Raw genomic sequence first — 54,748 nt, forward strand, 5'->3', positions numbered from 1 at the left:
CCAGGTCGTCGAACAGATGCGCGCTCAACGCTTCACCATCCGCCCCCGGCAGATGCGGCAGCCGTCCCCAGCACGGCATCGGCAGGCGCTGCTGCAGCGTGGCGATGTTCTCGTCCTGGCGCTGCATCGCAGGATCAATGTGGTTGCCGATCCAGCCCAGGCGGTCCACGCCGCTGGCCTGCAGTGATTGCGCAGTCAACCGCGCATGGTTGACGCAGCCAAGCCGCATGCCCACCACCAGCAGCACCGGCAGCTGCAGCGCACGCACCAGGTCGAGCTGGTCCAGCGTGGCCGAGACCGGCGCCAGCCAACCGCCAACCCCCTCCACCACCACGATATCGGCCTGCGCGCGCAGTCGCGCGAACGCGGCCACGATCGGCGCCAGTTCCACCTGCACGCCGTCCTCGGCCGCCGCCAGCTCCGGTGCCAGCGGCTGCCGCAGCGCATACGGGTTCAGGTCGGCATAGTCCGGCACCGGCCAGCTGGCCGCCTGCAGTGCCAGCGCGTCCTCGTTGCGCAGGCCCTGCCCCAGGTCTTCGCTGCCACTGGCCACCGGCTTCATGCCGACTGCACGCAGGCCGCGCCGGCGCAGCGCATGCAGCAGCGCAGTGCTGGCCGCGGTCTTGCCGATTTCGGTGTCGGTGCCGGTAACGAACAGGGCGGGCGGCAGCGTGGCAGGCAACGGCATCGATTGGCTCCAACAGGGCAACAGAGCGTGCATTATCGCCGGCCCGTCGCGCTTGCTAGACTGCGGGCATGTTCGCCAATGCCTCGCTCACCGGCAGCAAGCCGGAACAATACGCCCAGCTGCTGGAACAGGCCCGTGGCCTGGTCTACGCCGAGTCCGACCGCATCGCCAACGCGGCCAACCTCTCCGCACTGGTCTACCACGCCCTGCCCGACCTGAACTGGGTGGGTTTCTACCTGTACGATGGCAAGGAACTGGTGGTCGGCCCGTTCCAGGGCCTGCCGGCCTGCGTGCGCATCCCGCTGGACAAGGGCGTGTGCGGTGCCGCCGCCAGCCAGCGGGTCACCCAGCGCGTGGAGGATGTCGACGCCTTCCCCGGCCACATCGCCTGTGATTCGGCCTCGCGTTCGGAGCTGGTGGTGCCGCTGCTGCGCGGCGATGAACTGATCGGCGTGTTCGACATCGACAGCCCGAAGGTGGGCCGCTTCGATGCCGACGACCAGGCCGGCCTGGAAGCCATCGCCCGCGTGTTCGTCGAGGCGCTGGGATGAACGCACCCAAGCTGCGCAACATCGGCCCCAAGAGCGCGGCCTGGCTGCGCCAGGTCGGCCTGCGCAGCCGCGACGACCTGGTCGCGATCGGAGCGGTCGGTGCCTTCGTCAAGGTCAAGCGTGCCGGCTTCAAGCCCAGCCTGAACCTGCTGTACTCGCTGGAAGGTGCGTTGCTGGACTGCCACTGGCAGGAACTGAGCGAGCCGCAGCGCGATGCGCTGGTACAGGACTATGAAGCGCGCATCGCCGCGCATCCGCTGAAGGCGGCCGGCCCGGCGTCGGGCCCGGTGCATGAGCAGCGCTTCGATGCCGACGATGACGCGGAAGACAGCGTTGCCGAGGATGCGGACGAGGATTGACGGCATGGTAGTGCCGGCCGCTGGCCGGCAACTGCATGATCTTCGCAGCGTTTCCGAGGCTGCCGGCCAGCGGCCGGCACTACCGATGGGTCAGGGCTGCTGCAGCTCCAGCAATTCGCCCACCAGCCCGGCCTCACCGCGCTCCAGCCACACACGCAGGCGCGTGCCATGGTCGATGCGCAGCGCCCAGCACAGCGACATCGGCAGGCCGCAGACCTTCGACAGCACCATGCGCAGCGGGCCGCCATGGCTGACCACCAGCGTCGGCACCGGATCGTCATCATCGAGCAGGCGATCCAGCGCGCGCGCGATGCGCCGCTCGAAGTGGCCCCAGCTTTCGCCGTTCGGCGGCGGGAACGCATGCGGGTCAGCATGGAAGGCAGCCAGTGCATCCTCCGGCAGGTCGAACAGCGACTGCCCGTCCCAATCGCCGAAATCCAGTTCCTCCCATTCCTCGTCCGCTTCCACGTCCAGCCCGCGCGGCGTGGCCAGCGCCATTGCCGTGTGCAGCGCGCGCAGCCGCGGCGAACTGATCACCCGCTCCCAGGGCTGCGCGGCGTAGGCGTCGACCAGTTCCTGCGGCAGGCGGGCCAGCTGCGGTGGGTCGCTGCGGCCATCGAGGAACTCATCGCGACCGTTGCCGGCATGGCGGACCAGGTCGAGGATCATGCGTGCGTTCCGTACAGGCAACGCGGGGACAGCGGAAAACGGGCGGACATCGGCAACGGCACCACGGGATCGAGGGACCATTCTAAGGGCACAGCAGAGGCAGTCGAGCAGGCGCGACGCAACGGGACTGCCTGCGATGCCGTAGACTGCGCGCACTTCCAGGTGACCTGCGGCCACGGCCGGCAGGTTGAAACGGGAAGCCGGTGACGCGTGATTCCACGCCAGGCCGGCGCTGCCCCCGCAACGGTAAGCACGTCAGTTCCGGGCAACACTGCCACTGTGCCTCAGGCATGGGAAGGCGCCTGGACGGCGGCCTCGCGCCGCCCGGCGGCAAGCCCGGAGACCGGCCCGGAAGCCTCAGGTCGCGATGCGGTGGGCATGGCGCTGGATGACCGTGGCGTGCGCTGCGGCATCGGCGCGTGCCTGCCTTCGCGGCTCCTCCCCTTCGCCACGCGGGCGTGCGTGGCACCTGGAGTCCCCCATGAAGCTGCAGTCCCGAATGTTGTCCCTGGCCGTGCTGGCCGCCCTGCCCGCGCTGGCCCAGGCCGCCAATGACACCACCGCGCTCGACCAGATCCTGGTCACTGCGACCCGCACCCCGATCGCCCTGCAGGACAGCATCGCGCCGGCCCAGGTGATCGACCGCGCGCAGATCGAATCCAGCCAGGCCACCTCGCTGCAGGAACTGCTGCGCGGCCGCGCCGGCATCAACCTGACCAATGCCGGCGGCTTGGGCAAGCAGAGCTCGCTGTTCCTGCGCGGCACCAACTCCGGCCACACCGTGGTGCTGGTCGATGGCGTGCGCATCAACAGCGCCGACCTCGGCCTGGCGATGTACCAGGACCTGCCGCTGGCACAGATCGAGCGCGTGGAGATCGTGCGTGGCCCGCAGTCCAGCCTGTACGGCGCGGACGCCATCGGTGGCGTGATCCAGATCTTCACCCGCCGCAGCCAGGGTGACTTCGCCCCGCATTTCCAGCTCGGTGGCGGCAGCAATGGACTGCGCGAGGCCAGTGGCGGCATTGGCGGCGGCACCGAACGCGGCTGGTTCGGCGCTGACATCGCCTACCAGCATTCCGATGGCATCGATGCCTGCCGCGGCTCCTCCTCGGTGTTCACCGCGGGCTGCTTTGCCGACGAGCATGACCGCGACGGCTACCGCAACCTGTCCAAGAGCCTGCGCGGTGGCTACACCTTCAACGACCAATGGAATGTGGAAGGCAGTGCATTGCGTGCCGACGGAAAGAACCATTACGACGGCTACTACAACTATTCGGAAACCCGCCAGCAGGTGCTGTCCGGCAAGCTGCGCTACACCCCGTCCGAACGCCTGGCGTTCACCGCCAATGTCGGCCGCAGTGACAACGAGTCGGACAACTTCGGCGACTTCGATGCCCGTGGCAGCGCCCAGACCCATCGTGACAGCGCCTCGCTGCAGGGCGACTTCGGCATGGCCGAAGGCCAGCTGCTGAGCACCGGCGTGGACTGGAGCGAAGACAACCTGGATGGCAGCAGCGCCGGGTACCTCGTCGACAGCCGTCGCAACACCGGCGTGTTCGTGCAGTACCAGGGCCGCTTCGGCCGCCACCAGCTGCAGGTCAGCGCACGCAACGACGACAACCAGCAGTTCGGCAACCACGCCACCGGCAGCGCCGGCTGGGCGATGGAACTGGGCCACGGCCTGCGCCTCAACGCCAGCTATGGCACCGCGTTCAAGGCGCCGACCTTCAGCGATCTGTACGACCCGTGGAGCGGCGTGCCGACGTTGAACCCGGAGAAGTCCAAGAGCGCCAACCTGGGCGTTTCGCAGCAGGGACAGGGCTGGCACTGGGGCCTGGACGTATATGAAACCCGCATCGATGATCTGATTACCTACGATGCGGCGACCTTCAGGATGCAGCAAGTGGAGAAGGCCCGCATCCGCGGCGCCGAACTGACCGGTGGCGTGCTGCTGGCCGGCTTCGACATCAACGCACAGCTCAGCTACACCGACCCGCGCAACCGTACCCATGGCAGCACCCAGTTCGACAACTGGCTGCCGCGCCGCGCGCAGCAGACCGCACGCCTGGACATCGACCGCCGCTTCGGCGACTTCCGCGCCGGTCTGACGGTTCAGGGTTCAGGCAAGCGTTATGACAATGCGGCCAACACGATAAAGGTCGGCGGTTACGGTACGCTGGACCTGCGCGCCGAGTACGCGCTGACGCCGTCGTGGACGCTGCTGGCGCGTGCCGCCAATGTGTTCGATCGCCGCTACGAGACCGTGGCGTGGTTCAACCAGCCCGGCCGCGAGTACCAGCTGAGCGTGCGTTACCAGCCGAAATGAAGGCGCGCGCCGGGCATCGCCCGGCGCCTCCTGATGCCATCGGCGCATGGCGTCGATCTACTGTAGAGCCGAGCCCATGCTCGGCTCACGCAATGAAAAGCAGCCGAGCGTGGGCTCGGCTCTACGCCCGAACGCCCGCGGCCAACCCCGGCAACTCACGCAGGTCGTCGATCACTGCCACCGCGTGCGCGCTGCCCAGGTCCAGGCCGCGCGGATAGCCGTAGCGCACCAGCGCGATCGGCATGCCCGCATCTTCGGCGGCGCGGTAGTCGGTCAACGAATCTCCCACCATCAGGCACGCCTCCACCGGCAGCGCGAAATGCGCGGCGATGTGCCGCAGCGGTTCGCCACTGGGCTTGCGCTGCGGCAGCGAATCACCGCCCAGTATCAGCGCGAACGCATCACCAATGCCCAGGTGCTGCAGCAGCGGCGGCACCAGTGCTTCGGGCTTGTTGGTGCAGATCGCCAGTGGCACGTCGCGCGCGCGCAGCTGCGCCAGTGCGTCGGCCACGCCATCGAACAGGCGCGGGCTGCGCAGCAGGCATTCACGGTAGTGCACCATGAACACCGGCATCACTTCGGCCAGGTCGACCTCGCGGCCTGCCGCATGCACGGCCTGTTCGACCAGGCGGCGCACACCGTCGCCGATCCAGCCGAGCACGGTGGCTTCCGGCACGCGTGCCATGCCGATGTCCTCCAGCGTGCGGTTCAGCGCTTCGGCGATATCAGCTGCGCTGTCGACCAGCGTGCCATCAAGGTCGAACACGACCAGTGGATAGGGATACGACAAGGAACGGTACCTGCACGACGTGGGCCCCCATTGTACGCCGCTGGTTTCCGCGCCGATCCGCCTCAACCGATCCGGCGCGCCCGGGTGGCCAGGAAGGTGGGAAGATAACGGTCGATCAGGAAGCGCGGCCGCGGCTGCCAGTCTTCCATGAAGCGATCGATGACGAAGCCGGCATCCAGCTGGCCACCAATCAGCTCGGTCAGGCTGTGGCCAAAGGTCAATGCGTCGCCACGGGCCAGCTTCGCCTCGCGTTCGGCTTGCGGCAGGTCTTCCAGGTCCGAATAGGGAATGGCGTACTGCGGACGGATCAGGCCCTGTGCATCCAGCTGCGGATCGCGCGCACCCACGAACAGCACCGGATTGTAGAAACTGGCCATCAGCATGCCATCGCGCGCCAGCACACGGCGGCATTCAGTCCATACCGGGCGCACGTCAGGGACGTAGAGGTTCGAGATCGGGTGGAACACCACATCGAAACTGTCATTGGCAAACACGTGCAGGTCGCGCATGTCACCCTGCACGGTGCGCAGCTGCAGGCCATCGCGCGCGGCGACCGCGCGGTCCTGTTCAAGCTGCCCGTCGGAGAGGTCGAACACGGTGACATCGGCGCCAGCGGCAGCAAGCACCGGTGCCTGTTGGCCACCACCCGAGGCCAGGCACAGGATGCGACGGCCGCGCACGTCGCCCATCCAGTCCAGCGGCAACGCGCGCGGCGTCAGGTGCACCTGCCAGCGGCCTGCGCGCGCGGCAGCAATCGTTGAGCTTTCCACCGGGCGCGACCATTCGCGCGCTTCACTGGCCTGGCGGTCCCACGCAGCACGGTTGTGGTCGATCAAGGCCTGTCCATGGTTCATGTGTCCTCCTTGCCCGGCGGGCGCCAATCCAGATCCTGGAAGGCCGGGCCGGCGAAGCACTCGCCCAGGAAGTCCAGGAATCGCCGCATGATAGCGGGCTGCTGTCGCCGTGATGCGTACACGGCATGAATGCCGAGCTCGTCCAGACTGAATTCGGGCAGCAGTTCGACCAGTTCGCCACTGCGCAGCATCGGCGCCACCTGGTAGGTCGGCAGCATGGCGATACCGGCACCGGCCCGCACCGCCTCCAGCAGCAGCGATGCCTCGTTGGCACTGATGTTGCCGCCCACAGCCACCGACAGCGAACGGCCATCGCGGTGCAGCTGCCACAGGCTCTTGCCGACGTAGTGGTGGGTCAGGCAGTTGTGCGCGGCCAGGTGTTCGGGAGCGGTTGGCGTACCGCGCGCCTCCAGGTAGGACGGCGTCGCGCACAGCACCGAGCGGCAGGTCGCCAGCCGCCGTGCGATCAGGCTGGGATCGATCTGGCGCGCGATGCGCACGGCCAGGTCCACCCGTTCTTCCACCAGGTTCACGGTGCGGTCGACCAGCAGCAGTTCGATGCGCGCGGCAGGATGGCGCGCGACGAAACCGGCCACCGCTCGTGCCAAGTGGCTCTGCCCGAACGACACGCTGGCGGTCACCCGCAGCGTGCCGTGCGGTTCGGGATCATCGCTGGCCAGCTCGCCCTGCAGTTCCTCACTTATCGCCAGCATCTGCCGGAAGCGCGCCAGCGCCGCTTCGCCGGGGCCGGTCAGGCTGACCCGCCGTGTGGTCCGGTGCAGCAGGCGCGCGCCCAGCCAACCCTCGACCTCGGCCAGGTAACGGCTGACCATCGCCCGTGACATGTCCAGCACCTCTGCCGCTGCGGTCAGGCTGCCGCGCTCGGCCACCTCGACGAACACGGTCATGGCGGTCAATCGGTCCATATGCTCGATCCATGCAACAAACAAGCGCGTTATACGCTGTTTTTCGAGCGACTGCAGCGGCCTACAGTGGCCGCGTCCCCCCCCACACCGCCCCACGGAGTCCTGCCATGAAGATCGCCCTCGTCGGTTCCACCGGCAACATCGGCCGCCAGATCGCCCGCCACGCGCTGGCGAACGGCCACGAACTCACTGTCATCGTGCGCAGCGCGCAGGATCTTCCGGCCGAACTGGCCGGCGCCCATCCGGTGGTCGCCTCGCTGGATGACCAGGACGCGCTGGTCGCCGCCATCGCCGGCCACGACGTGCTGGCCAGCGCCTACGGCCCACGCCCGGGCGATGACATCGGCCGCGTCGGCGAGGTGGCCGCACAGCTGGCCGCGGCCGCGCGCAAGGCCGGTGTACCGCGCCTGGTGGTGGTCGGCGGTGCCGGCAGCCTGGAAGTCGCACCCGGCGTGCAGCTGGTCGATACCCCCACCTTCCCGGAGGCCTACAAGCCATACGCGCTGGCCCATCGAGAAGCCTTCAATCGACTGCAGGCTGTGGACGACCTGGACTGGACCTTCTTCTCGCCGGCCGCCGAAATCGGCCCGGGCGAAGAGCGTGGCCATTACCGCGTGCAGCCCAGGGCCTTCCTGGCCGACGCCAGCGGCCACAGCCGCATCAGTTATGCCGACTACGGCGCCGCGTTCGTCGCCGAGCTGGAAGCGCACAAGTACCCCAAGCAGATCATCACCGCCGCGTACTGATCCACGCACGTCCCATGTAGAGCCAAGCCCGCGCTCGGCTCTACGCGAACATGCAGCCGGGCATTGGCCCGGCTCTAGACAAGGAATTCCCATGCGTACCGCTGCCCTGCTGCTTCCCCTCGCCCTGGCCGCCACTTTCACCAGTGCGCCGCTGCTGGCCGCACCGGCCACCGCGGCGCCGACCACCGCGACGAAATCCCAACTGCACCTGCAGACCTTCCATCCCGGCCCGCAGGCAATGTTCCCGGTGTCCTCGGTGCTGATCGAAGGCCGCCACGACGCGATCCTGGTCAATGCGCAGTTCGGTGCCAGCGACGCGCGCAAACTGGTCGAGCTGATCCGCGCCAGCGGCAAGCAGTTGACCACGATCTATATCAGCCACGGCGATCCGGACTACTACTTCGGCCTGGCCACGCTGCAGGATGCGTTCCCGCAGGCGCGCATCGTCGCTACCGCGCAGACCGTTGCCCACATCCAGCAGACACAGGCCGGCAAGCTGGCCTACTGGGGCCCGAAGATGGCTGCCGACGTGCCCGCGCGCATCGTGCTGCCGCAGGTGCTGGAGGGCGATGCCCTGCAACTGGAAGGCCAGCGCCTGCCGCTGATCGGCCTGGACGGACCGACCCCGGACCGCACCGTGCTGTGGGTGCCGTCGCTGCGCGCGATCGTCGGTGGCATTCCGGTGGTGGCGGGCGAGCACGTGTGGATGGCCGACACGCAGACGCCGAAGTCACATGCCGACTGGCTGCAGACCCTGCAGCAGCTGCAGGCGCTGAAGCCGAAGGTGGTGGTGCCGGGGCATTACGCGCCAGGTGCGGCGCTGGATGCCAGTGCACTGCGCTTCACTGCGGACTACATCCGCACGTTCGATATCGAAGCGGCAAAGGCGAAGGACAGTGCGGCGCTGGTGCAGGCAATGCAGTCGCGCTACCCGAAGCTGGATGGCGTCGCATCGCTGGAGCTGAGCGCGAAGGTGGCCAAGGGCGAGATGCAGTGGCCATGAGGTAGGGAGTTTTCTTTTGCAGGGCTGCGCCCTGCACCTGCTCAATGCAACGGCAACAGCCGAAGCAACAGCAACAGCTGGCTATCCGTGGGATGGCGAGGTGGGTCCGGTTGCGGGGGACGCTGCAAGTACGTCCATGTAAGCTCGGTCGCCCCATCCATGCGGCTCACGCCCCCGCAACCGGCCCCACCCCGCCTTCGACAGTTTCCTGCTGCTGACGGAACCTGCTGATGTTGGTGGGTGCCGACCGTTGGTCGGCATGGCAATGATCAGTGCTCGAACAATTCCCCCTGCACCACCGGTTCCTTTTCGCGGAAGCCACCCAGGCCGACGCCGACCAGGCGGTAACGGGTCTCCGCCGGCAGGTCGACGCGGGCGCGCAGGGCCAGCGCGATGTCGCGCAGTTCTTCCATCGATTCCGGCGGGCGCTCCGGGGTGAAGCTGCGGGTGAGGATGCGGAACTGCGCGGTCTTCAGCTTCAGCACCACGGTGTGGCCGACGCGCTCGGTCTTGCGCGTGGCCTTCCAGGTCTTCTCCGCCAGTTGCACGATCGCCTCGCCCAGGTCTTCCAGCAGCAGGTCCTCGGCAAAGGTGTCCTCCGAGGAGATCGACTGTACCTGCTGGTCCGGTTCCACCGGCCGCTCGTCGACGCCGCGTGCGCGGTTGTACAGGCTGCGGCCGAAACTGCCGAACGCCTCTTCCAGATCGGTCAATGCCCATTGCCGCAGATCGCCGCAGGTGACAATGCCACGCGCGGCAAGTTTGCCTTCCATCACCTTGCCGACGCCGGGCACCCGGTTCACCGGCAGCGGCAGCAGGAACGCGTCCACCCGCTGCGGTGGAATCACGAACTGGCCATCGGGCTTGCGCCAGTCCGAAGCGATCTTGGCCAGGAACTTGTTCGGCGCGATCCCGGCTGAAGCGGTCAGGTTCGTCTCCTCACGGATCTGCGCACGGATGGTGCGGGCGATGTCGGTGGCCAGTTCGATGCCGCTCTTCGGCTCGGTCACGTCCAGGTAGGCCTCGTCCAGCGACAACGGCTCGACCAGGTCGGTGTGGCGCAGGAAGATCTCGCGCACCTGGCGTGACACCGCCTTGTAACGTGCAAAGTCAGGCGGCACGAAGATCGCGTCCGGACACAGGCGTTCGGCGCGCAGCGCCGGCATCGCCGAACGCACGCCGAACACGCGTGCCTCGTAGGACGCCGCACACACCACCGAGCGCGCGCCGCGCCATGCCACAACCACCGGCTTGCCCCGCAGTGACGGATCGTCGCGCTGCTCCACCGACGCGTAGAACGCGTCCATGTCGACGTGGATGATCTTGCGCAGTCGGGTCATGTCAGGCGGAAAGGGCGGGGGCGTGCCGAACGGGCCACACGCCGAAGTATGGTCGTTGCACATCAACAGGATGCGCGTATTCCATTGAAAACACTACGGTTGCGTACGGTTGAAATGTTTGATCGGCGCAGTTTCCACGGGCATCCTCGAACGCTTGTTTCCCTGTTTCCCGCTTCCAGGATTGTGCTTCATGACCCGTCTCCACGCGTTCAACCGCGAACAGCTGCTGGCCAGCGCACGCGGTGAACTGTTCGGCACCGCCGCCGGCCGTTTGCCCAACGATCCGATGCTGATGTTCGACCGCATCACCGACATCCACGAGGACGGCGGACCGCACGGCAAGGGCATGGTACGCGCCGAGCTGGATATCCGCCCGGACCTGTGGTTCTTCGGCTGCCACTTCATCGGCGACCCGGTGATGCCAGGCTGCCTGGGCCTGGATGCCATGTGGCAGCTGACCGGCTTCTTCCTGACCTGGCTGGGCGCCCCCGGCAAGGGCCGCGCGCTGGGCTGTGGCGAGGTGAAGTTCACCGGCCAGGTACTGCCGGACGCCAAGCTCGTACGGTACGAGATCGACATCAGCCGGGTCATCAACCGCAAGCTGGTGATGGCCCAGTCCGATGCCCGCATGTACGTGGATGATCGCGAAATCTACAGCGCCCGCGACCTGCGCGTCGGCCTGTTCACCGAAACCGGGAGCTTCTGATGCGTCGCGTCGTCATCACCGGCATGGGCATCACCTCCTGCCTCGGCAATGATCTGGATACCGTTTCGGCCGCGCTGCGCGAAGGGCGCTCGGGCATCACCGCCCTGGCCGACCACGCTGAAGCGGGCCTGCGCAGCCAGGTCGGCGGTCGTGTCGACCTCGATCTGGAGGCGCTGATCGACCGCAAGCAGAAGCGCTTCATGAGCGACGCGGCGGCCTTCGCCTACCTGGCCATGCGCGATGCCATCGCCGATGCCGGGCTCAGCGCCGAGCAGGTCAGCAGCCTGCGCACCGGCCTGATCGCCGGTTCCGGTGGCGGCTCCAGCGAATGGCAGATCGGCGCGGTCGACCTGCTGCGCGAACGTGGTGTGCGCAAGGTCGGCCCGTACATGGTGCCGCGCACGATGTGCTCGACGGTCTCGGCCTGCCTGGCCACCGCCTACCAGATCAAGGGCGTCAGCTATTCGTTGTCGGCCGCCTGCGCGACCTCGGCGCACTGCATCGGCGCCGCCGCGGACATGATCCGCCATGGCGCGCAGGACATCATGTTCGCCGGTGGCGGCGAAGACCTGCACTGGTCGATGAGCGTGATGTTCGATGCGATGGGCGCGCTGTCGACCAGCTTCAACGAGACCCCGGCCAGCGCCTCGCGCCCGTACGACAAGGACCGCGACGGCTTCGTCATCGCCGGCGGTGGTGGCATGCTGGTGCTGGAGGACTACGACCACGCCGTTGCGCGCGGCGCGCGCATCCATGCCGAACTGATCGGCTATGGCGTGACCTCCGACGGCGCCGACATGGTCGCCCCGTCCGGTGAAGGCGCGGTGCGCTGCATGAAGATGGCACTGCAGGGCGTCGATCGCCCGCTGGATTACCTCAACACCCACGGCACCTCCACGCCGCTGGGCGACGTCACCGAGCTCAACGCGATCCGCGAAGTGTTCGGCGATGCGGTGCCGCCGCTGTCCTCGACCAAGGCGCTGTCCGGCCATTCGCTGGGTGCGGCCAGTGTGCACGAGGCGATCTACTGCCTGCTGATGATGCGCGATGGCTTCGTTGCCGGTTCGGCCAACATCGGCGAACTGGACCCGAAGGTGGAGAGCTTCCCGATCCTGCGCGAAAGCCGCGCGCAGACGCTGGACACGGTGATGTCCAACAGCTTCGGCTTCGGTGGCACCAACGCCGCGCTGGTGTTCGGGCGGGTGTGATGGGGGCAGGTGTGCCGACCAACGGTCGGCACCCACCGTCAGGGGCGGTCGGCACCCACCGCTACTTCGGCAGCAGCGGCAGCAGCAATGCGTGCGCGTCCACCAGCGAGCCCACGATGCGGTGGCCCAGTGCGCGCAGCTCTTCGTCAGGATGCACCAGGTCCGGTACCTGGATCACGGTCATGCCAGCGGCCAATGCCGCGCGCGTGCCAGCGGGTGAGTCTTCCAGCGCCAGGCAGCGCCCAGGCACCTGGCCCAGTCGCTGCGCGGCCAGCAGGTAGATGTCCGGCGCCGGTTTCGGCCGCGCCACGTCGCCACTGGTGATCACCGCGTCGAAATACGGCAGCAGTCCGGCCGCCGCCAGCTTGCGGTTGGCACGCGGCTGCCGCGTGGTGGTGGCCACCGCGCGCGGTACCGCGTGCGCCTTCAGCAGCTCCAGCAGTTCCAGGATGCCCGGACGCAACGGCAGGCCGGTCTGTGTGCGTCCTTCGTACAGTTCGTGGCAGCGTGCAGCGACCGCCTCGATCACGCTGTCCTCGATACCCTGCGCACGCAGCAGCGCGTGCGAATCCCGGTCGCCGAGGCCGACCATGCGCAGGAACACTGCCTCGTCCAGGCCCAGTGCGAATTCGTCGGCGGCCTCGCTCCAGCAGGCCAGCGAGACGCGCTCGCTGTCGATCATCAGGCCGTCCATGTCGAAGATGACGGCGTCGGGGAGGAACGGCAGCGCAGCAATGGTGGTCATGGAGCGAACAGCGTATCCAGGTCGGTGGAAGTGAGCTGCCGCCATTGCCCCTCGTCCAGTCCCTGCAGGTCCAGCCCGCCAACACGACTGCGGTGCAGGGCCTGCACGTGGTTGCCGGTGGCGGCGAACATGCGGCGTACCTGATGGTAGCGGCCTTCGTGCAGCACCAGGCGCGCGCGACGCGCATCCAGCACTTCCAGTTCAGCCGGCAGCAGGGGCGTCTTCTCGGACTCCAGCATCAGCGTGCCGCTGGCGAACAGCGCCACCTCGTCGCCGCGCAGGTCCTCGCTCAATTCGACCTCATAGACTTTCGGCAGCTTCGACTTCGGCGAGATGATCCGGTGCAGCAGGCTGCCATCGTCGGTCAGCAGCAGCAGGCCGCTGGTCTCGCGGTCGAGGCGGCCCACCGTGGACAGCACCGGATTGCGGTCGCGGAAGCGCGGCGGCAACAGGTCGTAGATCAGGCGGCCGGTATCCTTGGTCGAACAGGTGTAGCCAGCCGGCTTGTGCAGCGCGATCGACAGGCCCACCGGCGGGTCCAGCGGCTCGCCATCAACCCGGATCACCTCGTGCGGCACCTGGTCGTCGGCGTACAGTACCTCGCCGTCGGCGTCGGTGATGCGGCCTTCGCGGAACATCCACTGCACCTGCTTGCGGCTGCCATAGCCCAGATTGGCAATGTGCTTGACCAGTTTCACTTGCCTTTCCCCTTCACCGCTTCAACCAGCTTGAAGCCGTCGCGCTCGGCGACCACGCGCACCGCGCCGAAGCTGTCGTTGAGGGTGTGCTCGTACGGCAGGTGGCGATTGGCCACCACGTACAGGCGCCCGCCCGGGCGCAGCGCCTGCGCAGCCACGGCAATGAAGCGCTGGCCGATGTCCGGGCGGTCGGCACGCGATGGGGTGTGGAACGGCGGGTTGCTGATGATGACGTCGTAGCCCGGCTCGATGCCGGCGGTGACGTCGCGCCACAGGAAGCGCAGCGGCAGCGGGCGCGGCGGCGGCGCCAGGTTCAGCTCGGCCAGCGCCAGTGCGCGCTGCTCGGCTTCGTACAGGTCCAGCGCGGTGATCTTCGGGCAACGCTCCAGCAGTTCGCGTGACAGGTAACCGTAGCCAGCGCCCAGGTCGGCAGCACGCCCGGCCAGCTCGGCCGGCAGGTGCTCGGCCAACAGTGCCGAGGCCGGGTCGATGCGATCCCAGGCGAACACGCCCGGACGACTGAGGAAACGGCCGCCGACGATCGGGCGCACCGCGTCCAGTACCGACCAGCGCTTGGCCAGGTCAGCGTCGTGCTGGCCCTGCAGTGGGGCGGTCCAGTACACGCGGCAATGGTTCTTGGTCAGGCTGCCGCCGAGGCCGGCCAACTGCTTGAGGTCGCCTTCGCCGGAGCGCGCGCCTTCGTTGTTGGACTGGCAGGCGACGATGCGGCCACCGTCGGCGACCAGCGCCAGCGCGCGTGCAAACAACGCACGAGCCTCTTCGCGCTGGCGCGGCGGCAGCACCAGCACCAACGGGTAGCGGCCCTTGCCGGCCACATCATCCAGCTGGCCGCTGACGGTCCAGCCGGCGGCCTGCTGCAGTGGCTGCGCGAACGGGGCGAAGCTCTGTTCACAGTGCACCTCGCGGTTGCCGGCCGCTTCGCGCAGCGGCCAGCCGTCGCGGGCCCGCAGGAAGGCCACCGGACCTTCCGGCCAGCGCAGGGCACCTTGTGAAAACGGCAGGAACAGGGTCTGCAGGGGGGCGTCGTCGCTGGAGGCCATCGGCGCGGGTACTTCAAGCGTGAGGGCCGTCCATTGTACCGGCTTGACCGGGCCGGCCCCGGCAGCCGCTTTGCGAAACCCGAACGGGGCTTTGATCTGCCAGCAACATTGAAACGTTCAGGGTAGAGGCTCCCCCGGAAACCCAGGAGAACCTGCATGCGAGCCTTGTTCGTCGGTGGCGTGGTCGACAACAGTGAAATGGACCTGGAAGGCAGCCATCCGCCCGTGCATTACCCCGAGGACACCGGCGGCGGCCACTCACGCTACCGGCTCCACCAGGTCGGTCATGGCGCCGACGGCAGCGTTGCCTACGCCGTCTATGGGGCACCGGACCTGGCCGATGACGAGGTGGCGAGGGTTGCAGAGGAGCGGGCGTACGCACGCCGGTTCGAGGCGACGCCGACCCTGTTCGAGCACTGACACATCTGTAGCGCCCGAGCCCACGCTCGGGCGGCGGCAGAGCCGAGCGTGGGCTCGGCTCCACATCGGATCAAGGCGCCTTGGGTGGCAGGCGGTTGATACTGGCGATCTCATCCAGCCACACATGGTGCTGCTGCACCGGCGTGTCGTAGTCATCCAGGCGCAACTGGCCGTTGCTGCCTTCATCACCCGCGGCGTTGCGGTATTGCTGCACGGTTGGCCTCACGGCCACCGTGCCGAGCAGGCGGCGGCCATCGTGCAGAATCAGTTCCACCTGCGTTTCGCCATCCAGCTGCGGCAGCAGGGCTTCCAGGCGCGCGATCTGCGCCGGATCGGTGTGGATACGTGGAGCTATGCGGGACATCGGCGACCTCCTGACTGCAGGGTCGCCGATCGGCCGTGAATGCTCAGTGCAGCGCGCTGTCCGCGCGCGCCACCTGCACCTTGCGCACGGCAGCCACCAGCTGCGCCACCGAGTACGGCTTGGCGACGTGCTCCTGGAAGCCCGAGGCCAGCGCGCGGCGGCGGTCGTCGGCACGCGCCAGTGCAGTCACCGCCACCGCAGGCAAGGTCGCCGCGTCCACGCCCATGTCCTCGCGCAAGGTGCGCACCAGCCCATAGCCATCCATGCCCGGCATGCCGATGTCGGTCAGCAGCACGTGGTACTGCAGGTGGCCGGTGTCGGCCAGCAGTGCCAGCGCTTCGCCGGCCGAGCTGGCCGCCGATACGGTGGCGCCCTGCTCTTCCAGCATGCGGCGCAGGTATTCCAGCACTTCCGGCTGATCCTCCACCGCCAGCACGTGCATGCCGCGCAGCGGATAGGGTTCGACGACCACCGGCTCCAGGATCGGCCCACTGATCACTTCGCGCAGCGGTCGGCGCTCTGCATCCGGCAGGTGCTGGGGCAGGCGCACGGTGAAGGTGGCGCCGTGGCCATGCCCTTCGCTGGCGGCAGTGACCGTGCCGCCATGCAGTTCGACCAGCTGCTGCACGATCGCCAGGCCCAGGCCGAGACCGCCATGACGGCGCGTGGTGGTGCCATCAGCCTGCCGGAAGCGGCTGAACAGATGGTTGAGGAATTCGGGCGCGATGCCGTCGCCGGTGTCGCGCACGGTGATCACCCAGTGATTGCCATCGGCCTGCAGCTGCAGGTCGACGCGGCCTTCGGCCGGGGTGAACTTGATCGCATTGGACAGCAGGTTCCACAACACCTGCTGCAGGCGGGTGGCATCGCCCAGCACCAGGCACGGCTGTTCCGGCAGCAGCAGGCTCACATCCAGCGCCTTGCCTTCGGCGACCAGCTCCTGCGCGCCGATGGCTTCGCTCAGCAGGTCGCGCAGGTCCAGTATCTCTACCTCCAGCTGCACCTTGCCCAGCAGCATGCTGCTCAGGTCGAGCATGTCCGAGATCAGCCGCTTCTGCGCACCGGCGCTGTTGGCGATCACGTTCAGGCCCTTGTACAGCGGACTGGTGTTGTCCACGCGCTGCAGCAGCAGTTCGCTCCAGCCCAGGATGGTGGTCAGCGGCGTGCGCAGCTCGTGCGACAGCGTGGCCAGGAACTCGTCCTTCAACCGCGCCATGTTCTCGGCGGCACTGCGCGCGGCACGCTCTGACTGCAGCAGCTCCTCGCGTGCAAGTTCGATCTCGCGGCGTTCGGTGACATCCGGACTGCTGCCGGCCAGGCCGATGAAGCGGCCCATCCGCGAAAAACGCGGGCGGGCGTTCATCTCCAGCCAGCGCCACTGGCCATCCGCGCGCCGCGCACGCACCAGCGCGTGCATCGAACGCTGCGCCTTCAGCGCTTCCTGCAGTTCATATTCGAACACGGACGCGTCATCCGGATGCACGAGACCGCGCCAGACATCTTCCGGCACACGCGTTTCATCACCACCGAAGAACTCGCTGAAGGCACTGTTGACGAAACGCGCATGGCCGCGCTCATCGAGCACCCACACCGGCATCGGCAGGCCGTCTGCCAGCGCGCTGAAACGGGCTTCGCTTTCGCCCAGCTCCACTTCCATCTGCTTGCGCGCGGTGATGTCGAAGAACAGGATGCCGACCTTGTCTTCTCCCGGCCGCCCCACCCGCACCGCGTCGACCGCGAACGAGCGGCCCAGCGCACGGGCTTCCATCTCGAACTGAGCGGGGCGGCCGCTGCGTGCGACTTCGCCATAGATACGGAACCAGTCCTGCTCGTGGTTGGGTTCCAGCGCAGTCATGCACTTGCCACGCGCGTCCTTCAGCCCAGTGTGGCGCTCGAACGCGTCGTTGACTTCGATGAAACAATAGTCGACCGCACGATCACCCTCGAACAGCACCTGGATCACGCAGAAGCCGGCGTTGATGCGCTCAAGCACGCCACGATGCAGGTCGGGTTCTGGCGCCGACACCAGCATCGGTGGGCGCTCCACGAGGGGCGGCAGTGTGGACAAGGGGGTCTTTGCAGGACAAGTTGGGAGCACAGCATCTTCCAAAGGGCGTATTCACAGCGTCAAGCGCCGTCAGTCATGGTTGACGTCGATGAATTGGCGGCAACCGCTCTTGCCCACGACGCAATCGGCCATTGCGGTCGTCCGGCAGCAGGCTCACACTCGATCCGTGATCAACACCCCCCAGCGCGGGGACGCAGGAGACCGTCATGAAACGCTCACTCGCGATTGCCCTGCTGGCAGGCGCCCTGGCGGCCGGTGGCGCCAATGCTGCGCCACGCACCGTGACCGATGCAGACGCGCCGCGTGCGTTGCAGGCCGATGGACCGGTCAGCGTGAAATGGGAAGATCCGGCCAAGTTCACCGAAATACGCCAGAGCAGCAACCGCTTCGAGGCCGAACGCGGTGACTGGGTGCAGCAGCTGGCCCGCTACCTGCAGACCACCGCAGCCAAGCCGCTGCAGCCTGGGCAGACCCTCGATGTGACCCTCGTCGACATCAAGCGTGCCGGTGACTACGAGCCTTGGCACGGCCCGCGTGGCCGCGACATCCGGATCATGCGCGACATCTACCCGCCACGGATCACCCTGCAGTACACGCTGAAGGATGCCAGCGGCCGTATTGTCAGCGAGGGTGATGCGCGCCTCAGCGATACCGGCTACCTGCACAACGTGGGACTGAAGAGCGACAGCGATCCACTGCGCTACGAGAAGCGTCTGATCGATGACTGGGTGAAGCGCCAGCTGGCCAGTCAGGCGACCGCCGCGCGTTAGGTCCCCCGGCAGGTGTCGACCTTGGTCGACACGCATTCACGGCGCCGATCGAGGTCGGCCGCTACCGGTGCCGAGCGCGGGCTCGGCGCTACACGTACACCTTCGCCACGCGCTTGACCGCGCACGGCAGCTGGTAGGCGCTCACGCCACAGCGCGGCGCCAGCTCCGACAGGGTCGGCGCAGAACCCCACAGTTCCACCACGCTGCCGATGCCGGCCTGCGCATGCGCGGTCAGGTCCACCGTCAGCATGTCCATCGACACGCGCCCGATCAGCGCACCGGGCTGGCCATCGATCAGTACCGGCGTGCCATTGGGGGCGAACTGCGGATAACCGTCGGCATAGCCAAGCGCGACCACGCCCACGCGGGTGCGCGCCTTGGCCACGAAACGCGCGCCATACCCCACCGGTTCACCGGCTTCGATCCAGCGCTCGGCGATCACCTTCGACTGCATCGTCATCACCGGGCGCAGCCGCTCGGTCAACACGGTGTTGTCCGGCAGCGGGTTGGCGCCGTACAGCATCAGGCCCGGGCGCACCCAATCACTGCGCACATCCGGCCAGCCCAGCAGCGCAGGCGAGTTGCACACGCTGGTCTCGCCTGCCAGTCCATCAATGGCGCGGGCGAAGGTCGCCGCCTGTTCGTGGGTGCGTTCGCTGTCCAGCTCGTCGGCACGCGCCAGGTGGGTCATCAGCACGACGCGTTCGACGTGTGGCAGCGCCGACAGGCGCGCGTGCGCCGCGCGGAAGCTGTCCACGTCCAGGCCGAGGCGGTGCATGCCGCTGTCCAGCTTCAGCCACACCGTCAACGGGCGCGGGCTGTCGAACGCCGCCAGTGCCTCCACTTGCCACGGTGAACCGACGGCGAACCAGAAGTCATGCTCGGCCACCAGCGTCATGTCGCTCGGCTCGAAGATGCCTTCCAGCAGCAGGATCGGCGCACGGATGCCGGCCTGGCGCAGCTCCAATGCCTCTTCGATGGTGGCCACGCCGAAGCCATCGGCCTCGCCTTCCAGCGCCTGCGCGCAGCGCACCGCGCCATGCCCATAGGCATCGGCCTTGATGATCGCCAGCGCCTTGCCACCGCCCAGTTCACGGGCGAGGCGGTAATTGCTGCGCAGGGCGCCCAGATCGATCAGCGCGCGGGCAGGACGCATGTGCGGTTCTCGTGTTGCGGCGCGTGACCGTACTGGCCGTAGCGGAAAATATCCAGGCCTTCGGTGCTGATCTGCGGCTGTCGCGCGCTCATCAGGTCGGCCAGGTAGCGGCCCGAGCCGCAGGCCATGGTCCAGCCCAGCGTGCCGTGTCCGGTGTTGAGGTACAGGTTGCGGAACGGCGTGGCGCCGATCACCGGCGTACCGTCCGGCGTAGCCGGGCGCAGGCCGGTCCAGAACTGCGCGCGCGACAGGTCGCCGCCCTTCGGATAGAGATCCCTGACCACCAGTTCCAGGGTCTCGCGACGGCGCTGCGACAGCGACAGGTCGAAGCCGGCCACTTCGGCCATGCCACCGACACGGATGCGGTCGTCGAAGCGGGTCACCGCCACCTTGTAGCTCTCATCGAGGATGGTCGAGGTCGGTGCCATCGCCGGGTCGGTAATCGGCAGGGTCAGCGAATAGCCCTTCAGCGGGTACACCGGCAGGCGCATCCCCAGCGGTGCGACCAGCGCTGGCGAGTAGCTGCCAAGCGCGACCACGAAGCGGTCGGCGGTTTCCAGCTTGCCGTCGATGCGCACGCCGGTGATGCGGTCGCCATCGAACTCCAGGCCGGTGATGTCCTGGTCGAAACGGAATTCAACGCCGGCATCCATGCACAACTGCGACAGCCGGCGGGTGAACAACTGGCAGTCGCCGGTCTGGTCACGCGGCAGGCGCAGCGCGCCGACCAGGCCATCGACATGGGCCAGGGCCGGTTCGGCCTGGATGATGCCGGCGCGGTCCAGCACCTCGTACGGCACGCCGTACTGGGCCAGGATCTCGATGTCCTGCGCCGAAGCATCCAGCTGCTGCTGGGTGCGGAACAGCTGGGTGGTGCCAAGGTCGCGGCCTTCGAATTCGATGCCGATCTGCGCGCGCAGCTCGTTCAGGCAGTCGCGGCTGTACTCGGACATGCGCACCATGCGCGCCTTGTTGATCGCATAACGCTCGTGGGTGCAGTTGCGCAGCATCTGCCACAGCCAGCGGTACTGGGCCAGGTCCATGCCCGGGCGGATCGCCAGCGGCGCGTGCTTCTCGAACAGCCAGCCGATAGCCTTCTTCGGCACGCCCGGGGCCGCCCACGGCGAGGTGTAGCCGAACGACAGCTGGCCGGCATTGGCGAAGCTGGTTTCCAGCGCCGGGCCGGGTTGGCGGTCGATGACCGTGACTTCAAACCCGGCCTGTCGCAGATACCAGGCACTGGTGGTACCGATCACGCCGCTGCCGAGAACTAGGACTCGCATGGGACTTCTCCAACCCGATCATTCCCTGCACTGGAGCGCACAGGGACCATAATTGGGGAAGTATAGACAGCCATTCCCAGTTGATTTGCCTGTTTTGAAATCAACCGGCAGGATGTTCCACTTCAATTCACTCCCGAAGGTTGACGGTCATGGCCACCCGGATCCGCGAACTGGACAAGATCGACCGCAAGATCCTGCGCATCCTGCAGGCCGAGGGCCGCATCTCCTTCACCGAACTGGGCGAGCGGGTGGGCCTATCGACCACCCCGTGCACCGAGCGCGTGCGCCGGCTGGAGCGCGAAGGGGTGATCACCGGCTACCACGCCCACCTCGACCCGGCCGCAGTTAAAGCGAGCCTGCTGGTGTTCGTGGAGATCAGCCTGGCGTACAAATCCGGCGACATCTTCGAGGAGTTCCGGCGCGCCGCGCTGAAGCTGCCCAACGTACTGGAATGCCATCTTGTATCGGGCGACTTCGATTACCTGCTGAAGGCGCGGATCAGCGAGATGGCCTCCTACCGCAAGCTGCTCGGCAGCACGCTGCTGACACTGCCGCATGTACGTGAGTCGAAGAGCTACATCGTGATGGAAGAAGTGAAGGAAACACTGAGCCTGCCGATTCCGGACTGAGGCTGCTGCTGGGTGGGGCCAGATCCCGTACAGCGGGCTCTGGCCCCGATCATGGCGACAGTCAGCGCTGCTGCGGATGCTTCTGCGGGCGCTGTTCCTGCTGCCTGCCGCCCTTGTACTGCTGCGGCTCCATCTGCTGTTGCTGCTGCTGTTGCTGCTGCGGGTTGCGGCCCTGCGGTTCCTTGCCGGGATGACGGTTCTGCTGGTTTTTCATGGTCGCGATCCAGTGGACGAAGGACATGCGGCGGCGGGATGCCGGCGCAGGGCCACGGTGGCCCCGGAACGGTTAATCGCAGGCGAAAAAACAGTGATCGGCTGGACGCTGTTTTCGCGCGTTCAGCCCGCTCAGCGCCAGCCAGCAGCCAACCTTGGTGGCACCAGGGTTCAGCGCTTGATCTGCTGGCCATCGCCGGCCGGCACGCTGTCGTAGTAGCGGCCGGTGCGCGAGTCGAACACGCGGTTCGGGCCGGCCGGGCGCACGCCGGGCACGATGCGGCCGTTGCGGTCGTAGACCTTGTCGGCCGGCCTCGGTGCTGGCGGCGGCGTGATCTGGGCCGGACCGGTGGACTTGATCGGCTGCGCCGGTTGCGGCGTAGGCAGCAACTGCGGCTGCGGCCGGGCCGCCTGTGGCGGTGGCGCCACCGGCTGCGGCGCCACGGTGGTCGCGCTGCGGGTGGCCGTGGGGTCGGGGGTGGGCACCTGGGCCAGCGCCAGTGCCGGCAACAGGGCGATCAACAGCAGGGGAAGGGTCGGCTTCATGGCACGCTCCGGCGTCTATGACACCCACCTTGCTCCCGCACCCGTGTGCCACCCATGAACGGCCATCACACTTGCAAGCGCGCGCCGGCACCCCCACGTTTTCCGGCATCCCCAGGCCATCGACCCACGGAGCGCCGCCATGACCGCCTTCGACCTGACGCCCCCCACCGCCACCCAGACCGAGGCCCTGGTCGCCGGCCTCAGCAGCGAGGAACGCCGCGTGCTGTTGCAGCACGGCACCGAAGCGCCGTTCTGCGGCGTGTTCCTCGACAACAAGCGCGAGGGCGTCTACTGCTGCCGGCTGTGCGCGCTGCCCCTGTTCCGCTCCAGCACCAAGTTCGATTCCGGCACCGGCTGGCCCAGCTTCTTCGCCCCGTTCGACCCGGCGCATGTGCGCGAGATCCGCGATACCAGCCACGGCATGGTCCGCACCGAGATCACCTGCGCGCGCTGCGGCAGCCATCTGGGCCACGTGTTCCCGGACGGTCCGCCGCCCACCTACGAGCGCCACTGCCTGAACTCCGTCTCACTTTCCTTCGTCGGCAATGGCGAGCCCTGGCCCGATCCGCTGCAGCGTGGCGGCGCCGAAGCCGGTGTGGCCGGCTGAAACACCCCGCTGACCGATTTCACAGAATTCCCTCTTCAGAAACCCGGGCGACGGGCCGACAAGGAGATATCCCCTCTCCCTGCGTCGCCCCATGCTCATCATCGTCGGATTCCTGGTCGTCATCATCAGCGTGATCGGGGGCTACCTCGGTGCCCACGGCCGCCTGGGTGCCCTCTGGCAGCCCTACGAGCTGGTCATCATCGGCGGCGCCGCGCTCGGCGCGTTCCTGGTCGGTACCCCGGCCAAGACGGTCAAGCAGACCCTGCAGGCCATGGTCGGCGTGTTCAAGGGCCCGCGCTACAAGCAGCAGGATTACATCGATGTCCTCAGCCTGCTCTATGAACTGCTCAACAAGGCGCGCCGCGAAGGCTTCATGGCACTGGAAGACCATGTCGAACGCCCGGCCGAGAGCGCCTTGTTCAGCAATTACCCCAAGGTGCAGGCCGACCACCACCTGATCGACTTCATCACCGACTGCCTGCGCCTGATGATCGGCAGCAACATCGAGCCGCACGAGCTGGAACCGCTGCTGGAACTGGAGCTGGAAAAACACCACGCCGAGGCCATGGCACCGTCGCAGGTGCTGACCAAGGTCGCCGACGGACTGCCCGGTTTCGGCATCGTGGCTGCGGTGCTGGGCATCGTCATCACCATGGGTTCGATCGGCGGCGACATCGTCGAGGTCGGTGGCCACGTGGCCGGTGCGCTGGTCGGCACCTTCCTCGGCATCCTGCTGGGCTACGGCTTCGTCGGCCCGATGGCGGCGGCGATGGAAGCCCGCGCCGAACAGGACAGCCGCATCTACGAATCGGTCAAGACTGCCCTGCTGGCCTGCCTGCGCGGTTACAACCCGAAGATCGCGCTGGAATTCGCCCGCAAGACGCTACCGTCGAACGTGCGCCCGGCCTTCTCCGATTTCGAGCAGCACCTGAAGACGGTCAAGTAAGCCATGGCCGAGAACAAGCCCACCGTCATCGTCCGCCGGGTCAGGAAGGCCGGCCACGCCGCTCACCACGGAGGGTCGTGGAAGGTGGCCTATGCCGACTTCGTGACCGCGATGATGGCCTTCTTCCTGGTGCTGTGGCTGATGGCCACCACCAACAAGAACGACCGTGCGGCCATTTCCGAGTACTTCCGCAACCCGAGCCCGCTGAGCGGGCAGAGTGCCACGCCGGCACCCGGCATGGCCGGCCCGGGCGGCGCCAGCACATCGATGATCAAGCTGGGCGGCGCCACCGACATCTCGCGGGGCAGCAGCAACGATCCCTTCCAGAACCAGAAGGAAGCAGTGCCGCAACCGGTGGACCAGCAGCAGCGCGACAAGCAGCAGCTGGAAGCACTGATGAAGGAGCTGCAGGAAGCGATCAGCCGGAGCCAGGCACTGGAACCCTTCAAGGACCAGCTGCTGCTGGACCTGACTCCGGAAGGCCTGCGCATCCAGATCGTGGACAAGCAGAACCGGCCGATGTTCGACCTCGGCAGCGCTACGCTGAAGCCGTACACGCAACAGATCCTGCACGAGCTGGCCAACTACCTGAACCACGTGCCGAACCGGATCAGCCTGACCGGCCACACCGACATCACCGCCTATTCGGCCGCACGCGGCTACGGCAACTGGGAACTGAGCGCCGACCGCGCCAACGCTGCACGCCGTGCACTGGTGGACGGCGGCCTGGAGGACAGCAAGATCACCCGCGTGGTCGGCCTGTCTTCATCGGTGCTGTTCGATAAAGCCGACCCGCAGAACCCGATCAACCGCCGCATCAGCATCGTGGTGATGACCAAGGCCGCCGAGGAGGCAGCGCTGGCGGGTGCCGGCCCCCAGGTGGGGCTGTCGGCGCCCACCGCCGACCCGGACGTGCAGGCCGCGCAGGGGCAAGCGGAATAAGCTGTGGGTGCGCGCCTTGGTCCGAATCCACAGGGCCATGCCAGGCGAGCGCACCACGCCGCACCCGCTACAATGGCGGTCTTTCCGTTTCCAGGTGATCTCACCCCCATGTCCCAGAACTCCAAGGCCAAGCGCGACAAGCGCAAGAAGCAGCAGGGCAAGCGCCCGTTCCTCCGCCTGAACGCGCAGCAGCAGGTGCAGAACCATGCCGTGCTGACCAACGAAGACGGCCAGGTGGTGGCGGCCATCGGCCTGCAGGGCCGTGAGTGGCTGCTGGCCATCGGCGGCCAGACCATGGGCAACGCCGAGAACCCGGTGCCGATGCTGGCCATGCTCAAGCACCTGGCCAACGTGCAGGAGAAGGAAGGCCGCAAGGTCAACCTGGAGTACTCCGAACTGCTGCAGAAGCTGCTGGACACCCTGGCGGCCGAATCCGAGCAGACCGCCGACGAATACCTGGACAAGCTGGTGTCCGAGTTCGAAGGCGTCGACGCTGCTGAAGGCGAAGAAGGCGAAACCGTCGAGGGCGACGCGGCCGAAGAAGCCGCTGCCGAGGCCGCCCCGGCCGCTGACAGCGACAGCAAGCCGCAGGCCTGAACCGGCCGCGGCGGTGACGGTCTACGTCGATGACGCAGTGCATCCCTGGCGCGGACAGCGCTGGGCGCACCTGATGGCCGACACCCTGGCCGAGCTGCACGCAATGGCCGCGCAGCTCGGCATTCCACCGCGCGCCTTCCAGAACAAGGCCAGCGGCGCCCACTACGATGTCACTGCCAGGCTGCGCGCACAGGCCATCGCGCTCGGCGCCCGGGCGATCTCACGGCACACCGACCGCGAGCTGGTCAAGGCGGTGATTGCCAACGCCCGGGCGCAGTACCGGCCGTAGGCCACGCCGCGGGTTCGCCGGACACCAACCGGCACCGACGGGGGTAGAGTCGACTGTTAGTCGACTGCTCTCCCATCCGGCCGCGAGACCCCCGCGCTGCGCGCGATAGTCGACTGACAGTCGACTCTACCCCCGTCGGGTCGTCCTCAGCGGATCAAGCCGCCGGGTCGTGCCCGGCGGATCGGCCCATCGCTCAGAACGGGTCGCTGCCCAGCCGGATTTCCACGTTCAGCAGCGAGCACAGCGCAAGCATCGCGTCATCGTCGCGGGTCAGCGCCATCACCCCGGTAAAGCCATCACTGCCGGCATCCACGCTCCACAGCGTGTAGTTGTGCTCGCGCAGGCGGTCGAAGGCGGTGGCCATCAGCTGCACGCCGTCCAGGCCTTCGGCAAAGTCCTCGTCGTCCAGGTCGCCACCCCAGTCCAGCTGCAGGTTGAAGCGCGCCGAAAGCTCGTTCACCGCCGACTGCAGCGACTCCAGGTCCTCACGCTCCACATCGAAACCGGACTGCCAGGCGATGGCGGTGAACAGCGCCGGCAGCCAGTCGCTGTCCGCTTCCAGCGGCTGACCGTCCTCGGCCAGGTGCTCGCGCCAGCGGTTGAACTGCTGCAGGGCCAACTCTTCGTCACCCGGGTTGATCAGCACCAGCAGGTTCCAGACCCGCGCCTCGAAGCCCTCCTCGTCGAAGTCGTGGATGTCTTCCTCGAAGTCGAAATAGTCGCTGTTGTCGGGCATGGCGGAACGTCCTCTGGGGCAGGTCGGCATTCTACGGTTTATCCTGTGCCGCTGAAGCCGGCCTTGGTGGCCGTCACTGTGAATGAAGCGATGAGCGATACCCCTCCCGACCACCTGGCGATCAACCCGGCCAGCCCCTTCCATGATGCGCAGGCGCTGGAGCGCGGCGTTGGCGTGCGTTTCAACGACATCGAGCGCGACAACGTCGAGGAATACTCGGTCAGCGAAGGCTGGATCCGCGTGCAGGCCGGCAAGGCCCGTGACCGCCGCGGCAACCCGATGACGATCAAGGTCAAGGGCAAGGTCGAGGTGTATTTCCTGGACCAGAAACCGGAATAACCGGCACCGGCATGTAGAGCCGAGCCTGTGCTCGGCTGCTTTTCGTTCCGGGTTCATGACGCCTGAAGCAAGCGTAGCCGAGCATGGGCTCGGCTCTACATGCCAGGGCAGAATCCGCGTCAGCGTCAGCAACGCCCGGTCCCAGGCATCATTCGCGCTTGCGCGATTCCAGCAAGTCCAGGTTGCGGATCAGGCGCCGCGAGATCTCATCGGAGATCACCCCGCGCCGGGTCAGCCGGAACAGTTCCTCGCGCTCGGCGTTGAGGCCGGCGCTGCGCAGCTGGCGGTAGCCCAGCTCCATGCGCCGCACCTTCTCCGGGTCTACGTCGGGCCCGTCGTTGTCCTTCTCCAGGTGCCGCTGGTACAGCAGGCTCACCCGCGAGGCGGCATCGTTGTACAGCTGCACGTTCTCGGTGTTCTGGTTCATCACCAGCTGCTGGCGCATGCGCTCGACCCCGGCCAGCGCCGCCTTCGACGACAGCCGGCGCGCCAGGTCCTCTTCCTTGCGTTCACCCGAATCGGCCGGCAGCTGCAGGCCCTTCAGCAGCTGCGGCAGCGCGATGCTGGCGCCGAGCAGCGAGAACAGGATCACCGAGGCGGCCAGGAAGATCACCAGGTCACGTGCCGGGAACGCACTGCCATCAGGCAGGAACAGCGGCAGGGTCAACACGCCGGCCAGGGTGATCGCACCACGCACGCCGGCCACCGAGGTCGCCACCACGATGCGCCAGTTCGGCGCTTCGCCCCGCTCCAGTCCGCGGCGGCGCGCGCGCAGCAGGTTCCAGCGCAGCGACAGCCACACCCACAGCAGGCGCAGCACGACCAGCGCCAGGTTGATCACCACTACGTACACCAGCAGCCACCACGCGCTCTGGTGGCCGGTCTCGTTCATGGTGGTGGTGGCACGTTCGACAATACCGGGCAGCTGCTCGCCCAGCAGCACGAACATGATGCCGTTGAAGCTGAACTGCAGCATGTTCCAGACCCCGGCACGCTGCACGCGCATGCTGCCGGAGACGCGGCCGGTCAGCTCGACGTAGCTCATCGCGATACCGGCGGCGACCGCGGCGAGGATGCCGGAGGCGTGGATCTCTTCGGCCAGCAGGTAGGCCGCGAACGGAATGAGCAGGTTGACCAGCATCGCCGCGCCCGGCTCCTCGCCGAAGCGGCGCCACAGCCAGCGCTGGAAGGTGGACACACCCAGCGTCACCGCCACGCCCACCGCCAATCCCGCCACCGCCACCCACACGAAGGTCAGCGAGGCCGTGGCCAGCGAGAACGTGCCGGTCATCACCGCAGCCACCGCGAAGCGGAAGCAGACCAGGCCCGATGCATCGTTGAGCAGCGACTCGCCTTCCAGGATGTGCATCAGGCGCTTGGGAATCGGCGCCTTGGAGGCGATCGCACCCACTGCCACAGGATCGGTCGGCGACACGATGGCCGCCAGCGCGAAGCACACCGCCAGCGGCATCACCGGAATCAGCCAGTGGATCAGGAAGCCTGCGCCGATGACGGTGAACACCACCAGGCCGAACGCCAGTTCGAGGATCGCGCCCTTGTCGCGGAACAGGCCCTGCTTGGGGATGCGCCAGCCATCAAGGAACAGCAGCGGCGGCAGGAACAGCAGGAAGAACACTTCCGGCTCCAGCGCGTGGCCGCGGTTGAACACCCCGGCGATGACCGCGCCCAGGCCGATCTGCACCAGCGGCAGCGGCAACGAGAACGGCAGGACGCGAACCAGGTAGCCGCTGGCGACAACGGCCACCAGCATCGCCAGGACGACTTCAATGGTATGCATGCTTCTTCCAGGAAGCGGCGCGTGGGGCGGCTTGAAGGCCAGCGCCGGAAACCCGGAAAAAACTACCACATGCGGCCATGACCGCGACGACGGGAGCCGCCGCGCGTCAGCCCCGGCTCATGCCGCCCCATCGAAGCGGTACAGGTCCATGGCCAGGAAACCGGCGTCGATGCCGGCGTCGATGCGCCGCGCACCGAAGCTGTCCTCGCCGGCTGCGCCCATCGCAAAGAACAGCGGCAGCAGGTGCTCGTCGGTCGGGTGCGCGCGCTCGGCGAACGGCGCCTGCCGGCGATAGTCGAACAGCGCCTGGCGGTCATCAGCGGCCAGCCGCTGCTCCACCCACTCGATGAAGGGCCGCACGTATGGCGCTTCCTTGCCGTCCTGGTAGTCGCCCCAGTCGTGCAGGTTGTGGGTGATGCTGCCCGAGCCGACCAGCAGCACGCCTTGTTCGCGCAGTGGTGCCAGCGCGCGGCCCAGCGCGAACTGATGCTCGGGGCCGAGCAGCGGCTGGATCGACACCGGCACCACCGGGATGTCGGCCTGCGGGCGCAACAGCCGCAGCGGTACCCACGCGCCGTGGTCGAGGCCACGCTGCGGATCGATGGCCACTGGCAGTCCTGCGGCGGCGATGCGGCCGGCCACTTCTTCGGCCAGTGCCGGGTCACCCGGCGCCGGGTACTGCAGTTCGAACAGCGCGCGCGGGAAGCCGCCGAAATCGTGGATGGTTGGCGGCTGCGGATGCGCCCCGACCAGCGGCTGCCGGCCCAGCCAGTGCGCCGAGGCCATCACGATGGCGCGCGGCGTGGGCAGGTCGCGCGCCAGCTCGGCCAGGCGCACACCAACCTGGCCCGGTTGCAGGGCAGTCATCGGCGAACCATGGGAGATGTACAGCGAAGGCAGGCGGGACATGGAATTCTCCAGTTGCAGGATCAGGCGGCGATCAGCGCGAACGCAGGGTCCACTTGCCATCGCCGACCAGGAACAGCACCACCAGCGCCAGCGCGCAGAACGCCGGGTATTCCCAGCCGCCGCCGGCATTGGCGAAACCGAAGCCGTTGGCGCCGTGCACGGTGACGATGGTGCCCAGCAGCAGCGGCACGCCGATCAGGCCCACCCAGCGCGCATAGATGCCCAGCAGCAGCGCGACAGTGATCACCAGCTCGACGCCGATGGTGAGGTAGCCGAGCACGCCGGGCAGGCCCAGAGACTCGAAGAACGCTGCCGTGCCGGCCGGGGTGAATACCAGCAGCTTGGTCAGCGCATGGACCAGGAACAGCACGCCCAGGGCCAGGCGCAGCAGGGCGGCGCCATACGGGGCCAGCGGCGAATCAGGAGCGGTCGTGGCGTGCATCGGAAAGCACCTTGAAGGGAGTGGGCTCAGGTTATTGCGCCCTCACGGGCCGATAAATACGATCGATTGACCGTATTTATTTCAGAAGGCGCAACAATGGACACCCTCGAGGCGATGCGCGTGTTCGTGGCGGTGGTCGAGCGCAACGGCTTCAGCGCCGCCGCCCAGGCCCTGGACATGTCCACCGCCGGCGTTACCCGCCAGGTCGCCGCGCTGGAAAAGCGCTTGTCCACCCGCCTGCTCCATCGCACCACGCGGCGGGTCAGCCCCACCAGCACCGGCGCCGCCTACTACGCCCAATGCGTGCGCCTGCTGGCCGAGTTCGACGCGCTGGAGGCCAGCATCGGCGCGCAGGCGCTGGAGCCCTCCGGCACGCTGCGCATCAATGCACCGGTCAGTTGGGGCATCGCCCGCCTCGGCCCACTGCTGGCCAGTTACCGCGAACGCTTTCCGCAGGTGGAACTGGACCTGGCCCTGTCCGACCGCCTGGTGGACATGGTCGAGGAAGGCTACGACGTGGCCATCCGCATCACCCGCGAGCCGGGCCCCACCCTGATCGCCCGCCGCCTGGGCGAATCGCGGGTGAGCCTGTGCGCCGCGCCGGCCTACCTGGCCGCACGCGGCGCCCCGCAGACCCCGCAGGACCTGCAGGCGCACGCGTGCCTGGGCTACAGCTACTGGGCCGCTGGCGACCACTGGCCGTTGCAGGGGCCCGCAGGCGAAGTAAAGGTCGCGGTGAACAGCCTGCTGCACGCCAACAACGGCGACGTGCTGCGCGAAGCGGCGATTGCCGGCATGGGCGTGATCCTGCAGCCGGATTTCCTGCTGGAAGACGCGCTGGCCGATGGCCGGCTGGTGCGCGTGCTGCCCGAATGGGAGGCCGCCCCGATCGGCATCTTCGCGGTCTATACCAGCCGCAGCCACCTGGCACCGAAGGTGCGCAGTTTCATCGACCATCTGGTGGAAACCGGGGTGTAGCCGAGCCTGGCGTTTGCCGGCCAGCGGCCGGCACTACCGTCATGTTTCGGTCTGGTAGTGCCGGCCGCTGGCCGGCAAATACGAAACCCGATCAGGCGGGGACTTCATCCAGCGCATCGATGATCCGCTCCAGCGGTGCCGGCCGCCCCAGCAGGTAACCCTGCACCTGGTCACAGCCGTGCGCGGCCAGCCAGTCCAGCTGCCCCGGTGTTTCCACGCCTTCGGCAATGATGGTCAGGCCCATGCTGTGGCCCAGCGACAGCAGCGCGCGACAGATCGAGGCGTTGCGTGGATTGGTTTCCACGTCCGCCACGAAGCTGCGGTCGATCTTCAGGATGTCCAGCGGCAGGTGCTGCAGGTAGGACATGCTGGAATAGCCCGTGCCGAAATCATCCAGCGACACGCTGATGCCCTGCTCATGCAGGCGCTGCATGGTCTGCATCGCCTGCGCCGGCTTGCGCATCAGGCTGCTCTCGGTCAGCTCCACGTGCAGCGCACCGCGGGCCAGGCCGAATTCCTGCTGGGCGCGGGTGAACTCGGCCACCAGGTCGCTGTTGAAGAACTGCACCGCAGACACGTTGACCGCGATCGGCAGCTCGCCCCACCCGGCGTCGACCAGACGGCGCTGCGCCTTCGCCGCGGCGCGGATCACCCAGCGGCCCAGCGCCAGGATCAACCCGGTGTCCTCGCACAGCTGGATGAACTCGTTGGGCGGGATGAAGCTGCCATCGGCCTGCGGCCAGCGCAGCAGGGCCTCCAGCGCGGCCGGGCTGCCATCACCGGCATGCCGGATCGGCTGGAAGTACAGCTGGAACTCGTTGTCGATAGCGGCATGGATGCGCCCGGCCAGGCGCAACCGATCGGCCAGCCGCGTGGTCACCGCCGCATCGAACCAGACCACCACGTTGCCCTCGGCGCGCGCCGCATGCGCGGCCTGCGCGGCCATACCGATCACCTGCTCGGCCGTGTGCCCGTCACCGGCAATGTGCACGGCCACGCCGATGCGCGGCTCGAACTGGTGCAGCGAGTCCTTGCCGCGCATCGGCGCCGAGACGATCTGCAGCAGGTCGTCCAGCACGCGCTGGGGATCGTGCCCGGCACCAATGGCCAAGACGAAATCTTCGGCCGGCTGGAACGCCAGCGTGCCATAGCGCGCGCCCAGGCCCCCGAGCCGGGTCGCCATCGACTGCAGTACCGCATCGCCGATCTCGCGGCCCAGCGTATCGGCCACCAGCTGCAGGCCGCGCAGCTGTACGAAGGCGATGGTATAGCCCTCGCCCTGCCCATCCAGCTGTTCGGTCAACGCGCGTACATTGAGCAGGCCGGTGGCCGGGTTGTGCCGTGCCTGGTAAGCCAGGTCGCGCTCGTAGGCCAACCGTTCGCTCACATCCTCGGCCAGCACCAGGCACGCGGGCTGTCCGTCGAAATCGAGTTTGGACAGGTGTGCGCGCACCTCGAACACGCTGCCGTCCTTGCGCCGGTGCAGGCGCACGGTCGCGTCCGGAGGATCGCCCACCTGTGCGCGCTGGATGGCACCACGCACCTCGTCCCAGCCCTCGCGCGGGCGGATGTCGAGGATGCTCATCGCCAGGAACTCGTCGCGGCTGTAGCCGTACTGGCGCACGGCGGCATCGTTGACCTCGATGAAGCGCAGCGTGTCCGGGTCGAATACCCAGAACGGCGCCGGATTGCGGTCGAACAGCAGGCGGAAGCGGCGTTCCACTTCGCTCATCTGCTCGCGCGCCTGATAGCGTTCGCTCAGGTCGGTCAGCGCACCGATCATGCGCCGCTCGCTGTCGGCCACTTCCACCCGCTGCCCACGTGCCCCGACCCAGCGCACCTCGCCTCCGGGCAGCACCAGGCGGAATACCTGGTCGAGCACCGCGCCGCCGGCGAAGGCCTGGTCGAAGGCCTGCTGCAGGCGTGCGGCGTCGTCGCGATGCACGCGTGCGAAGAAGTCGGCCACCGGCAGGGCATCGGTCTGCACGCCGAAGATCTCGCGCGCCAGGGGTGACCAGCGCAGCAGCGCGGCATCCTCGTCCACGTACCAGGTGCAGACACGCCCGACCTGGTGCGCAAGGCGCAGCTCGGCGTGGCCGGCCTTCAGCTCTTCGGCCATCGACTGCTGGCTGCGGGTGGTTCGGCGCACCGCATACAGCAGCACCAGCAGCACCACGATGTAGGCCAGTACGATTGCCACCGATGCCTGCAGGTAGGGCCACCACGGTGCCAGCACGTCTTCGTCGGCCAGGCCCACCTGCACCGCCAGCGGACTGCGTTCGAGCGTGCTGATGGTGAGGATGCGCGGTACGCCATCCACCACGCCCGGCATGCTGCCCAGCTCGACCACTGCCTGCGTGCCGAGCAGGTCACGGCGTGGCAGGTCATAGCGGTGGCCCACCGTGCCATGCGGGTCAGGCACGCGGGCCAGCATGTAGCCTTCGGCATCGCTGATCGAGACCAGTCCCTTGGGGCCGACGTCGAGGCCACCGACGATGCGCTGCAGTTCGCCGCAGCGCAGCCGTGCCAGCAGCCAGCGTTCGCCGGCCATCGGCAGCGCCAGCGGGACCACCCAACCGCCATCGCTGGCCCGCTGCGGCGGGCCGATGTACAGCGCGCTCCCCTGGCCACGACGCTGCGGGTCGGTCCACAGCGGCAGCTGCAGGTCGCCCTCGCCGGCCGTCAGCGGTCGGCCATGGCGGTCGAGCACGGCGATGCTGTGCAGTTCGGCATGCCGGCCCAGCACCCCGCCGATGGATGCATCCAGCAGGGCCGGCGCCTGCGCCGGCACGCTGCGGAACAGCTCGGCGGCGTCGGCGGCGATGCCGGACATGGCCCGCTCCAGGTTGCGCAGTTCCAGCGCCAGCAGGCGCTCGCTGCCCACCGCCAGCGCGCGGCTCTGGCGCTGCGCCGCTTCCAGACGGCGGTGGTAGTCATTGACCAGCATGAGGGTCAGCCCGGTGACCAGCAGCACGCCCAGCAGCACTCCGCCCCAGGTAATGGCGCGCAGCGGCCGGGCCAACGCGCGTTTCAGCGCGGGCATCGGCGGGTGTTCCTTGTGCAGTCGGCTGGCTTCATGCGCGAACGAATCCTCCACGTCCCCGACCTCAACGGCCGGTGGACGCCATTCTTGACGCCTGACCCGCCCCCGCATGGCCACCTCCCCGTGTCCGCGCAGGGTTCCAGGGTCCAGCATGCACCACGTCGCTCACGGCGTGAAGGTCGGTTCCACGTGTTCAGCCAGATCCTGCACAGCACAGGACGCAGCACAGGGCCGCCAGGCGGGCCGGCGCAGATTAGACTTGGCGTTTTCCGCCGCAAGAGAAGTCCATGTCCAAGCTGCGCCGTCCCACCCTGGCGCTGGCCATCGTTGCCAGCCTGTCCCTGGCCGCCTGTGACCGCCCGGCCGAGCCGGCCGCCACGGCCACCGCGCCGGCCGATGCCACCCCCGCTGCGGCCAAGCCGATGCTGGGCAGCTTCGGCTTCGATGCCAGCGGCATGGACCGCAGCATTGCCGCCGGCGATGACTTCTTTGGCTTCGCCAACGGCACCTGGGTCAAGAACACCGAGATTCCGGCCGACCGGTCGCGCTTCGGCAGCTTCAACGTCATTGCCGAGAAGACCCTGGCCGACACCCGCGCCATTCTCGAAGGGGCCGCCGGCAACACCCAGGCCAGCGGTGACGACAAGCTGATCGGCGATTACTACGCCGCTTACATGGACGAGGCCGGCATCGAGCAACGCGGCGTTGCACCCGTGGAGCCGCAGCTGAAGGCGATCGATGCCATCACCGACAAGGCCGGCCTGGCACGCGCCCTGGGCGGCGATGTGCGCGCCGACGTCGACCTGCTCAATGCGACCAACTTCTACACCGACCGCCTGTTCGGCCTGTGGGTGTCGGTGGACCTGCTGCAGCCCGACCGCAATGCGCCGTACCTGGTGCAGGGCGGCCTGGGCATGCCCGACCGCGATTTCTATCTGGGCGGCGGCCGCATGGCCGAACTGCGCAAGCAGTACCAGGCCTACATCGCACAGATGCTGCAGCTGGCCGGCGTCGCCGATCCGGCCGGCAAGGCACAACGCATCCTGGCGCTGGAGACGAAGATCGCGCAGGCGCATGCCACCCAGGAAGAAACCAATGATGTGACCAAGGGTGCCAATCCGTGGACCCAGGCCGACTTCAACGCCAAGGCGCCGGGCATGGACTGGAACGCCTTCCTCGACGCGGCCGCGCTGGGCAAGCAGCAGGACTTCATCGTCTGGCAGCCCAAGGCCGTGGCCGGCCTGTCCAGGCTGGTCGCCACCGAGCCACTGGAGGTGTGGAAGGACTACCTGGCCTTCCACGCGCTGGACCGTGCCGCCGCCTACCTGCCGAAGAAATTCGCCGATGCCCGCTTCGCCTTCCACGGCACCGCGCTGAGCGGCACGCCGCAGCAGAGCGATCGCTGGAAGCGCGCGGTGGACGACGCCAACCACGCAGTGGGCGAAGCGATCGGCAAGCGTTACGTCGAAAAGCACTTCGACGCGAAGACCAAGGAACGCGCGGACGAGATGGCCAAGAACATCATTGCCGCCTTCGCCAAGCGCATCGACGCGCTGGCGTGGATGTCGCCGCAGACCAAGGCGAGCGCCAAGGCGAAGGTGGCCGGCCTGACCGTGGGCATGGGCTATCCGGAAAAGTGGCGCGACTACACCGGCCTTGAGATCCGCCGTGATGACCCGCTGGGCAATGCACAGCGCGCCGAGCTGTTCGAGTACCAGCGCAACATCGCCAAGCTGGGCAAGCCGGTCGACCACGGCGAGTGGGCGATGCTGCCGCAGACCATCAACGCGATGAATGTGCCGCTGGAAAACCGCCTGGTGTTCCCGGCCGCGATCCTGCAGCCGCCGTTCTTCGACGGCGCCGCCGACGACGCGGTGAACTATGGTGCGATCGGCGCCGTGATCGGCCACGAGATCAGCCACGGTTTCGACAACGCGGGCGCACTGTTCGATGAAACCGGCAAGCTGCACAACTGGTGGACCGCCGAGGACCTGAAGCAGTTCAACGCCGCCGGCGATGCGCTGGCCGCGCAGTTCAGCAGCTACGAGCCGTTCCCGGGCGTGCATGTGAATGGCAAGCTGACTCTGGGCGAGAACATCGCCGACGTGGCCGGCCTGGGTACCGCCTACGACGCCTACCAGCTGTCGCTGCAGGGCAAGCCGGGCCAGACCCTGGAAGGCTTCACCCCGGACCAGCGCTTCTTCCTCGGCTTTGCCCAGGCCTGGCGCAGCAAGAGCCGCGAGCAGGCGCTGCGCAACTCACTGCTGACCGATGTGCATGCACCGGGCCAGTTCCGCGCACTCACCGTGCGCAACATCGACGCGTGGTACCCGGCGTTCGACGTGAAGGAAGGCCAGAAGCTGTACCTGGCCCCGGACAAGCGGGTCAAGGTGTGGTGATGTAACCGGAACGGGCGCCGCAAGGCGCCCGTTTCACTTGCGGGTAGCTGCCAACCTTGGTTGGCGCTTCCGCGGCACCGCGAAAAGCGTGCCAACCCAGGTTGGCACCTACCAGGCAACCGCGGGCCACTCGCGCAGGATCTCCACCGGCGCGCCCATGCGTGCACAGGCGCGGCTGGCGAGGCCGTCGGGCAGCGCACGGCGGAACAGCGGCGCCATGCCCTGCATCAGCTTCGCAGACGCCGCAGCCTGGGCGCGCTGACGGCCACTGCGTGCAAGCATGCCTTCGGCCCAGTCCGGCAGCAGCGCCGCGCCCGCACCGAGGAACACCTCGCGCGACAGCCCCGGCACCGGTACCGGCAGGCGCACGCCGGACAACACCTCCAGCACTTCACGCGAGCGCTCGTCCACACGCAGCTCCGGTTGCCGCGCGCAGAAGTACGCCGCCACCTCGGCTTCGCTGCACGGCACATCCACTGCACCCAGCGCCTCGGCCACACGGCGGTACTCATCGTAGTAGCGGTCGGCGATGTCCCCCGGCACCTCGCGCCCATAGCGGCGGAAACCCTGCAGGAACCCGAAGGCTTCGGTCACGTGCACCCAGGTCAGCAACTGCGGATCGTCGGCGGCGTAGGGCTCGCCCTGCGCGGTCTGGCCGCGGATCCGTGCATGAATACGGCGCACCTTGGCCACCAGCGCCTCCACTTCGCCAGTGGGCGCGTAGCTGGTGCCGGCAACGAAGGCGGTGGTGCGGCGCAGGCGTCCCACCAGGTCCTGGCGGAAATTGGAGTGGTCGTAGACCCCGGCCAGCGCGCGTGGGTGCAGTGTCTGCAGCATCAGCGCGCACAGGCCACCGGCGAGCATCGAGGGAAATTCGGCGTGCAGCCGCCAGGTGACGCTATCCAGGCCGAACCAGCCCGGGTCGCCCTGCGGATGGTCGTAGTCGATGCCACTCTGGCCGCGCGGGAAGGCGTCCAGTACCCAGCGCCGGATCGGCGCGGTGACGGGGCGGTAGAGTCGCTGCAGCAAAGCCGGCATCACGGGTCCAGGAAAGTCGGAAGAACGGTCGCATCTTGCGCGGTCGGCCCCGATTCTCGGCGATCACGGCGCAGGCGGCGAGCCTCCACGCTCAGCGACCGTTTCATGTGCGGCCGCAGCACGTTTCACCCTGCGACATCCTGTCGCAGGCTGTGACCGCGATGATGCAATGCATCAATTTTCACTCCCGCCGGGCAAACCCTTGCGCCGCTTGGCATTGCCCCCGTTGCACCGCCCGCTGGAAGTGCTAGAACTGGACCCGCCACACCGTCCAATGCTGATCGACGCACGTTCCACAAGGAGCCAGCCATGATTGCCTTGTTCAAGGGTTTGGGAATTCTGCTTCGCGACAACGAGCTCTACAGCAGCCCGTTCGACAAACAGGTGGCGCACTGGCGCAACCTCAGCGAGCAGCAGATCCGCGATGAAGTGGCGGTGCTGGCCCAGGCCAAGTGCCAGTGGCTGATCGCATCGATCATCGGCTGGCAGGCAGCCTCTCTGCTCATCCTGGGCCTGATCGCCAACTACCTGTGGCGCGATGACTTCCATATCACCTTCACCCGCGTGGTGATCGTGTTCGGCTCATGGGTCTCGATCCTGTTCGTGATCTGGTTCATGGCCAACATGTTCGATCAGCAGGCCGGCTTCGAGCGCTGGATGAAGGCCTTCAACAGCCGCGCCCGCATCAGTTCCAAGGCCGACAGCGTGGAGCACGTGGCCGAGGCACTGGACCTGGCCGAGCACTACCCGGAAGTGCTGGACTACAAGCAGGCGGTCACCACCAAGCGCGAACTGCGCCACGAGGACATCCGCATCATGACCGAGATCGGGCGGATGAAGCAGCACTCGGAGCTGGTCGGACGCCTGAACCACGTCGGCGAAACCGAACACCATCACGAGCTGACGCTGCAGCCTGCCTACTGACCCTTCAGCGAAGCGGGGGGATCCACACTGCCACCGTGATCACTCGCGGTGGCAGTGTTCTATCGGGTCCTGGCTGACGCACTGGCGGAAGCCGTCGGGCAGGCCACGCATGGCCTCGGTCTTGCCTGCCGCAACCGCAAACCGACGCAGCGGCGGCGTGGTGCACGCGGCATCGGTGCTGCACGCTGGGTCCAGCACCAGGTAATGGCAGTGGCCACTGCTGCTGGCAATGCACTGAAAGCGCGCCTCGCCGTCGACCACCGTACTCTTGCTGTACAGCGTGTCCACGCCGTTGGCATGGGTGCGGGTGATCGAGGTGTTGCGGGATTTTTCGCAGCCGGCCAGTGCCAGCACGGCAACGCACGCAATCAGCAGACGGGACATGTTCATTCCTCGGTGCAGGGGGGATGCGGCTGCGGCTACATGCCGCGGAACAGGCTCATGAACGGTTGGCTGACCACCAGCGTTTCCGTTCGGCCACGCAGGCGCAGCACGCCCCGCCCGGTATCGTCGCGGCTGACCGCCGCCACGGCCTTCATGTTGACGATGGTCGAGCGGTGGATCTGGCGGAAATGCTGCGGGTCGAGCACTTCCAGCAGTTCGCGCAACGGCGTGCGCAGCAGGCTCTCGCCGGCGGCAGTGACCACGGTGGTGTACTTGTTGTCGGCGCGGAAGTAGGCCACCTCCTCCAGCATGATCAGCTGCGTCTCGCGGCCGTTGCTGGCGGTGATCCAGGCCAGCGGCGGTCGCTCTGCAGTGCCCTGCGATGGGCCCAACCGCTGCAGCAGGCGCTCCAGCACGGCATCGTCCTGCCGCGTCGATGGCAGCCGCGACAGGATGCGTTCGCGGGTGGCAAGCAGGCGCTCGTCGCTTACCGGCTTGAGCAGGTAATCCATCGCGCCCTGCTCGAATGCATCGATGGCGTACTGGTCGTAGGCAGTAACGAACACCACCTGGGTGCGCGGACTCAGCTCGGACAGCGAGCGCGCGACCTCGATGCCGCTGATACCGGGCATGCGGATATCGAGGAAAGCGATGTCCGGCTGCTTCTCGGCCAGCTGCTCCAGCGCGCTGGCGCCGTCCTCGCACTCGGCCACCAGCTTCAGGTCCGGCCACAGCCGGCGAAGTTGCTCCACCAGCGACTGCCGCAGCAGTTCTTCGTCTTCAGCGATCAGTGCCTCAAGCGGCATGGCTGCGCTCCTTGTGCGACTGCGGCAGGGTCATGGTCGCGGCCACGCCGCTGGGGAAATTGGCCACGATCGCCACACCGGCCTGCTCACCGCAGGTCAGGCGCAGGCGCTCGCGCAGGTTCTTCAGGCCGATGCCGGTACCGCTGGTGCCCTGCCCGAAGCCGAGCCCGTCGTCGGCGACGGTCACGGTCACGTGGTCATCGAAACCGCGCGCGAGGATCCAGATCGTGCCACCGCCGGGCTTGGGTTCCAGGCCGTGCTTGATCGCGTTTTCCACCAGTGTCTGCAACGCCATCGCCGGCAGGTGCACGCCATGCAGTTCGTTGGGTACCTGCACTTCCACCGCCAGCCGCGCGCCCATGCGGATACGCAGAATCTCCAGGTAGGCGCGGGTGCGCTCCAGCTCCACGCCCAGCGTGGACACCGATTCGTCCACCTGCGGCAACGAGCTGCGCAGGTACTGGATCAGGTGGCCGAGCATCTGTTCGGCACGCGCCGGGTCGGTGCGGGTCAGCACCTGCGCGTTGGCCAGCGTGTTGTACAGGAAGTGCGGTTCCACCTGCGCGTGCAGCAGATTCAAGCGCGCCACCGACAGTTCCTTTTCCACCTGGGTCTGTTCGGCGGCGGCCTGCTCATCGCGACGCTGGTCGGCCACGCGGCGGCTGATCGCACGGGTGACCGCTTCGGCGTTCTCGAAGTTGCTGCCCTCGTCCAGCGCCAGCAGGTCGGCCCACCAGCCCGCATCCGGTTCAAACAGTAGGGTGACGGTGCTGGTGCCCTGCCCCGGCGTGACCGTGGCCAGCACGCTGTTGCGCTTGATCGCCAGCCGCGCCGGCAGGTTCCAGCGCGAGGGCTGACGCCCATTCCAGAGATCCACGCGGCGAACATAGGCGCGCACCTGCAGGCTGCCGGCCGAGCTTTCCACATCCTCCACGCGGGGAAGTTCGGCGATCGCCGCTTCCACTACCGAGAACGCGTGGCCGGCGTCCATCGGCAGTTCGATCTGGCGGCGCTGGCGCCCGGACAAGGTGGTGGCATCCAGGCGACCGGCCACCAGCCAGACCCGGCGGATATGGGTGATGGCACTGCCCAGCGCGGAAATGATCAGGAACATCGCCAGCAGGCCGAAAATCCAGCCCGGGCCATCGTTCATGCCACTGAAGATGCCGCTCCAGACCATGCCTGCGACGAACAGCGCCGCAGCCCAGGCCAGCAGATGACGTAACAGGAGAGAAAGGCTGGCGAACACGGCGGCGCCTTGGAGGAAGGGGGTGAGCCGAGCATAGGGCGGCCCGCCGGGCAAGCAAGCGGGCTGCGACGAAGGGCGGGAAAGCGGGGATGGAAGCGGCTCTGGCAGTGCCGGCCGCTGGCCGGCACCCCGTCATCGCCGCAAGCCTCGCAGCAATGCCGGCCAGCGGCCGGCACCACCGGTGCTTCTTATTTGCGCTGGTCGGCGCTGGCGTCGCGTACGGCGCGGAACGACTCGTCCTTGCTCCAGTTCGGCCAGGCACGGGAGTTGGCCAGCTGGTTGCCCAGCGTGTACAGCACTTCCAGGTCGCGGGCGGCACCGGCGAACACCCAGTCCGGCTGCCATTCGTCGCCCTGCTGGTGGTAGCGCTTGGCGGTGTAGTCTTCCGAGGCCTTCTTGCCCGCAGCCACGCCACCGTCCACCCAGTCCTGGCCGGCCGACCACGACAGTGCCGGCACGCCACGCTTGGCGAACGGGAAGTGATCGGAGCGGAAGAACAGGCCCGCTTCCGGCTTCGGGTCCGGCGTGTAGCGGATATCCCAGCCCTTGGCCACGTCCTTCAGCTGGTCCAGCAGCTCGAAGCGCGCGGCGCCGTAGATGCCGAAATCGCGCGACGGACCGAACGGCGCCATGCCATCCATGTTGATCACCGCCACGGTCTTTTCCAGCGGGTACAGCGGATGGGTGGCGTAGTACTCCGAACCCAGCAGGCCCTTTTCCTCGGCGGTGACTGCCAGGAACAGCACCGAACGCTGCGGGCGCTTCTGCTTGGCGAAGCCACGGGCAAGCTCGATCAGCGAAGCGGTACCGCTGGCGTTGTCCAGCGCACCGTTGAAGATGCGGTCGCCACGCGCGTCCGGCTCACCCACGCCGATGTGGTCCCAGTGCGCGCTGTAGATGATCGTCTCGTCCGGGTGGCTGCTGCCTTCCAGGCGTGCGGCCACGTTGTGCGAGGTGATCACTTCGGTCTTCACCGCGTACTTCGCGTCCAGGCTGACGCCGGTCAGCGGCACCGGGGTGAAGTCGCGCTGCTGCGCCTTCTTCTTCAGCGCCTCGAAGTCCTGCCCGGCCGAGCGGAACAGCTCCACGGCCAGGTCGCGCTGGATCCAGCCTTCCAGCAGCGGGTGGCTTTCCGCCGGGTTGTCGCGCACCACATCGAACATGGTGTTGGTGTTGGAGCCGGCCACGGTGGCCCAGCCGTACGACGCCGGTGCGGTCTCGTGCACGATCAGCACGCCCAGCGCCCCCTGGCGGGCGCCTTCTTCGTACTTGTAGGTCCAACGACCGTAGTAGGTCATGCCCTTGCCGTCGAAATCACCCTGGCCCGTCTCGAAGTCCGGGTCGTTGATCAGCACGACGGCGATCTTGCCCTTCAGGTCCACGCCCTTGAAGTCGTCCCAGTTGCGCTCCGGGGCCTTCACGCCGTAGCCGAGGAACACCAGCGGCGCCTTGCTGATATCGACGTTGCTGGCGCCGTTCATGGCGGCGCGCACGGCGATCTGCTTGCCCTGCTCCAGCGCAACGGTCTTGCCGCCCTGGTGCAGCGCCAGCTGCGGTGCGCCGACGATGTCGCCCTTGCGCAGCGGAACGGCCTGGGTCCACAGGCGCTTGCCATCCTTGAGGTCACCGCCCGGCTGCAGGCCGGCATCGGCGAACTGCTTGCTGAGGAAGGCGATGGTCTTCTCTTCGCCGGCGGTGGCCGGCGAGCGGCCTTCGTAGGCGTCGGAGGCCAGTTCCTTGACGTCGGCGGAGATCCGCGCGCCGTCGAATTTCGGGGTGGCGGCCATCAGTGCGCTCGACACTGACAGGGCCAGCACGCCCAGTGCTACTCGCTTCATTGCTCTCTCCAGCAGGGAAATCTCTCTGGAGTGTAATGGGATTCGGCAGGGCTGCGCCCTGCACCCGCCGAAGCCAGGGCAACAGCAACAGCAACAGCCAAAGCCAAAGCCAAAGCAACAGCGGCATTCCGTGGGATGGCGGGGTGGGTCCGGTTGCGGGGGACGCTGCAAGTACATCCATGTAAGCTCGGTCGCCGCATCCATGCGGCTCACGCCCCCGCAACCGGACCCACCCCGCCTTCGACAGGTTCCCGCTGCTGTTGGTGGAAGTCGACCTTGGTCGACACACCGCTGTGGTGGGTGTCGACCTTGATCGACACGCCGCTGTTGGTAGGTGTCGACCTTGGTCGACACGGACTGAAACAGGAAGGGGTCAGATCCCTTTCCCGGCGGGAAAGGGCTCTGACCCCATCGGTGTGTTGCTTGAGCCTGTTACCAGTTCGGATCTTCGGCCGGCGCGGCAGCGGGCTTGGGCTTCGGCTTGGCGGCCGGGCGTGCGGCAGCTGCGGGAGCGGCCGAGGCAGTCGCTCCTGCGGCGGCGGCCGCCGGCTTGCTGCCCAGCTTCTGGCGCAGTTCGATCTGGCCCGGACGGAAACCGCCGCGCATCGCGTCGACGCCGTCTTCGATGGTGCCGTATGAGGTCTGTGCAGCGACGCGGTCGATGCGGATGGTGCAGCACGGGTGTTCGCTGCGGCCCAGCGAGCGGCCGGTCTGCGGGTCCTTCAGTTCTTCGCCCAGGCGCACGGCCTGCCAGCGCTGGCCGGCCTGCACGGTGTCACCGCCCTGGCTCAGCACCACCTGGTCACCGTCCACCGAGACCACCGATACCGGGAACAGCGTGGTGACGATGCTGGTGCCGATCTGGCCCGACAGCGATTCCATCATCGCCGCGGCCATGTTGCGGCCGTTGACCACGCGCGGCAGGGTGCTGGGGCCGGTCGAGGCCAGCTGGTGGTCGAAGCTGTCGGACATCACCACCTGGCCGGTGGTGGCGTTGACCAGGCGCAGGGTGATGCGGCCACCACCGGAGTACGAGGTCACCTGGCGGTCGGACATGCGCAGGTTGCGCACGCTGCGCGGGTACTCGAAGCGTTCGATGGTCGGGATCAGGATCAGGTCGGTCGCCAGCTGCTGGCCGACACGGGCAGTGTCCTGCAAACGTACGTTGCCGCTGTTGATGTGGTCGATCTCGGCCTGCAGTTCGTCGCCGAACTCACGGTCCAGCACGATGAAGCGCTGGGTCTGGGTCAGCGTGTCGGACAGGCGTGCGCGGATCGCGTCGGCCACTTCATCGGCGCTCACGCGGCCATCGCCCACGGCATAGCTGCCGGCCTTGGTACGCGGCAGCGCGACCACGATCTTCGGCTTGCCCTGCTCGTCCGGTGCGCGGTACTGAGCGATCTGGGCACGTACGCGTACCTTCCAGTAGCTGCGCATGCTGCGGTGGGTCACGTCGGAATCGAACGAGCTGGCGCCACGCTTGGCATCGACGTTGACCTTCTCGTCGTAGCTCTGCTTGACACTGGCCGAAGCCGAACCGCTCTTGGCCGAGGCTTCGCCGGACGCACTGGCCGACGCCGAGCCCTTGAAGCTCCAGCCTTCGTCGCTGGCGCGCACACGGGCGATGGTCTCCTCGTCCAGCTGCCGCACTTCGTCCTGCGACAGGATTTCATAGCCCAGCACCGCGCCCTGCGAGCCGGCGATCATCTGCTGGGTGAACGCGTCGGCGCGGATGTCGCCGACGTGTTCGTCATCCACATCCACATGCAGGCCTGCACGCAGGCCCTGCATCTGGCTGGCCACGCGTACGCCGTTGACCTGCGCCACCGCCGACTGCAACGCCGCCAGCACCGCCAGTTCCGGGGTGCTGCCGATGCCGTCGGCCTCGCGCGCGACCTGGGTGGTGCCGCCGAAATCCGGCGTGCCACGCAGGGGCGCCGCTTCCACTGGCGCATTGCTGGCCAGCGCACTGGTTGCCTTTTCCTTGGCGGGCGCGGCAGCCGGGGCGTCCTGCTCGCCACAGGCTGCAAGCAGCGCGGCAACCAGGCCCAGGCCGATCAAACGGTAGGTCATACGCATGGAGATTCGCCTCGGATCAGAGCGTGTCGAGCATCGAATCGGCGTTGGACGGCACCTTCACCTTGCTCTTCCTGGCGAAGGTCACGGCCGACTTGGTCGAGCCGTACAGGCCCTGGATGAAGCCCGGCGATTCCTTGGCCACCCATGCACCGGCGGCCAGCTTGCGGCCGACGGTCGCCAGCTGGGTCGCGCCCAGGTTCTTCATGCCGGCGGTGAAGTTGCTGGCCTCGCCACCGAGCTTCTGTGCTTCGGCGGCCGACGCCAGCAGCGAGACCAGGCCTTCGGCGTAGTGCTGCTTGGATTCAGCGTTCAGTTCCGGCTGCGCGGCCTGGCGCTCGTTGATCGCCGCCTGCGCCGCTTCGCTGACCGACACCGACTTCTTCATCGCATCGACGCTTACCGAACCCGACGACAGCGCCTGGCGCTCGGCTTCCAGCAGCTGCACCTGCTCGGCCAGGCCGAAGGCACGGGCAAACGAGGTCTGGGCCTGCAGCGAGTGCGACTGCGAGCTGACGAAACGACGCACCAGCGCTTCCTGCGCGGCTTCGTCCGGGGCGGCGGCGCTGGAAGCGCTGCTGCTGGAGGTGCCGGTGGCGGCACCGGCCAGGTCCTTCAGCTTGCCCAGGCCAGCGTGGGCCGGCATCGACAGGGTGGCGGCAGCGATGGCCACGACAAGAGCAGTATTGCGGATCATATGAGTGTCCTTTGGGAGAGACGGCCGCGAAGCGGCACGTGGGAATCGGTAATCCAGGGTGATGCCGAGCGGGCTCGGCACCCACCGGGGTGGCGGATCAGCGGACCGCCTTGACGTTCAGTTCGTTGATCATCTGCTGGGCGGCCTTTTCGGCAGCCAGCTGCAGCGCGTTGGTACGGGCCACGGTTTCATTCGGGCCGGTGCCGGAGAACTGCACCGGGCCCACCGACGACACGGTGCGCGGGAAGCGACCGGTCACGTCCAGCACCTTGCCGGTGACCGTGACGAACACGCGGGTGTTGCCACTGGCCGGATCGCGGTCGCGCATGCCGATGTCGAGGGTGCCGACGGCGATGTACGGAATGTTGGCCGCACGGATGCCGTTGGCGGTATCACGCAAGGTGGCCGGGGCCAGGTCGTTGCCGGTGCTGAAGTCCTTGCGGATGCGCTCGATGCTGAGCAGGCCGCGCGACTCGCCCTCCACGTATTCGGCTTCGACCACTTCGTAGCCGGCGGCGCTGAAGGCACCGGTCATCGCGGTGTTCACTTCGGCGGCGTTGGCCACCTTCCAGGTGATGTTGTCGGCGCGTGCGGTGGTGCTGCCACCGCTGGTGACCGACATCGAACCATTCTGGTTGATGCTGCCGTTGGTGCTGACCGAGTTGCCGCGGAAGCTGTCGCCCTCACGGGTGTTCTCGCTGTAGCTGCTGCTGGCGTCGACGCGGCGGTATTCCTTGTCCTGGAACGACTGCACGGTGTCCTGCGAGCGCGCCATGAACAGGAAGGTCAGCAGCGAGCGCTGCGCGGCGGTGGCACCGGCCACGGCCGAACCCGCATCCAGCTTGGTCTGCAGCAGGGTGGTGTTGATCTCGGCGCGGACGGTGACGGTGTAGGTCTTGGCCTTCTTGTCTTCGGTGTCCGACAGCTGCACGGCGCTGAGCACGTAGCGATCGATCTCGCCGATGAACTCGGCGCGGCGCGCTTCGAACAGGCGCAGCTTGGCCGCACCGGTTTCAGCGATGTACGCCTCCAGGGCATTGACCTTGGCCTTGTTCAGGGCCTGGGCACGGGTGTCGGCACTCAGGCGCAGGCCGTAGCTGGCCGAACCGGTACCGCGCGAGCTGGCGGTCTGCGCAGCGACCGGCGAGGCCACCACCAGCGCGATGAGGAAGAGCAGGATGGTACGCATCAACGACATGACTTGATCAACTCCTGAAGGGCTTGGGTCTGCTGCTGCAACGGGCGGCCGCCCGGCTTCTGTTCGTCCAGCCAGGCGCGCGAATCGGCACGCTTGGCGGCGGCGCCGGCGAAGGCATCGAGCCCGGCCAGCAGGGTTTCGTAGCTGGCCGACCACTGGTCGACCTGCCACTGCGTGACCGGCACCACCTTGGTGGCCCCCTTGCGCAGCGGCTGTTCGAAATAGACCTTCCCCGAGAACGGCTCGGTCACCTTGGCGGTGAAGAAGGCGCCGAACAGCATCGTCTTCATCGCCGGGGTTTCTTCGATCACGCCGTTCTTCAACGCATCCACCTGCAGGTTGATGACGTAGTCCGGCTCGGGAATCTTCAGCTGGTAGACCTTGCCGTCGGCAAAGCGCGCCGCCATCGCACCACCGATCGCCTGGCCCGAGGCCGGCGGCAGCAGGCCGACGCCGGTATTGGATGACAGCGTCTTGGACAGTTCGTGGGCCAGCGTGGCGCGCAGCGGGGCGTCCCACTTCGGGTCGGGCAGCTTGGCGCGGACCGCGTCGGACAGGGTTACGCCACCGACCTGCAGGCGACGCACGGCGGCATCGGGCAGCTTGGCCTGGGCGAGGCTGGCGGCCAGCACCTGCGACAGGCTGGTATCGGCACTGCCGTACAGGAGATCGGCAACGATCGCGTCGATATCGTCGTTGTCCGGCCGGTAATCCTGCACGTCGATGCGCTGCAGGGTCAGCGGATAGGACGCGATCACCTGGCGCTCGCGGAAGTCGAAGAACAGCGCCTGCAGCGCCACTTCCACCAGCACCTTGTACTGGTCACCGATCGGCTCGACCGAGACCAGTTCGCGGTCCAGTGCCGCGGCCAGCACGGTCGCGCTGGTGGTGCCGTCGAGCATCGCCACCGGCTGGTCGATCAGCTGCAGGTGGGCCGGGGCGCGGCGCTTGAGCGACTGTGCCAGCGCCTGGTTCAACGGAATCAGGCCGCGCTGTTCCAGCACCGCATGCGCATGTGGCGTGGTCGCCTGCACGGCGGCGGCGTCAGCGGTATAGGCGAAGCCTGCCCAATAGGCCTGCTGTGATTTGTCTGCCGCCTGCGTGGCCATCGGCCACACGGCCAGGCACAGGGCACAGGCAAGCAGGCGCGCAAAAGCGCGCGATGCGCTCTTCGTCCTTGAATACATCCAACCGCTCCTCGGTCAATACGCACGGAATGCGGACGCTGATGCGTCCGCTGGGCGCGAAACATAGCCGCTCAGGCGCGCGGCGACAAGTGCTGTCCTTGTCGGCTCAGTCTGTGCGGGGCAGGCCCGCCCGTTGCCGCAGCAATCCGCGCTCGGCCCGGTTCTGGCTGAGCCGAGCTGCCTCGCCAAAAGCGTCACGCGCATCCTGCTCACGCCCCAGTGCCTGCAACAGCTCGCCACGAACCACCTGCAGCGGCGCGTAGTCGCGCAGGCGCGCATCAACCAGCAGCGGCTGCAGTTGTACCCATGCAGCGAACGCGCCCTCGCTGCGCAGTACCGCCACCACCCGGTTCAATGCCACCACCGGCGAAGGTTGCACCTGCAGCAGCTGTGCATAGAGCGCGGCGATGCGCGGCCAGTCGGTATCTTCAGGACGCCGCGCCGCCGCATGGCACGCTGCGATGCGCGCCTGCAGCACATAGGGATCGTCACCTCCACCGGCGGCCAGCGCGCGCGCCAGCACCTGCTGCCCGCGTTCAATCTGCAGCCAGTCCCAGCGCGCGCGGTTCTGTTGGTCCAGCAGCACCGGCACGCCCTGCGCATCGGTCCGTGCTGCGGCACGCGAGGCCTGCAGCTCCATCAGCGCCAGCAGGCCCAGCACCGGCGGCACCGGCAGCCGGTGCGCCAGAATGCGCGCGAGTCGCAGTGCCTCGTCGCACAGCGCCGGACGCATCCAGTCGTCACCGGCACTGGCCGCATAGCCTTCGTTGAAGACCAGGTAGATCGCCTCCAGCACTGAAGCCAGCCGCTCGGGCATCGCCTCCGCGCGCGGCACTTCATAGGGCACCTGCTTCTGCGCCAGGGTGCGTTTGGCGCGCACGATGCGTTGGGCGATGGTCGGCTCGGGCTGCAGGAAGGCGCGGGCGATCTCGGTCGTGGTCAGGCCACCGAGCAGGCGCAGGGTCAGTGCCACCCGCGCATCGGCCGGCAACACGGGGTGGCAGGCCACGAACATCAGGCGCAGCAGGTCGTCCCCCAGGTCATCTTCCAGCGCCTGGCTGTCATCCGGCGCTGGCAGGGGTGCCGGATGCAGTTCCTCACCCCATTGCGCATGCTGCTGCGCCACGCGCTGGTGCTGGCGCAGCACATCGATGGCGCGGTTGCGCGCGGTGGTCATCAGCCAGGCTCCGGGGTTGTCCGGGATGCCCTGTTCCGGCCAGCGCTCCAGCGCGGCCAGCCAGGTGTCCTGGGCCAGCTCCTCGGCACGGCCGACATCACCGCCGAGCAGCCGCGCCAGGCGCGCGATCAACACTGGCGACTCCATCCGCCAGAGGGCTTCCAGACGCTGCGTCAGTGCGGGATCGAGCATGCGCCGATCACAACACGCACGCCCGGCCCGCACAAGCGCCATGGCTCACGCTTCGACGATCGGCTTGAAGCCGCCCCAGAACATGCGCTTGGTATCGAACGGCATGTCCTTCGGGCCCAGCGACGCCAGCCGCGGGTCGGCCATCACCCTGGCGTTGATGCGGTCGCGTGCCGCGCGCGAGCGGAACACCACGAAGGCGACGATCACCGTCTCGCCCGGTTTCGCCTTGACCGCACGCGGGAACGAGGTGCTCTTGCCCGGTTCCACATCGTCAGCCACGCATTCCATGTACTGCAGCGCGCCATGGTCCTTCCACACCGCGCCGGCCTTGCGGGCAAGGCGGCGGTAGGCCGCCACCTTGTCCTGTGGGCACGGCAGCACGTAAGCATCCACGTAAGCCATGTGGGTTCTCCCTTGCGGCGGCCGTCAGCCCGGCTCGCCGTCCATGTGTGCGATTTCCCAGAGATGGCCATCCAGGTCCTGGAAGCCGCGCTGGTACATGAAGCCCAGGTCGCGCGCCGGCTGCGGTTCGCTGGCGCCGGCGGCCAGTGCCTTGTCCAACAGCTCGTCAACGGCCTTGCGACTGGGTGCCGAGAGTGCGTTGATCACTTCCGTGTGGGTGTGCGCATCGGCAATCGGCTTGTTGGTGAACTGCTGGAAAAAAGGTTGGGTCAGCAGCATCACGTAGATGCTCTCGCTGATGACCATGCCAGCCGCATCGTCATTGGTATAGGTTGGATTGAAGCTGTACCCCAGCGCGGTGAAGAACGCCTTCGACTTCTCCAGATCCTGCACAGGCAGGTTGACGAAGATCATCTGCGGTTGTGGTGCACTCATTGGTAACGCTCCTTGTGGATGAAGAGGAAAGCGGGAGGGATCAGGGCTGCTTCATGCAATTGACCATCCACGGCTTGCCGTAGCGATCAATCAGCATGCCCCAGCGGTGCGCCCAGAACGTTTCGGCGATCGGCATCTGCACCTGGCCACCTTCGGCGAGCGCCGCGAACACGCGCTCGGCCTCCTCGATGCTGTCGACATCGACATTGATGGTGGTCGAGCCGCCCTCGCCACCGCCGGGACCGTCGGCCGCCATCACGATGGCGCTGCCGATTTCCAGCTGGCTGTGCGCAACGTGGTCGAGGGTTTCCGGCGGCATCTCGTTGCAACCTGGCGAGCCATCGGAGGGCGGCATGTCGCGGTATTTCATTTCCGACGTGACCTGGCCACCGAGTGCCTTGGCGTAGAACGCCATCGCCTCATGGGCCTGGCCGCTGAAGCCGAGGAAGGGAATCAGTTTCATGGCAATACTCCGTTGTGCGGTTCAGGGCAGTAGTGCCGGGTCCTGCCCGGCAGGGAGATGAATCGGGTCAACCTTCCAGCTGTGCACGCAGACGCTGTTCCTGCTGCTGTAAGTCGGGGGTGAAGGCTTCACCGAAGTCTTCGGCGGTGATCAGCGGGCGCAGTTCCAGCGTGCCGCCCTCGCCGAACGGCGCACGGCTGGCCCATTCAACGGCCTCGTCCAGCGACCGCACCTCCCACAACCAGAAGCCGGCGATCTGTTCGCTGGCAGGACCGAATGGACCGGCCTCGACCTTGGGTACCCCGCCGCCGAAATGAATGCGACGGCCGCGCTGGGTGGCGTGCAGGCCTTCACCGGCCAGCATGATGCCGGAGGCCACCAGTTGTTCGTTGAAGGCGCCCATTTCGGACAGTTCCTGTTCGCTGGGCATGCGGCCGGCTTCGGAGTCGGCGTTGGCCTTCACGATCACCATCACTTTCATTGCAGTCTCCCGTGGGGACGCGTGATGCGTGCCCTTCACTGGGTACAACGAACCAGGGGGCTGGGAATCGACACGTCTGTTGGAAATTTTTTCTTCCGTGGAAGGCGCGCCTTCGGCGGGAGTCGGCGAACGGCGGCGCCCCTCCGTGGTGGGTTGGGTGGGTCGCTGAAAGCTGGGTTCATGGGCTTTGTCGGGTGGGTAGACGGGTCGGGGGACGCCGTAAACCCGTCCCTGGGGGCTTGACCGCGGCTTGCTCGTGTGCGCTGTCCTGCGCACACGGCAAGACCGGGGTTGGGCATCGTGCCCAACCCGCCCGAGGCATGCCTCGGGCCCATGCCGCGGACACCCCCGCCCCGCCTACCCACCCGGCCTTTGACAGTTTCCTGTCACCGTCGCACACCACGGGAAGATCAAGAGAAAAGGCAGAAGCAAAGGCAACAGCAACGGCGGTTGGCTGGCGGCCTCGGCTTTGCGAGCGAAGCGACCCGCTTTTGCTCTTGCTTGTGATTTCCCGTGGTGGATCGGCAACCGGAATCTGTCTGGGGCCGGGCGGGTGGGGTTGGCGGGGTATCCGCGCCAGGGATGGCGCGGCTAAGCCTCCAGGGATGGATTCACGGCGTCCCCGCCAATTCCCCCCGCCCGGCCCACCCGCAGGAAGCCAGCTTTCAGCGACCAACCCACCCATCACGGAGGGGCTCCGCCGTTCGCCGACCCTCGCCGAAGGCGCGCCTCCCGCGCTGCAACATGCCCACGCGCAGACCTGCGCCATCATGGGCACCCCGCCCCCGCCAGGACCGCGCCATGCAGCAGTACCTGCTCCTGATCTACATCGAGCCTGCCCTGCTGCAGGCCCTGCCCATCGAAGAATTCAACGCGCTGATGCGCGACTGCCTGGCCCACGCCGACAAGCTGCAGGCCGAAGGCACGCTGCTGGCCGCGCAGAAGCTGCAGCCGGTCGACACCGCGCAGACCCTGCGCGTGCGTGATGGCCACAGCCGCGTACTGGATGGCCCCTTCGCCGAAACCCGCGAACTGCTGGCCGGCTTCAACCTGATCGTCGCCCGCGACCGCGACGAAGCCATGCGCATCGCCCGCGACTTCCCTTGGGCACGCTTCGGCAGCATCGAAGTGCGGCCGCTGGAAGACATGGACGCCGAGCGCGAACGCTGCGGCGCGCCGGCTGCGGCTGCGGCTACGGCAGCAGCCGTACCCTGATCTCGCGCGGGCCGATGCCTTCATTGCCGCTGTAGTCGCGCACGCTGGCGCGCACGATGTACTCGCCCGGCGGCAGCGCCGCCGGCTGCCAGCGCCCGGTTTCCATCAGGCCATCGCGCACGGTGTTGGTGGCCAGGTAGCGGAAGCGGGTCACCGCGCTGCCATGCACGGTGATGCCGCTGTCCGGTGCGTAGGCCACGCGCACCGCTTCCCGCTGCGGCGGCATGCGGTTGAACACGATGTTCCAGCGTGGCTGCTCGTAGCCCTGCAGCGGTTGGCCGCCCGCATCGAGAATCTGGTAACCCACCTGGTACATGCCCAGGCGCCGCCGCGGCAGGTTGTTGTCGACCTGGTCCCAGGCTTCGACCACGATCTGCACACCGCGTCCCTGGCGCGCCACCATCACCACGCCATCGCTGCCTGCGGCCATCGGCTGGTCGTTGTCGTCCAGCAACGCCACATCGGTGATGCGCGGTGCGAAGTGGTCGGCGTAGTTCTGGAAGCCCAGTGCCACGGCGTTGGTCTCGAAACCACCGGTGCCGACCGCCAGGTGCACATGCGCCTGGTTGTTGATGCTACCCAGGCGATCGCCGACGTGAATGCGCATGCCGCGCCGCACGCGCATCCGCTCCAGCTTGCCCTGCTCGTCGTACAGCGCCTGCCAGCGCGCATCGAACGGTTCATTGCGTGGGGTGCGGCCCACCCGCATGTGGATGTACTTGAGGCGATCCACGGCCAGGCCCTCAGCCTGCTCGCCCAAGCTCCAGGCCGCCATCGGGCTGCTGATCTTGCCATCGGCAATCGCCAGCACGGTCTGGCCCACATCACCGCGCACGTCGAAGCCCCCGTGCAGGTGATGGCGACTCTCGCCCTTGAAGTTGCCGCGCACTTCGCCGAGCGTGCCGACGACTTCGTGCCAGCCCTGCTGCGGCGCCAGCGGCCAACGGCCGCCGGTATCGGGCAGCGCGGCATCGGCGGCCGGGCCGACCAGCGCCGGTGCGGGCAGTTCCCCCACCGGTAGCGGGCGCAGGCGGTGCAGGCGATAGGCCGTCGCGTCGGCCACCAGCACGCTGCCGTCGGCGTCCATCGCCAGGCCACTGGGGCGGGCCAGGCGTGGCAGTCGACCGTTGCCGACCAGCGCGATCTGATGGCCCTGCGGCGTCACCTGCACGATGCGGCCATCCATGTCGCCCACGTACAGCACGCCATCGTGGGTGGTGGCCAACGACAGCGGCCCATTGATCACGCCACCACCACCCACCACGGTGCTTACCGTGCCATCGGCACCGACGCGGCGCACCGCGTTGTTGAACAGGTCGGCCACCAGCAACGCGCCCTGCGCGTCGAAGGCCAGTGCCACCGGCGTATCGAAGCGCGCAGCGGCGCCCGTGCCATCGGCCAGGCCCGGCCGATCGCCACCGGCCAGTGTGCGCACGTTGCCATCGGTACCGATCACCCGGATGCGGTCATTGAAGGTATCGGCCACGTAGACCTGGCCCTGCGCATCCACTGCGATGCCCATCGGCGCATCGAAGCGCGCCTGCGCGGCAGGTCCATCAACGTGGCCCTGTTCGCCACCGGCCAGCGTGGTCACCTGGCCATCGGTGCCGATACGGCGGATCGCATGGTTGCCGGTGTCGGCCACATACAGGTTGCCCTGCGCGTCGGCGGCAATGCCCGAAGGCGTATTGAAACTGGCCTGCAGTGCCGGGCCATCAACGCGCCCCTCGCCCTGCCCGGCCACCGTTTCGACGCGGCCATCGGGCAGGCGGCGACGGATCCGGTTGTTATCACCGGCATCAGTGAAATAGACACTGCCATCGGCACTGCGCAGCAACGCATAGGGATCGGCGAAGCGTGCCTGCCCGGACGCGCCGTCGCGGTCACCGGGGTGGCCATCGCCGGCCAGCGGCTCGATCTGTGCGGTCCACGCCAGTGGCGTTGGAGCCGGGCCCGCCGGTTCAGCCAACGTGTGCAGCGGTGTCTCCCACCAGGTCGCAGCCAATGCCACTACCGTCGCCAACGCTACGCCTGCCGCCATCCATTGCCACCGTGCCATCGCGCTGCGCTGCCTGCCTGCTGCCTGAAGAGGCACCGACAATAGACGCTGGGCACCGCATGCGCCAAGGCCAATCGTACTGCCGGATACCAAAGTTCCATGCGCCACGCTTGTTCTCACCAGCCCCAGCAGGTTCAATGCGGTTCCCACGGATGGAGATCCTCCATGCCCCGCATCCTCCCCCTTGCTGCCCTGCTGGCCGCCGCATTGGCCAGCACATCCGCCACCGCTTCGATCACGGTGGCGCCGCAGAAGCCGTCAATCACCGCCGATGTGATGCACATGGCCTATGCCACGCGCTGGGATGAGGCCATCCAGCAGTCACGCAGTGGCAACACGCTGGGCGCGCTGATCGCGATGGAACGGCTGATGGAAGATCCGATGCTGGATGACTTCGATGCCGAACATCGCGGCCGCGCCGCGCAGGTGGCCGGCTGGACCGCGATGGTGCAGAAGAAGCCGGACCAGGCCCGCCGCTACCTGCAGCGCGCACAGGAAGCACTGCCGGACGACGCGCAGATCCTGCTGACCCTGGTCTCGGTGGAACTGTCCGAGAACCAACCGGCACCTGCCACGAAGCACCTGGTGCAGGCGCTGAAGCATGCCGACGCGCCGTTGCCGGTGGACCACCACGCGATCAACTACCTGCAGTTCCGCCTGCGGGACCAGCCCCAGCAGCGCATGGAACTGCTGCAGGCGCTGTTCGACAACGGCTGGAAGAGCGGCGGCCTGGAACCCACCGGACTGTGGCTGGCACTGGCAACACTGCAGGCCGACAATGGC

Annotated in this window: 56 protein-coding genes and 1 riboswitch (1 of these 57 cut by a window edge); of the genes, 21 read left to right on the forward strand and 35 right to left on the reverse strand. The window is 67.6% G+C overall.

Going from position 1 to position 54,748, the window contains the following annotated elements; genetic code table 11:
- A partial coding sequence (bioD, locus tag ACTXG9_RS15050) for a dethiobiotin synthase (RefSeq protein ID WP_457654787.1) occupies window positions 1-688 on the reverse strand: 688 nt, incomplete at its 3' end.
- Between the two features lie 68 nt (window positions 689-756).
- Between bioD and ACTXG9_RS15055 the strand changes: the two genes are divergently transcribed.
- Window positions 757-1,239: a GAF domain-containing protein gene (locus tag ACTXG9_RS15055; RefSeq protein ID WP_005407940.1), complete on the forward strand. Its 483-nt coding sequence runs from the start codon at window positions 757-759 to the stop codon at window positions 1,237-1,239.
- The gene (locus ACTXG9_RS15060) at window positions 1,236-1,598 is read left to right on the forward strand and encodes a TfoX/Sxy family protein (protein WP_021203374.1); all 363 of its coding nucleotides are present in this window, start codon (window positions 1,236-1,238) and stop codon (window positions 1,596-1,598) included. The genes ACTXG9_RS15055 and ACTXG9_RS15060 overlap by 4 nt, the downstream gene beginning before the upstream one ends.
- A 90-nt stretch (window positions 1,599-1,688) precedes the next feature.
- Here ACTXG9_RS15060 and ACTXG9_RS15065 read toward each other — a convergent pair whose 3' ends face one another.
- Complete coding sequence (locus tag ACTXG9_RS15065; RefSeq protein WP_021203373.1) at window positions 1,689-2,267, reverse strand: histidine phosphatase family protein; 579 nt, start codon at window positions 2,265-2,267, stop codon at window positions 1,689-1,691.
- A gap of 143 nt (window positions 2,268-2,410) precedes the next feature.
- A riboswitch (cobalamin riboswitch) is annotated at window positions 2,411-2,633 on the forward strand.
- Between the two features lie 115 nt (window positions 2,634-2,748).
- Here ACTXG9_RS15065 and btuB point away from each other — a divergent pair.
- A complete protein-coding gene (btuB, locus tag ACTXG9_RS15070; RefSeq protein ID WP_111097717.1) occupies window positions 2,749-4,593 on the forward strand; it encodes a TonB-dependent vitamin B12 receptor in 1,845 nt (614 codons plus the stop codon).
- A gap of 121 nt (window positions 4,594-4,714) precedes the next feature.
- On the opposite strand, the gene gph is transcribed toward btuB, so the two are convergent.
- From gph to ACTXG9_RS15085, 3 genes are all read right to left on the reverse strand, one after another.
- Window positions 4,715-5,383 carry a phosphoglycolate phosphatase gene (gene gph / locus ACTXG9_RS15075; protein WP_019660933.1) on the reverse strand — a complete coding sequence of 223 codons (669 nt, stop codon included), beginning with the start codon at window positions 5,381-5,383 and terminating at the stop codon, window positions 4,715-4,717.
- 62 nt (window positions 5,384-5,445) lie between these two features.
- Window positions 5,446-6,237 carry a class I SAM-dependent methyltransferase gene (locus ACTXG9_RS15080; protein ID WP_019660932.1) on the reverse strand — a complete coding sequence of 264 codons (792 nt, stop codon included), beginning with the start codon at window positions 6,235-6,237 and terminating at the stop codon, window positions 5,446-5,448.
- Complete coding sequence (locus tag ACTXG9_RS15085; RefSeq protein WP_111097719.1) at window positions 6,234-7,163, reverse strand: LysR family transcriptional regulator; 930 nt, start codon at window positions 7,161-7,163, stop codon at window positions 6,234-6,236. The genes ACTXG9_RS15080 and ACTXG9_RS15085 overlap by 4 nt, the downstream gene beginning before the upstream one ends.
- A gap of 107 nt (window positions 7,164-7,270) precedes the next feature.
- Here ACTXG9_RS15085 and ACTXG9_RS15090 point away from each other — a divergent pair, with 107 nt between their 5' ends.
- Window positions 7,271-7,909, forward strand: a complete 639-nt coding sequence (locus ACTXG9_RS15090) for an NAD(P)-dependent oxidoreductase (protein WP_021203368.1) — start codon at window positions 7,271-7,273, stop codon at window positions 7,907-7,909.
- Window positions 7,910-8,000: 91 nt separating this feature from the next.
- Window positions 8,001-8,912, forward strand: a complete 912-nt coding sequence (locus tag ACTXG9_RS15095; protein ID WP_019660929.1) for an MBL fold metallo-hydrolase — start codon at window positions 8,001-8,003, stop codon at window positions 8,910-8,912.
- Between the two features lie 269 nt (window positions 8,913-9,181).
- Here the strand turns inward: ACTXG9_RS15095 and dinB are convergent, their stop codons facing one another.
- Window positions 9,182-10,252, reverse strand: coding sequence for a DNA polymerase IV (dinB, locus tag ACTXG9_RS15100; RefSeq protein WP_111097732.1), 1,071 nt, complete (start codon window positions 10,250-10,252; stop codon window positions 9,182-9,184).
- Between the two features lie 190 nt (window positions 10,253-10,442).
- Here dinB and fabA point away from each other — a divergent pair, with 190 nt between their 5' ends.
- Both fabA and fabB read left to right on the forward strand, forming a co-directional pair.
- A complete protein-coding gene (gene fabA / locus ACTXG9_RS15105) occupies window positions 10,443-10,958 on the forward strand; it encodes a 3-hydroxyacyl-[acyl-carrier-protein] dehydratase FabA (RefSeq protein ID WP_014035851.1) in 516 nt (171 codons plus the stop codon).
- Window positions 10,958-12,166 carry a beta-ketoacyl-ACP synthase I gene (gene fabB / locus ACTXG9_RS15110; RefSeq protein ID WP_019660927.1) on the forward strand — a complete coding sequence of 403 codons (1,209 nt, stop codon included), beginning with the start codon at window positions 10,958-10,960 and terminating at the stop codon, window positions 12,164-12,166. The genes fabA and fabB overlap by 1 nt, the downstream gene beginning before the upstream one ends.
- Before the next feature lie 61 nt (window positions 12,167-12,227).
- Here fabB and ACTXG9_RS15115 read toward each other — a convergent pair whose 3' ends face one another.
- Genes ACTXG9_RS15115 through ACTXG9_RS15125 form a run of 3 tightly spaced genes read right to left on the reverse strand, consistent with a single transcriptional unit; the run spans window position 12,228 to window position 14,670 of the window.
- The gene (locus tag ACTXG9_RS15115; RefSeq protein ID WP_021204381.1) at window positions 12,228-12,911 is read right to left on the reverse strand and encodes an HAD family hydrolase; all 684 of its coding nucleotides are present in this window, start codon (window positions 12,909-12,911) and stop codon (window positions 12,228-12,230) included.
- On the reverse strand, window positions 12,908-13,609 hold the full coding sequence (locus tag ACTXG9_RS15120) for a pseudouridine synthase (RefSeq protein ID WP_021204380.1): 702 nt from the start codon (window positions 13,607-13,609) through the stop codon (window positions 12,908-12,910). The genes ACTXG9_RS15115 and ACTXG9_RS15120 overlap by 4 nt, the downstream gene beginning before the upstream one ends.
- On the reverse strand, window positions 13,606-14,670 hold the full coding sequence (locus ACTXG9_RS15125; RefSeq protein WP_021204379.1) for a class I SAM-dependent methyltransferase: 1,065 nt from the start codon (window positions 14,668-14,670) through the stop codon (window positions 13,606-13,608). Before ACTXG9_RS15125 ends, ACTXG9_RS15120 begins: the two co-directional genes overlap by 4 nt.
- Before the next feature lie 156 nt (window positions 14,671-14,826).
- Between ACTXG9_RS15125 and ACTXG9_RS15130 the strand changes: the two genes are divergently transcribed.
- Window positions 14,827-15,090: a hypothetical protein gene (locus ACTXG9_RS15130; RefSeq protein ID WP_005407925.1), complete on the forward strand. Its 264-nt coding sequence runs from the start codon at window positions 14,827-14,829 to the stop codon at window positions 15,088-15,090.
- A gap of 70 nt (window positions 15,091-15,160) precedes the next feature.
- On the opposite strand, the gene ACTXG9_RS15135 is transcribed toward ACTXG9_RS15130, so the two are convergent.
- Entirely contained in the window at window positions 15,161-15,454 is a 294-nt protein-coding gene (locus tag ACTXG9_RS15135; protein WP_019660923.1) for a DUF3247 family protein, read from the reverse strand.
- A 43-nt stretch (window positions 15,455-15,497) separates the two neighbouring features.
- Window positions 15,498-17,486, reverse strand: a complete 1,989-nt coding sequence (locus ACTXG9_RS15140; protein WP_134731221.1) for a hybrid sensor histidine kinase/response regulator — start codon at window positions 17,484-17,486, stop codon at window positions 15,498-15,500.
- 242 nt (window positions 17,487-17,728) lie between these two features.
- On the opposite strand from ACTXG9_RS15140, the gene ACTXG9_RS15145 reads away from it, so the two are divergent.
- Window positions 17,729-18,292, forward strand: coding sequence for a DUF3016 domain-containing protein (locus ACTXG9_RS15145; protein ID WP_019660921.1), 564 nt, complete (start codon window positions 17,729-17,731; stop codon window positions 18,290-18,292).
- 88 nt (window positions 18,293-18,380) lie between these two features.
- On the opposite strand, the gene alr is transcribed toward ACTXG9_RS15145, so the two are convergent.
- Complete coding sequence (gene alr, locus ACTXG9_RS15150) at window positions 18,381-19,448, reverse strand: alanine racemase (protein ID WP_019660920.1); 1,068 nt, start codon at window positions 19,446-19,448, stop codon at window positions 18,381-18,383.
- Window positions 19,427-20,731: a D-amino acid dehydrogenase gene (locus ACTXG9_RS15155; RefSeq protein ID WP_058980697.1), complete on the reverse strand. Its 1,305-nt coding sequence runs from the start codon at window positions 20,729-20,731 to the stop codon at window positions 19,427-19,429. Before ACTXG9_RS15155 ends, alr begins: the two co-directional genes overlap by 22 nt.
- A gap of 149 nt (window positions 20,732-20,880) precedes the next feature.
- Here ACTXG9_RS15155 and ACTXG9_RS15160 point away from each other — a divergent pair, with 149 nt between their 5' ends.
- Entirely contained in the window at window positions 20,881-21,360 is a 480-nt protein-coding gene (locus ACTXG9_RS15160; RefSeq protein WP_019660918.1) for a winged helix-turn-helix transcriptional regulator, read from the forward strand.
- A gap of 61 nt (window positions 21,361-21,421) precedes the next feature.
- Here ACTXG9_RS15160 and ACTXG9_RS15165 read toward each other — a convergent pair whose 3' ends face one another.
- A complete protein-coding gene (locus ACTXG9_RS15165) occupies window positions 21,422-21,601 on the reverse strand; it encodes a lana protein (protein WP_197575638.1) in 180 nt (59 codons plus the stop codon).
- Between the two features lie 143 nt (window positions 21,602-21,744).
- On the reverse strand, window positions 21,745-22,119 hold the full coding sequence (locus ACTXG9_RS15170) for a hypothetical protein (RefSeq protein ID WP_021204376.1): 375 nt from the start codon (window positions 22,117-22,119) through the stop codon (window positions 21,745-21,747).
- 139 nt (window positions 22,120-22,258) lie between these two features.
- On the opposite strand from ACTXG9_RS15170, the gene msrB reads away from it, so the two are divergent.
- The 5 genes from msrB to ACTXG9_RS15195 all read left to right on the forward strand — a co-directional run bounded on the left by msrB (window position 22,259) and on the right by ACTXG9_RS15195 (window position 25,500).
- The gene (msrB, locus tag ACTXG9_RS15175; RefSeq protein ID WP_021204375.1) at window positions 22,259-22,726 is read left to right on the forward strand and encodes a peptide-methionine (R)-S-oxide reductase MsrB; all 468 of its coding nucleotides are present in this window, start codon (window positions 22,259-22,261) and stop codon (window positions 22,724-22,726) included.
- Window positions 22,727-22,817: 91 nt separating this feature from the next.
- The gene (motA, locus tag ACTXG9_RS15180; protein WP_019660914.1) at window positions 22,818-23,672 is read left to right on the forward strand and encodes a flagellar motor stator protein MotA; all 855 of its coding nucleotides are present in this window, start codon (window positions 22,818-22,820) and stop codon (window positions 23,670-23,672) included.
- A 3-nt stretch (window positions 23,673-23,675) separates the two neighbouring features.
- The gene (gene motB / locus ACTXG9_RS15185) at window positions 23,676-24,614 is read left to right on the forward strand and encodes a flagellar motor protein MotB (protein WP_019660913.1); all 939 of its coding nucleotides are present in this window, start codon (window positions 23,676-23,678) and stop codon (window positions 24,612-24,614) included.
- 108 nt (window positions 24,615-24,722) lie between these two features.
- Window positions 24,723-25,211, forward strand: a complete 489-nt coding sequence (locus ACTXG9_RS15190; protein ID WP_188250015.1) for a hypothetical protein — start codon at window positions 24,723-24,725, stop codon at window positions 25,209-25,211.
- 13 nt (window positions 25,212-25,224) lie between these two features.
- Window positions 25,225-25,500 (forward strand): DUF4031 domain-containing protein, encoded by a 276-nt coding sequence (locus tag ACTXG9_RS15195; RefSeq protein ID WP_457654788.1) that lies wholly within the window; start codon window positions 25,225-25,227, stop codon window positions 25,498-25,500.
- Between the two features lie 193 nt (window positions 25,501-25,693).
- Here ACTXG9_RS15195 and ACTXG9_RS15200 read toward each other — a convergent pair whose 3' ends face one another.
- The gene (locus ACTXG9_RS15200; protein ID WP_019660910.1) at window positions 25,694-26,236 is read right to left on the reverse strand and encodes a DUF6630 family protein; all 543 of its coding nucleotides are present in this window, start codon (window positions 26,234-26,236) and stop codon (window positions 25,694-25,696) included.
- Window positions 26,237-26,326: 90 nt separating this feature from the next.
- On the opposite strand from ACTXG9_RS15200, the gene ACTXG9_RS15205 reads away from it, so the two are divergent.
- The gene (locus ACTXG9_RS15205; protein WP_026347120.1) at window positions 26,327-26,575 is read left to right on the forward strand and encodes a DUF3297 family protein; all 249 of its coding nucleotides are present in this window, start codon (window positions 26,327-26,329) and stop codon (window positions 26,573-26,575) included.
- Window positions 26,576-26,723: 148 nt separating this feature from the next.
- On the opposite strand, the gene ACTXG9_RS15210 is transcribed toward ACTXG9_RS15205, so the two are convergent.
- The 3 genes from ACTXG9_RS15210 to ACTXG9_RS15220 form a co-directional block, all read right to left on the reverse strand.
- Entirely contained in the window at window positions 26,724-28,373 is a 1,650-nt protein-coding gene (locus ACTXG9_RS15210) for a Na+/H+ antiporter (protein WP_019660908.1), read from the reverse strand.
- 117 nt (window positions 28,374-28,490) lie between these two features.
- On the reverse strand, window positions 28,491-29,282 hold the full coding sequence (locus ACTXG9_RS15215; protein ID WP_111097727.1) for a dioxygenase family protein: 792 nt from the start codon (window positions 29,280-29,282) through the stop codon (window positions 28,491-28,493).
- A gap of 31 nt (window positions 29,283-29,313) precedes the next feature.
- Complete coding sequence (locus ACTXG9_RS15220) at window positions 29,314-29,724, reverse strand: DoxX family protein (RefSeq protein WP_457654789.1); 411 nt, start codon at window positions 29,722-29,724, stop codon at window positions 29,314-29,316.
- Between the two features lie 96 nt (window positions 29,725-29,820).
- Here ACTXG9_RS15220 and ACTXG9_RS15225 point away from each other — a divergent pair, with 96 nt between their 5' ends.
- Window positions 29,821-30,702, forward strand: coding sequence for a LysR family transcriptional regulator (locus ACTXG9_RS15225; protein ID WP_021204372.1), 882 nt, complete (start codon window positions 29,821-29,823; stop codon window positions 30,700-30,702).
- A gap of 91 nt (window positions 30,703-30,793) precedes the next feature.
- On the opposite strand, the gene ACTXG9_RS15230 is transcribed toward ACTXG9_RS15225, so the two are convergent.
- Window positions 30,794-33,856: a bifunctional diguanylate cyclase/phosphodiesterase gene (locus tag ACTXG9_RS15230; protein WP_155030402.1), complete on the reverse strand. Its 3,063-nt coding sequence runs from the start codon at window positions 33,854-33,856 to the stop codon at window positions 30,794-30,796.
- Between the two features lie 176 nt (window positions 33,857-34,032).
- Between ACTXG9_RS15230 and ACTXG9_RS15235 the strand changes: the two genes are divergently transcribed.
- Complete coding sequence (locus ACTXG9_RS15235; RefSeq protein ID WP_021204370.1) at window positions 34,033-36,144, forward strand: M13 family metallopeptidase; 2,112 nt, start codon at window positions 34,033-34,035, stop codon at window positions 36,142-36,144.
- A 108-nt stretch (window positions 36,145-36,252) separates the two neighbouring features.
- On the opposite strand, the gene ACTXG9_RS15240 is transcribed toward ACTXG9_RS15235, so the two are convergent.
- Window positions 36,253-37,182, reverse strand: coding sequence for an oxygenase MpaB family protein (locus ACTXG9_RS15240; protein WP_111097729.1), 930 nt, complete (start codon window positions 37,180-37,182; stop codon window positions 36,253-36,255).
- A gap of 309 nt (window positions 37,183-37,491) precedes the next feature.
- On the opposite strand from ACTXG9_RS15240, the gene ACTXG9_RS15245 reads away from it, so the two are divergent.
- Window positions 37,492-38,106: a hypothetical protein gene (locus tag ACTXG9_RS15245; protein WP_021204368.1), complete on the forward strand. Its 615-nt coding sequence runs from the start codon at window positions 37,492-37,494 to the stop codon at window positions 38,104-38,106.
- Between the two features lie 39 nt (window positions 38,107-38,145).
- Here the strand turns inward: ACTXG9_RS15245 and ACTXG9_RS15250 are convergent, their stop codons facing one another.
- The 13 genes from ACTXG9_RS15250 to ACTXG9_RS15310 form a co-directional block, all read right to left on the reverse strand.
- On the reverse strand, window positions 38,146-38,490 hold the full coding sequence (locus ACTXG9_RS15250; protein ID WP_031270794.1) for a hypothetical protein: 345 nt from the start codon (window positions 38,488-38,490) through the stop codon (window positions 38,146-38,148).
- A 35-nt stretch (window positions 38,491-38,525) separates the two neighbouring features.
- Window positions 38,526-39,296: a LytR/AlgR family response regulator transcription factor gene (locus tag ACTXG9_RS15255; RefSeq protein WP_021204366.1), complete on the reverse strand. Its 771-nt coding sequence runs from the start codon at window positions 39,294-39,296 to the stop codon at window positions 38,526-38,528.
- Complete coding sequence (locus tag ACTXG9_RS15260; protein ID WP_021204365.1) at window positions 39,286-40,545, reverse strand: sensor histidine kinase; 1,260 nt, start codon at window positions 40,543-40,545, stop codon at window positions 39,286-39,288. Before ACTXG9_RS15260 ends, ACTXG9_RS15255 begins: the two co-directional genes overlap by 11 nt.
- 188 nt (window positions 40,546-40,733) lie before the next feature.
- Window positions 40,734-42,383 carry a M28 family metallopeptidase gene (locus tag ACTXG9_RS15265; protein WP_457654790.1) on the reverse strand — a complete coding sequence of 550 codons (1,650 nt, stop codon included), beginning with the start codon at window positions 42,381-42,383 and terminating at the stop codon, window positions 40,734-40,736.
- A 432-nt stretch (window positions 42,384-42,815) separates the two neighbouring features.
- On the reverse strand, window positions 42,816-44,462 hold the full coding sequence (locus tag ACTXG9_RS15270) for a CsgG/HfaB family protein (protein ID WP_180832583.1): 1,647 nt from the start codon (window positions 44,460-44,462) through the stop codon (window positions 42,816-42,818).
- A 16-nt stretch (window positions 44,463-44,478) separates the two neighbouring features.
- Window positions 44,479-45,156 carry a hypothetical protein gene (locus tag ACTXG9_RS15275; protein WP_021202156.1) on the reverse strand — a complete coding sequence of 226 codons (678 nt, stop codon included), beginning with the start codon at window positions 45,154-45,156 and terminating at the stop codon, window positions 44,479-44,481.
- A gap of 97 nt (window positions 45,157-45,253) precedes the next feature.
- Window positions 45,254-46,354, reverse strand: a complete 1,101-nt coding sequence (locus ACTXG9_RS15280) for a hypothetical protein (RefSeq protein ID WP_021202155.1) — start codon at window positions 46,352-46,354, stop codon at window positions 45,254-45,256.
- A complete protein-coding gene (locus ACTXG9_RS15285) occupies window positions 46,345-47,541 on the reverse strand; it encodes a hypothetical protein (RefSeq protein ID WP_021202154.1) in 1,197 nt (398 codons plus the stop codon). Before ACTXG9_RS15285 ends, ACTXG9_RS15280 begins: the two co-directional genes overlap by 10 nt.
- A 106-nt stretch (window positions 47,542-47,647) precedes the next feature.
- Window positions 47,648-48,910 (reverse strand): RNA polymerase sigma factor, encoded by a 1,263-nt coding sequence (locus tag ACTXG9_RS15290; RefSeq protein WP_021202153.1) that lies wholly within the window; start codon window positions 48,908-48,910, stop codon window positions 47,648-47,650.
- A gap of 45 nt (window positions 48,911-48,955) precedes the next feature.
- Entirely contained in the window at window positions 48,956-49,312 is a 357-nt protein-coding gene (locus tag ACTXG9_RS15295) for a DUF1428 domain-containing protein (protein WP_010484145.1), read from the reverse strand.
- A 24-nt stretch (window positions 49,313-49,336) separates the two neighbouring features.
- Window positions 49,337-49,747, reverse strand: a complete 411-nt coding sequence (locus ACTXG9_RS15300; RefSeq protein WP_111102076.1) for a VOC family protein — start codon at window positions 49,745-49,747, stop codon at window positions 49,337-49,339.
- Between the two features lie 40 nt (window positions 49,748-49,787).
- The gene (locus ACTXG9_RS15305) at window positions 49,788-50,210 is read right to left on the reverse strand and encodes a VOC family protein (protein WP_005407887.1); all 423 of its coding nucleotides are present in this window, start codon (window positions 50,208-50,210) and stop codon (window positions 49,788-49,790) included.
- A gap of 67 nt (window positions 50,211-50,277) precedes the next feature.
- On the reverse strand, window positions 50,278-50,691 hold the full coding sequence (locus ACTXG9_RS15310) for a YciI family protein (protein WP_021202151.1): 414 nt from the start codon (window positions 50,689-50,691) through the stop codon (window positions 50,278-50,280).
- An 801-nt stretch (window positions 50,692-51,492) separates the two neighbouring features.
- Here ACTXG9_RS15310 and ACTXG9_RS15315 point away from each other — a divergent pair.
- On the forward strand, window positions 51,493-51,906 hold the full coding sequence (locus tag ACTXG9_RS15315; RefSeq protein ID WP_049403440.1) for a YciI family protein: 414 nt from the start codon (window positions 51,493-51,495) through the stop codon (window positions 51,904-51,906).
- Here ACTXG9_RS15315 and ACTXG9_RS15320 read toward each other — a convergent pair.
- Window positions 51,884-53,965 carry a gluconolaconase gene (locus ACTXG9_RS15320; RefSeq protein ID WP_457654791.1) on the reverse strand — a complete coding sequence of 694 codons (2,082 nt, stop codon included), beginning with the start codon at window positions 53,963-53,965 and terminating at the stop codon, window positions 51,884-51,886. The genes ACTXG9_RS15315 and ACTXG9_RS15320 overlap by 23 nt on opposite strands.
- Window positions 53,966-54,130: 165 nt before the next feature.
- Between ACTXG9_RS15320 and ACTXG9_RS15325 the strand changes: the two genes are divergently transcribed.
- A protein-coding gene (locus tag ACTXG9_RS15325; protein ID WP_111102285.1) for a tetratricopeptide repeat protein crosses the window boundary here: on the forward strand, window positions 54,131-54,748 show its beginning. 903 nt of this gene lie beyond the right edge of the window; the window shows 618 of its 1,521 coding nt (coding positions 1-618); the start codon lies at window positions 54,131-54,133; the stop codon falls past the right edge of the window.

The organism is Stenotrophomonas maltophilia group sp. LNF247 (assembly GCF_054083135.1).

Excerpts from the sequence above, each read along its gene's own strand:
- ACTXG9_RS15055 (WP_005407940.1), top strand. The coding sequence starts at position 757 with ATGTTCGCCAATGCCTCGCTCACCGGCAGCAAGCCGGAACAATACGCC.
- ACTXG9_RS15060 (WP_021203374.1), top strand. The coding sequence starts at position 1,236 with ATGAACGCACCCAAGCTGCGCAACATCGGCCCCAAGAGCGCGGCCTGG.
- ACTXG9_RS15065 (WP_021203373.1), bottom strand. The coding sequence starts at position 2,267 with ATGATCCTCGACCTGGTCCGCCATGCCGGCAACGGTCGCGATGAGTTC.
- btuB (WP_111097717.1), top strand. The coding sequence starts at position 2,749 with ATGAAGCTGCAGTCCCGAATGTTGTCCCTGGCCGTGCTGGCCGCCCTG.
- ACTXG9_RS15080 (WP_019660932.1), bottom strand. The coding sequence starts at position 6,237 with ATGAACCATGGACAGGCCTTGATCGACCACAACCGTGCTGCGTGGGAC.
- ACTXG9_RS15085 (WP_111097719.1), bottom strand. The coding sequence starts at position 7,163 with ATGGACCGATTGACCGCCATGACCGTGTTCGTCGAGGTGGCCGAGCGC.
- ACTXG9_RS15090 (WP_021203368.1), top strand. The coding sequence starts at position 7,271 with ATGAAGATCGCCCTCGTCGGTTCCACCGGCAACATCGGCCGCCAGATC.
- ACTXG9_RS15095 (WP_019660929.1), top strand. The coding sequence starts at position 8,001 with ATGCGTACCGCTGCCCTGCTGCTTCCCCTCGCCCTGGCCGCCACTTTC.
- dinB (WP_111097732.1), bottom strand. The coding sequence starts at position 10,252 with ATGACCCGACTGCGCAAGATCATCCACGTCGACATGGACGCGTTCTAC.
- fabA (WP_014035851.1), top strand. The coding sequence starts at position 10,443 with ATGACCCGTCTCCACGCGTTCAACCGCGAACAGCTGCTGGCCAGCGCA.
- fabB (WP_019660927.1), top strand. The coding sequence starts at position 10,958 with ATGCGTCGCGTCGTCATCACCGGCATGGGCATCACCTCCTGCCTCGGC.
- ACTXG9_RS15115 (WP_021204381.1), bottom strand. The coding sequence starts at position 12,911 with ATGACCACCATTGCTGCGCTGCCGTTCCTCCCCGACGCCGTCATCTTC.
- ACTXG9_RS15125 (WP_021204379.1), bottom strand. The coding sequence starts at position 14,670 with ATGGCCTCCAGCGACGACGCCCCCCTGCAGACCCTGTTCCTGCCGTTT.
- ACTXG9_RS15130 (WP_005407925.1), top strand. The coding sequence starts at position 14,827 with ATGCGAGCCTTGTTCGTCGGTGGCGTGGTCGACAACAGTGAAATGGAC.
- ACTXG9_RS15135 (WP_019660923.1), bottom strand. The coding sequence starts at position 15,454 with ATGTCCCGCATAGCTCCACGTATCCACACCGATCCGGCGCAGATCGCG.
- ACTXG9_RS15140 (WP_134731221.1), bottom strand. The coding sequence starts at position 17,486 with ATGCTGGTGTCGGCGCCAGAACCCGACCTGCATCGTGGCGTGCTTGAG.
- ACTXG9_RS15145 (WP_019660921.1), top strand. The coding sequence starts at position 17,729 with ATGAAACGCTCACTCGCGATTGCCCTGCTGGCAGGCGCCCTGGCGGCC.
- alr (WP_019660920.1), bottom strand. The coding sequence starts at position 19,448 with ATGCGTCCTGCCCGCGCGCTGATCGATCTGGGCGCCCTGCGCAGCAAT.
- ACTXG9_RS15155 (WP_058980697.1), bottom strand. The coding sequence starts at position 20,731 with ATGCGAGTCCTAGTTCTCGGCAGCGGCGTGATCGGTACCACCAGTGCC.
- ACTXG9_RS15160 (WP_019660918.1), top strand. The coding sequence starts at position 20,881 with ATGGCCACCCGGATCCGCGAACTGGACAAGATCGACCGCAAGATCCTG.
- ACTXG9_RS15165 (WP_197575638.1), bottom strand. The coding sequence starts at position 21,601 with ATGTCCTTCGTCCACTGGATCGCGACCATGAAAAACCAGCAGAACCGT.
- ACTXG9_RS15170 (WP_021204376.1), bottom strand. The coding sequence starts at position 22,119 with ATGAAGCCGACCCTTCCCCTGCTGTTGATCGCCCTGTTGCCGGCACTG.
- msrB (WP_021204375.1), top strand. The coding sequence starts at position 22,259 with ATGACCGCCTTCGACCTGACGCCCCCCACCGCCACCCAGACCGAGGCC.
- motA (WP_019660914.1), top strand. The coding sequence starts at position 22,818 with ATGCTCATCATCGTCGGATTCCTGGTCGTCATCATCAGCGTGATCGGG.
- motB (WP_019660913.1), top strand. The coding sequence starts at position 23,676 with ATGGCCGAGAACAAGCCCACCGTCATCGTCCGCCGGGTCAGGAAGGCC.
- ACTXG9_RS15190 (WP_188250015.1), top strand. The coding sequence starts at position 24,723 with ATGTCCCAGAACTCCAAGGCCAAGCGCGACAAGCGCAAGAAGCAGCAG.
- ACTXG9_RS15200 (WP_019660910.1), bottom strand. The coding sequence starts at position 26,236 with ATGCCCGACAACAGCGACTATTTCGACTTCGAGGAAGACATCCACGAC.
- ACTXG9_RS15205 (WP_026347120.1), top strand. The coding sequence starts at position 26,327 with ATGAGCGATACCCCTCCCGACCACCTGGCGATCAACCCGGCCAGCCCC.
- ACTXG9_RS15210 (WP_019660908.1), bottom strand. The coding sequence starts at position 28,373 with ATGCATACCATTGAAGTCGTCCTGGCGATGCTGGTGGCCGTTGTCGCC.
- ACTXG9_RS15215 (WP_111097727.1), bottom strand. The coding sequence starts at position 29,282 with ATGTCCCGCCTGCCTTCGCTGTACATCTCCCATGGTTCGCCGATGACT.
- ACTXG9_RS15220 (WP_457654789.1), bottom strand. The coding sequence starts at position 29,724 with ATGCACGCCACGACCGCTCCTGATTCGCCGCTGGCCCCGTATGGCGCC.
- ACTXG9_RS15225 (WP_021204372.1), top strand. The coding sequence starts at position 29,821 with ATGGACACCCTCGAGGCGATGCGCGTGTTCGTGGCGGTGGTCGAGCGC.
- ACTXG9_RS15230 (WP_155030402.1), bottom strand. The coding sequence starts at position 33,856 with ATGCGGGGGCGGGTCAGGCGTCAAGAATGGCGTCCACCGGCCGTTGAG.
- ACTXG9_RS15235 (WP_021204370.1), top strand. The coding sequence starts at position 34,033 with ATGTCCAAGCTGCGCCGTCCCACCCTGGCGCTGGCCATCGTTGCCAGC.
- ACTXG9_RS15240 (WP_111097729.1), bottom strand. The coding sequence starts at position 37,182 with ATGCCGGCTTTGCTGCAGCGACTCTACCGCCCCGTCACCGCGCCGATC.
- ACTXG9_RS15245 (WP_021204368.1), top strand. The coding sequence starts at position 37,492 with ATGATTGCCTTGTTCAAGGGTTTGGGAATTCTGCTTCGCGACAACGAG.
- ACTXG9_RS15250 (WP_031270794.1), bottom strand. The coding sequence starts at position 38,490 with ATGTCCCGTCTGCTGATTGCGTGCGTTGCCGTGCTGGCACTGGCCGGC.
- ACTXG9_RS15255 (WP_021204366.1), bottom strand. The coding sequence starts at position 39,296 with ATGCCGCTTGAGGCACTGATCGCTGAAGACGAAGAACTGCTGCGGCAG.
- ACTXG9_RS15265 (WP_457654790.1), bottom strand. The coding sequence starts at position 42,383 with ATGAAGCGAGTAGCACTGGGCGTGCTGGCCCTGTCAGTGTCGAGCGCA.
- ACTXG9_RS15270 (WP_180832583.1), bottom strand. The coding sequence starts at position 44,462 with ATGCGTATGACCTACCGTTTGATCGGCCTGGGCCTGGTTGCCGCGCTG.
- ACTXG9_RS15275 (WP_021202156.1), bottom strand. The coding sequence starts at position 45,156 with ATGATCCGCAATACTGCTCTTGTCGTGGCCATCGCTGCCGCCACCCTG.
- ACTXG9_RS15280 (WP_021202155.1), bottom strand. The coding sequence starts at position 46,354 with ATGTCGTTGATGCGTACCATCCTGCTCTTCCTCATCGCGCTGGTGGTG.
- ACTXG9_RS15285 (WP_021202154.1), bottom strand. The coding sequence starts at position 47,541 with ATGTATTCAAGGACGAAGAGCGCATCGCGCGCTTTTGCGCGCCTGCTT.
- ACTXG9_RS15290 (WP_021202153.1), bottom strand. The coding sequence starts at position 48,910 with ATGCTCGATCCCGCACTGACGCAGCGTCTGGAAGCCCTCTGGCGGATG.
- ACTXG9_RS15295 (WP_010484145.1), bottom strand. The coding sequence starts at position 49,312 with ATGGCTTACGTGGATGCTTACGTGCTGCCGTGCCCACAGGACAAGGTG.
- ACTXG9_RS15300 (WP_111102076.1), bottom strand. The coding sequence starts at position 49,747 with ATGAGTGCACCACAACCGCAGATGATCTTCGTCAACCTGCCTGTGCAG.
- ACTXG9_RS15305 (WP_005407887.1), bottom strand. The coding sequence starts at position 50,210 with ATGAAACTGATTCCCTTCCTCGGCTTCAGCGGCCAGGCCCATGAGGCG.
- ACTXG9_RS15310 (WP_021202151.1), bottom strand. The coding sequence starts at position 50,691 with ATGAAAGTGATGGTGATCGTGAAGGCCAACGCCGACTCCGAAGCCGGC.
- ACTXG9_RS15315 (WP_049403440.1), top strand. The coding sequence starts at position 51,493 with ATGCAGCAGTACCTGCTCCTGATCTACATCGAGCCTGCCCTGCTGCAG.
- ACTXG9_RS15320 (WP_457654791.1), bottom strand. The coding sequence starts at position 53,965 with ATGGCACGGTGGCAATGGATGGCGGCAGGCGTAGCGTTGGCGACGGTA.